Annotated in this window: 48 protein-coding genes and 1 pseudogene (1 of these 49 running past the window's edge); 23 read left to right on the plus strand and 26 right to left on the minus strand. The window is 71.4% G+C overall.

Annotated elements, in window-relative coordinates; all coding sequences use genetic code 11:
- Positions 1 to 8: 8 nt before the first annotated feature.
- Positions 9 to 281: pseudogene (locus tag HLK59_RS05855) on the minus strand (TerD family protein); the annotation flags it as partial.
- A gap of 82 nt (positions 282 to 363) precedes the next feature.
- Positions 364 to 1590 (minus strand): serine hydrolase domain-containing protein, encoded by a 1227-nt coding sequence (locus tag HLK59_RS05860; RefSeq protein ID WP_171140151.1) that lies wholly within the window; start codon positions 1588 to 1590, stop codon positions 364 to 366.
- A gap of 303 nt (positions 1591 to 1893) precedes the next feature.
- Here HLK59_RS05860 and HLK59_RS05865 point away from each other — a divergent pair, with 303 nt between their 5' ends.
- Positions 1894 to 3651 (plus strand): M4 family metallopeptidase, encoded by a 1758-nt coding sequence (locus HLK59_RS05865; protein ID WP_171140152.1) that lies wholly within the window; start codon positions 1894 to 1896, stop codon positions 3649 to 3651.
- Between the two features lie 15 nt (positions 3652 to 3666).
- Here HLK59_RS05865 and HLK59_RS05870 read toward each other — a convergent pair whose 3' ends face one another.
- Positions 3667 to 4407 (minus strand): hypothetical protein, encoded by a 741-nt coding sequence (locus tag HLK59_RS05870; protein ID WP_171140153.1) that lies wholly within the window; start codon positions 4405 to 4407, stop codon positions 3667 to 3669.
- Between the two features lie 95 nt (positions 4408 to 4502).
- On the opposite strand from HLK59_RS05870, the gene HLK59_RS05875 reads away from it, so the two are divergent.
- Genes HLK59_RS05875 through HLK59_RS05890 form a run of 4 tightly spaced genes read left to right on the plus strand, consistent with a single transcriptional unit; the run spans position 4503 to position 11022 of the window.
- Positions 4503 to 5669: an ROK family transcriptional regulator gene (locus tag HLK59_RS05875; protein WP_171140154.1), complete on the plus strand. Its 1167-nt coding sequence runs from the start codon at positions 4503 to 4505 to the stop codon at positions 5667 to 5669.
- Positions 5670 to 5695: 26 nt separating this feature from the next.
- Entirely contained in the window at positions 5696 to 7492 is a 1797-nt protein-coding gene (locus HLK59_RS05880) for a carbohydrate-binding protein (protein ID WP_171140155.1), read from the plus strand.
- 21 nt (positions 7493 to 7513) lie between these two features.
- Positions 7514 to 9826 (plus strand): glycoside hydrolase N-terminal domain-containing protein, encoded by a 2313-nt coding sequence (locus HLK59_RS05885; protein ID WP_171140156.1) that lies wholly within the window; start codon positions 7514 to 7516, stop codon positions 9824 to 9826.
- Positions 9823 to 11022 (plus strand): SGNH/GDSL hydrolase family protein, encoded by a 1200-nt coding sequence (locus HLK59_RS05890; RefSeq protein WP_171140157.1) that lies wholly within the window; start codon positions 9823 to 9825, stop codon positions 11020 to 11022. Before HLK59_RS05885 ends, HLK59_RS05890 begins: the two co-directional genes overlap by 4 nt.
- Here the strand turns inward: HLK59_RS05890 and HLK59_RS05895 are convergent, their stop codons facing one another.
- From HLK59_RS05895 to HLK59_RS05915, 5 genes are all read right to left on the minus strand, one after another.
- Complete coding sequence (locus HLK59_RS05895) at positions 11023 to 13941, minus strand: helix-turn-helix transcriptional regulator (protein WP_171140158.1); 2919 nt, start codon at positions 13939 to 13941, stop codon at positions 11023 to 11025.
- 41 nt (positions 13942 to 13982) lie between these two features.
- Positions 13983 to 14336 carry a UBP-type zinc finger domain-containing protein gene (locus HLK59_RS05900; RefSeq protein WP_171140159.1) on the minus strand — a complete coding sequence of 118 codons (354 nt, stop codon included), beginning with the start codon at positions 14334 to 14336 and terminating at the stop codon, positions 13983 to 13985.
- Positions 14333 to 15790: an ATP-binding protein gene (locus HLK59_RS05905; RefSeq protein WP_171140160.1), complete on the minus strand. Its 1458-nt coding sequence runs from the start codon at positions 15788 to 15790 to the stop codon at positions 14333 to 14335. Before HLK59_RS05905 ends, HLK59_RS05900 begins: the two co-directional genes overlap by 4 nt.
- A complete protein-coding gene (locus tag HLK59_RS05910; RefSeq protein WP_171140161.1) occupies positions 15787 to 17463 on the minus strand; it encodes an FAD-dependent oxidoreductase in 1677 nt (558 codons plus the stop codon). Before HLK59_RS05910 ends, HLK59_RS05905 begins: the two co-directional genes overlap by 4 nt.
- Before the next feature lie 93 nt (positions 17464 to 17556).
- Positions 17557 to 17919: a VOC family protein gene (locus HLK59_RS05915; protein WP_171140162.1), complete on the minus strand. Its 363-nt coding sequence runs from the start codon at positions 17917 to 17919 to the stop codon at positions 17557 to 17559.
- Between the two features lie 61 nt (positions 17920 to 17980).
- On the opposite strand from HLK59_RS05915, the gene HLK59_RS05920 reads away from it, so the two are divergent.
- Complete coding sequence (locus tag HLK59_RS05920; RefSeq protein ID WP_171140163.1) at positions 17981 to 18853, plus strand: universal stress protein; 873 nt, start codon at positions 17981 to 17983, stop codon at positions 18851 to 18853.
- Position 18854: 1 nt separating this feature from the next.
- Here HLK59_RS05920 and HLK59_RS05925 read toward each other — a convergent pair whose 3' ends face one another.
- The 3 genes from HLK59_RS05925 to HLK59_RS05935 form a co-directional block, all read right to left on the minus strand.
- Positions 18855 to 20090 carry a DUF4032 domain-containing protein gene (locus HLK59_RS05925; RefSeq protein ID WP_171140164.1) on the minus strand — a complete coding sequence of 412 codons (1236 nt, stop codon included), beginning with the start codon at positions 20088 to 20090 and terminating at the stop codon, positions 18855 to 18857.
- 41 nt (positions 20091 to 20131) lie between these two features.
- On the minus strand, positions 20132 to 20878 hold the full coding sequence (locus tag HLK59_RS05930) for an MBL fold metallo-hydrolase (RefSeq protein WP_171140165.1): 747 nt from the start codon (positions 20876 to 20878) through the stop codon (positions 20132 to 20134).
- A 226-nt stretch (positions 20879 to 21104) separates the two neighbouring features.
- Positions 21105 to 21731 (minus strand): alpha-ketoglutarate-dependent dioxygenase AlkB, encoded by a 627-nt coding sequence (locus HLK59_RS05935; protein WP_171140166.1) that lies wholly within the window; start codon positions 21729 to 21731, stop codon positions 21105 to 21107.
- A gap of 106 nt (positions 21732 to 21837) precedes the next feature.
- On the opposite strand from HLK59_RS05935, the gene HLK59_RS05940 reads away from it, so the two are divergent.
- Positions 21838 to 22458, plus strand: coding sequence for a TetR/AcrR family transcriptional regulator (locus HLK59_RS05940; protein WP_171140167.1), 621 nt, complete (start codon positions 21838 to 21840; stop codon positions 22456 to 22458).
- A gap of 16 nt (positions 22459 to 22474) precedes the next feature.
- The gene (locus tag HLK59_RS05945; RefSeq protein ID WP_171140168.1) at positions 22475 to 24148 is read left to right on the plus strand and encodes an FAD-binding dehydrogenase; all 1674 of its coding nucleotides are present in this window, start codon (positions 22475 to 22477) and stop codon (positions 24146 to 24148) included.
- Positions 24149 to 24283: 135 nt separating this feature from the next.
- Here the strand turns inward: HLK59_RS05945 and HLK59_RS05950 are convergent, their stop codons facing one another.
- Positions 24284 to 24631, minus strand: a complete 348-nt coding sequence (locus HLK59_RS05950) for a DUF488 family protein (protein WP_171140169.1) — start codon at positions 24629 to 24631, stop codon at positions 24284 to 24286.
- Positions 24632 to 24770: 139 nt separating this feature from the next.
- Between HLK59_RS05950 and HLK59_RS05955 the strand changes: the two genes are divergently transcribed.
- From HLK59_RS05955 to HLK59_RS05970, 4 genes are all read left to right on the plus strand, one after another.
- Entirely contained in the window at positions 24771 to 26156 is a 1386-nt protein-coding gene (locus HLK59_RS05955; RefSeq protein WP_171140170.1) for a M1 family metallopeptidase, read from the plus strand.
- Between the two features lie 61 nt (positions 26157 to 26217).
- Positions 26218 to 26976: a hypothetical protein gene (locus tag HLK59_RS05960; protein WP_171140171.1), complete on the plus strand. Its 759-nt coding sequence runs from the start codon at positions 26218 to 26220 to the stop codon at positions 26974 to 26976.
- Between the two features lie 19 nt (positions 26977 to 26995).
- Positions 26996 to 27670 (plus strand): response regulator transcription factor, encoded by a 675-nt coding sequence (locus HLK59_RS05965; protein WP_171140172.1) that lies wholly within the window; start codon positions 26996 to 26998, stop codon positions 27668 to 27670.
- A complete protein-coding gene (locus HLK59_RS05970; protein WP_171140173.1) occupies positions 27667 to 29469 on the plus strand; it encodes a HAMP domain-containing sensor histidine kinase in 1803 nt (600 codons plus the stop codon). The genes HLK59_RS05965 and HLK59_RS05970 overlap by 4 nt, the downstream gene beginning before the upstream one ends.
- Here HLK59_RS05970 and HLK59_RS05975 read toward each other — a convergent pair.
- Both HLK59_RS05975 and HLK59_RS05980 read right to left on the minus strand, forming a co-directional pair.
- The gene (locus HLK59_RS05975; protein WP_171140174.1) at positions 29425 to 29679 is read right to left on the minus strand and encodes a WhiB family transcriptional regulator; all 255 of its coding nucleotides are present in this window, start codon (positions 29677 to 29679) and stop codon (positions 29425 to 29427) included. The genes HLK59_RS05970 and HLK59_RS05975 overlap by 45 nt on opposite strands.
- 108 nt (positions 29680 to 29787) lie before the next feature.
- Positions 29788 to 31008: a saccharopine dehydrogenase C-terminal domain-containing protein gene (locus HLK59_RS05980; RefSeq protein ID WP_171140175.1), complete on the minus strand. Its 1221-nt coding sequence runs from the start codon at positions 31006 to 31008 to the stop codon at positions 29788 to 29790.
- A 122-nt stretch (positions 31009 to 31130) separates the two neighbouring features.
- Here HLK59_RS05980 and HLK59_RS05985 point away from each other — a divergent pair, with 122 nt between their 5' ends.
- Entirely contained in the window at positions 31131 to 31862 is a 732-nt protein-coding gene (locus tag HLK59_RS05985; RefSeq protein WP_171140176.1) for a TetR/AcrR family transcriptional regulator, read from the plus strand.
- A gap of 84 nt (positions 31863 to 31946) precedes the next feature.
- Here the strand turns inward: HLK59_RS05985 and HLK59_RS05990 are convergent, their stop codons facing one another.
- Positions 31947 to 32843 carry a LysR family transcriptional regulator ArgP gene (locus HLK59_RS05990; RefSeq protein ID WP_171140177.1) on the minus strand — a complete coding sequence of 299 codons (897 nt, stop codon included), beginning with the start codon at positions 32841 to 32843 and terminating at the stop codon, positions 31947 to 31949.
- Positions 32844 to 32912: 69 nt separating this feature from the next.
- On the opposite strand from HLK59_RS05990, the gene HLK59_RS05995 reads away from it, so the two are divergent.
- Together HLK59_RS05995 and HLK59_RS06000 are read left to right on the plus strand one after the other, a co-directional pair.
- Positions 32913 to 33530: a LysE/ArgO family amino acid transporter gene (locus HLK59_RS05995; protein ID WP_171140178.1), complete on the plus strand. Its 618-nt coding sequence runs from the start codon at positions 32913 to 32915 to the stop codon at positions 33528 to 33530.
- Between the two features lie 104 nt (positions 33531 to 33634).
- Positions 33635 to 34930 (plus strand): MFS transporter, encoded by a 1296-nt coding sequence (locus HLK59_RS06000; RefSeq protein WP_171140179.1) that lies wholly within the window; start codon positions 33635 to 33637, stop codon positions 34928 to 34930.
- Positions 34931 to 34934: 4 nt separating this feature from the next.
- Here HLK59_RS06000 and HLK59_RS06005 read toward each other — a convergent pair whose 3' ends face one another.
- The gene (locus HLK59_RS06005) at positions 34935 to 35387 is read right to left on the minus strand and encodes a cyclic nucleotide-binding domain-containing protein (RefSeq protein WP_171140180.1); all 453 of its coding nucleotides are present in this window, start codon (positions 35385 to 35387) and stop codon (positions 34935 to 34937) included.
- 466 nt (positions 35388 to 35853) lie between these two features.
- Between HLK59_RS06005 and HLK59_RS06010 the strand changes: the two genes are divergently transcribed.
- The 4 genes from HLK59_RS06010 to HLK59_RS06025 all read left to right on the plus strand — a co-directional run bounded on the left by HLK59_RS06010 (position 35854) and on the right by HLK59_RS06025 (position 39108).
- On the plus strand, positions 35854 to 36273 hold the full coding sequence (locus HLK59_RS06010) for an ATP-binding protein (protein ID WP_171140181.1): 420 nt from the start codon (positions 35854 to 35856) through the stop codon (positions 36271 to 36273).
- 189 nt (positions 36274 to 36462) lie between these two features.
- Positions 36463 to 37287, plus strand: a complete 825-nt coding sequence (locus HLK59_RS06015; protein WP_171140182.1) for a SigB/SigF/SigG family RNA polymerase sigma factor — start codon at positions 36463 to 36465, stop codon at positions 37285 to 37287.
- Positions 37288 to 37356: 69 nt separating this feature from the next.
- On the plus strand, positions 37357 to 38208 hold the full coding sequence (locus tag HLK59_RS06020) for an ANTAR domain-containing protein (protein ID WP_171140183.1): 852 nt from the start codon (positions 37357 to 37359) through the stop codon (positions 38206 to 38208).
- A 54-nt stretch (positions 38209 to 38262) separates the two neighbouring features.
- Positions 38263 to 39108, plus strand: a complete 846-nt coding sequence (locus HLK59_RS06025; RefSeq protein WP_171140184.1) for a DUF1206 domain-containing protein — start codon at positions 38263 to 38265, stop codon at positions 39106 to 39108.
- Positions 39109 to 39130: 22 nt separating this feature from the next.
- Here HLK59_RS06025 and HLK59_RS06030 read toward each other — a convergent pair whose 3' ends face one another.
- The 9 genes from HLK59_RS06030 to HLK59_RS06070 form a co-directional block, all read right to left on the minus strand.
- The gene (locus HLK59_RS06030) at positions 39131 to 41377 is read right to left on the minus strand and encodes an FUSC family protein (protein ID WP_346779656.1); all 2247 of its coding nucleotides are present in this window, start codon (positions 41375 to 41377) and stop codon (positions 39131 to 39133) included.
- A 10-nt stretch (positions 41378 to 41387) separates the two neighbouring features.
- Positions 41388 to 42731 (minus strand): NAD(P)/FAD-dependent oxidoreductase, encoded by a 1344-nt coding sequence (locus tag HLK59_RS06035; protein ID WP_346779657.1) that lies wholly within the window; start codon positions 42729 to 42731, stop codon positions 41388 to 41390.
- 220 nt (positions 42732 to 42951) lie between these two features.
- On the minus strand, positions 42952 to 43356 hold the full coding sequence (locus tag HLK59_RS06040) for an ATP-binding protein (protein WP_206326824.1): 405 nt from the start codon (positions 43354 to 43356) through the stop codon (positions 42952 to 42954).
- Positions 43357 to 43470: 114 nt separating this feature from the next.
- Positions 43471 to 45375 carry an AMP-dependent synthetase/ligase gene (locus HLK59_RS06045; protein WP_171140188.1) on the minus strand — a complete coding sequence of 635 codons (1905 nt, stop codon included), beginning with the start codon at positions 45373 to 45375 and terminating at the stop codon, positions 43471 to 43473.
- A gap of 181 nt (positions 45376 to 45556) precedes the next feature.
- Complete coding sequence (gene glgB, locus HLK59_RS06050; protein ID WP_171140189.1) at positions 45557 to 47761, minus strand: 1,4-alpha-glucan branching enzyme; 2205 nt, start codon at positions 47759 to 47761, stop codon at positions 45557 to 45559.
- A 4-nt stretch (positions 47762 to 47765) separates the two neighbouring features.
- Positions 47766 to 49130 (minus strand): maltokinase, encoded by a 1365-nt coding sequence (locus HLK59_RS06055; protein WP_171140190.1) that lies wholly within the window; start codon positions 49128 to 49130, stop codon positions 47766 to 47768.
- A gap of 28 nt (positions 49131 to 49158) precedes the next feature.
- Complete coding sequence (treS, locus tag HLK59_RS06060; RefSeq protein ID WP_171140191.1) at positions 49159 to 50877, minus strand: maltose alpha-D-glucosyltransferase; 1719 nt, start codon at positions 50875 to 50877, stop codon at positions 49159 to 49161.
- Positions 50874 to 52889 (minus strand): alpha-1,4-glucan--maltose-1-phosphate maltosyltransferase, encoded by a 2016-nt coding sequence (locus tag HLK59_RS06065; protein WP_171140192.1) that lies wholly within the window; start codon positions 52887 to 52889, stop codon positions 50874 to 50876. The genes treS and HLK59_RS06065 overlap by 4 nt, the downstream gene beginning before the upstream one ends.
- 73 nt (positions 52890 to 52962) lie before the next feature.
- On the minus strand, positions 52963 to 53262 hold the full coding sequence (locus tag HLK59_RS06070; protein ID WP_171140193.1) for a DUF5133 domain-containing protein: 300 nt from the start codon (positions 53260 to 53262) through the stop codon (positions 52963 to 52965).
- Positions 53263 to 53487: 225 nt separating this feature from the next.
- Here HLK59_RS06070 and HLK59_RS06075 point away from each other — a divergent pair, with 225 nt between their 5' ends.
- On the plus strand, positions 53488 to 53970 hold the full coding sequence (locus HLK59_RS06075; protein WP_171140194.1) for a pep a2: 483 nt from the start codon (positions 53488 to 53490) through the stop codon (positions 53968 to 53970).
- A gap of 26 nt (positions 53971 to 53996) precedes the next feature.
- The gene (gene glgX, locus HLK59_RS06080; protein WP_171140237.1) at positions 53997 to 56126 is read left to right on the plus strand and encodes a glycogen debranching protein GlgX; all 2130 of its coding nucleotides are present in this window, start codon (positions 53997 to 53999) and stop codon (positions 56124 to 56126) included.
- Here the strand turns inward: glgX and HLK59_RS06085 are convergent.
- A complete protein-coding gene (locus tag HLK59_RS06085; protein ID WP_171140195.1) occupies positions 56098 to 56901 on the minus strand; it encodes a VOC family protein in 804 nt (267 codons plus the stop codon). The genes glgX and HLK59_RS06085 overlap by 29 nt on opposite strands.
- 192 nt (positions 56902 to 57093) lie before the next feature.
- On the opposite strand from HLK59_RS06085, the gene HLK59_RS06090 reads away from it, so the two are divergent.
- Positions 57094 to 57546, plus strand: a complete 453-nt coding sequence (locus HLK59_RS06090) for a MarR family winged helix-turn-helix transcriptional regulator (protein ID WP_171140196.1) — start codon at positions 57094 to 57096, stop codon at positions 57544 to 57546.
- On the plus strand, positions 57543 to 57671 hold the 5' end (the start) of the coding sequence (locus tag HLK59_RS06095) for an ATP-binding cassette domain-containing protein (RefSeq protein ID WP_171140197.1). Its footprint extends 693 nt past the window's final position; only the first 129 of its 822 coding nucleotides appear in the window; the start codon lies at positions 57543 to 57545; its stop codon lies off the right edge, out of view. Before HLK59_RS06090 ends, HLK59_RS06095 begins: the two co-directional genes overlap by 4 nt.

Here is a 57671-nt window from a genome sequence, read left to right on the forward strand (position 1 = left end):
CCATCTCACCGGCCCAGGGGGGTGCCGGGGTCGGCGGCGGTGACGGCGACCGTGATCCGCGTGGCGCCGGCCCGCAGCCGCGCCGGGTCGAGCGTCAGGGTGTCGCCGGACAGCCGGGCTCCCGGGGCGGCGGGCTGGTTGTAGAACACGAAGTCGCCGTCGCCCCGGACCCTGCCGCTGTCGTCGGTGATGAGCGCGGACACATCGAAGGGTCCGGGCACCCGGACGGTCACGGCACCGCCCGGGAGGGGCAGATTGCCCCCGGGGACCAACTCGGTCATCGCGCCGTCCTGGTGTCGTCGTACGGAACCCGCTGGGGGTTGTCCGAAGAACGTGCGCCCGGTCACCGGGGTTCCCGCCCGGTCAGTCCCGCGCGACCCCGGGGGCGATGTCCTCGTGCCGCTCGACGCGCGCCGCCCCTCGGACCGTCGCCGCCCGCTTGCCGCAGAACGCCGACTCCAGGGTGCCCGCCATCGTGTTGAGCACCGTCGCGTTGTTGGAGGTGTTGGCGAGCGCGCTGAGGCTGCGCTTGCCGTCCTTCGATGTGAACGCGTACGTGTAGTAGCCCTGGACGGCGCCCGTGTGGCCGTACACCGACGTCCCGCACGACAGGGTGCGGCGGCGCAGGCCGAGGCCGTACGCCGTGGTGCTGTTGACCTTCCACCACCGCTCCATCTGGTCGAGGCTCTTGGCGGAGGTCAGCTTCCCGCCGAGCAGGGCCGACAGGAAGGTGTTGAGGTCCGCGGTGGTGGAGATGAGCGCGCCCGCGCTCTGGGCCCAGGATGTCGTCTGCCGGGTGGCGTCGATCGGCGCGGCGCCGGCCGTGTCCGAGGTCATGTAGCCGCGGGTGTGACGGCCGGGGATGTTCGTGGCGGGGTGCACGTAGAGCGTGTCGCTCAGCCTGAGGGGCTCGATGATGCGGCTCTGGTAGGCGGTCCCCACGGAGCGGCCGGTGAGCTTCTCGATGAGCATGCCGGCGACCACGAAGTTGGTGTTGGAGTACGAGTAGGCGGCGCCGGGGCTGTTGGTGCGGGCGTGCGCCAGCGAGCGTTTCACCAGCTGGCGGTAGGTGAAGACCTTGGTGCGGACGGCCTCGAAGCCCGGGACGGACTTCGCGAACATGTCGTTGGAGTAGTCGTACAGACCGCTGCGATGGCTCAGGACGTGCCGCACGGTGATGCGGTCGTCGGGCAGCAGGCCCGGCAGATAGCTGTTGACCGAGGCGTTGAGCTTGAGCTTCTTCTCGTCGCGCAGTTGCAGCAGCACCACGGCGGAGAAGGTCTTGGTGACGCTGCCGATGCGGAACCGGTCGAGGGTGCTGATGGTCCGCAGGGTCTTGCGGTCGGCGACGCCGGTGACCATCCGGTGAACGGTGCCGCCGTCGTCGATCCGTGCCATCGCGCCGGGCGCGCCCTGCCGCACGGCGGTGCGCAGCACAGCGCGCAGCCCGGTGATGTCCGGCTGGGGCAGGGCAGCGGCGCTCGTCGGGACCGTGTCGTTCCCGTCGGCCGTGGCGTGGGCCGGGACCGCGAGCAGCGACAGCAGGACCGTTCCCGAGACCGTCGCCCTGCGCAGCGTTGCTGATGTCATCCGAGTGTTCTCCCGTTTCTCCTCGATGCGAGATCGATCACACGTACGCCGGGCAACCTCCTCGCACCCCGTCACATCTCCACAGCTGACGCACAGTTGGTCACTCGTTGCTCACTGAGCGCTGCGGATTCGCAAAGTATTGCCATGAAGTGCAGGAAAAGCGACTATTCAGGCTTTACATGGACATGACTCATCCGTAAGGGTTTGGTCCGGGGGCCCGACCAGCCCCCATGGCGCTCAACCGCGCCATGACCCAGGGCGGTTGGTGATCCCGGCCGCCTTCGCACGAAGGAACCCTCAACAGTGCGTAGACCCCATATACGCAGCCTGGCCGTCGCCGTCGCGGTGACGACGGCCGCCACGGGGCTCGCGGGCACGGCCTTCGCCGACCCGTCCACGGGGCAGCCGGGGAAGGCCCCGGCCGTCACCGCCACGTCCGTCGTCGAGGCGGCCCGCGCCGCCGCGTTCGCCCACACCTCGGCCACCGGAGTCGCCCCGGGCGACGAACTCCGGGCCCAGGACGTGCTGATCGACCCGGAGGGCGCCCGGCACGTCCGGTTCGTCCGGGCCCATCGCGGCATGCCGGTCCTCGGCGGCGACCTCGTCGTCCACCTCACCGAGCAGTTGGCCTACGCGGGCGTCACCCGGGCGGCCGACCACACCGTCGAGCCCAAGGCCACGAGCGCCCGGCTGACGGCCCAGCAGGCCCAGGAGCGCGCCGCCGCCGTCGCCGAGGGGGACGCCGGCCCGGCGGAACTCGTCGTCGACGCCCGTGACGGTGCCTCGGCCCTCGCCTACCAGGTCCGGGTCACCGGCAGCGCCACCACCGAGGCGGGCGGCTCCCGCACGGTCGTCGTCGACGCCGTCACCGGCAAGGTGCGCAGCAACACACCGGACAGCGACGAGTTCCTCTCGCCCCAGCTCATCGACACCCTGCGCGAGCGCGGCGAGAAGCTGGACCCGGCCACCGGCACCGCCCCGCGGGCCGACGCCCTCGCGGCGACCGCCTCCGGCACCGGCAACTCCCTCTTCGCCGGCAAGGTCACCCTGACCACCACCAAGACGGGCAGCCGCAGCTACCTCCTCAAGGACCCCAACCGCTGGGGCACCGAGACCCGGGACGCGAAGGGCCAGGAACTGGAGAACTTCGCCCGCGGCAAGAAGTTCACCAGCACCACCAACAAGTGGGGCAACGGCACCGTCGCCAACCGCGCCAGCGCCGCCGTCGACGCCCAGTACGGCATCACCAAGACCCTGGACTTCTACAAGAAGACCTTCGGCCGCAAGGGCATCGCCAACAACTCCAAGGGCGCCAAGGCGATGGTCCACTTCGGCAACAAGGTGGCCAACGCGTTCTGGGACCCGGCCTGCGGCTGCATGCTGTACGGCGACGGCGACGGCGACATGTTCAAGAAGCCGCTCGTCGTCCTCGACGTCACCGGCCACGAACTCACCCACGGAGTCGTGGACGCCACCGCCCGCCTGGAGCCCACCCGCGTGGACGCGGACGGCAACCAGTACGGCGAGGCCGGCTCCCTCAACGAGTCGCTGGCCGACATCTTCGGCTCGAACGTCGAGTTCAGCGCCAACAACCCGAAGAACCCGCCGAACTACCTGCTCGGCGAGAAGCTCGGCCTGGACCAGAAGTTCCTGCGCCGCCTCGACAAGCCCTCCCTGGACGTCCTCGAAGGCGCCATCGACTACTGGTCACCGGCCGTCTACGACGCCGAGGTCCACGCCGGCTCCGGCGTCTCCTCGCACGCGTACTACCTGCTCGCGGAGGGCAGCGGCCGCAAGAAGATCGGCAGCGTCACCTACGACTCGCCGACCGTCGACGGCCTGCCCGCGAAGGGCATCGGACGCGCCAAGGCCACGGCCGTCTACTACCGCGCCCTGACCCGCTACATGGTCTCCACCACCGACTTCCACGACGCCCGCACGGCGACCCTGAAGGCGGCGAAGGACCTCTACGGGGCGGGCAGCACCGAGTACAAGGCGGTGAACCGGTCCTGGGCCGCCGTCAACGTGACCGCGGCCAACACCCCGGCCGCCCGGCACTGACGGCGCACCGCACGGTCAGGCCCACTGTCTCTCCACCTCGTCGGCCACCCCGAACCCGGCGCCGCAGGAGGGGCAGTGGGCCCTGCCGAAGACATACGTCAGGGCAAGGGCCACCTCGTCCCGGCCCGCCTCCACGGCCTCCCGGTGAAGACGCGCGCCGATCCCCTCCAGCCGCTCCGGGGTCGCCGGCGCGAGCCGTACCCGGCCCTCCTCGTCCGCCGCGCCCGGGCCGGTCACATAGTCGCCCGACACGGAGAAGTAGCCGTGCGAACCGAAGGCGACGAAGAGGCCGTCCTCGCACGCGGGGCACTCCAGCTCGTACTCCTCGCTGAGCAGTCCCTCCAGCGCCGCGGCCCACACTCCGGCGTCCTCGAAGGCCAGCAGGGCCATCTGCAGATAGACGAAGTCGCCCATCCCCAGATCCCGGGCGGCGAAGAGCCCGCGCGCGACGCCCAGCAACTCCTCGATCTCGTGGGCGTACTGCTCGCGGCGGGCGGTGTCCGGGTCCGTCGTGATCAGCCCGGCCATCAGCACCGCCTGGAGCGGCTCGCCGGGGGCCCGGCCCCGAGCGATGTCCGCGAGGACCGGCATCGCCGCCCAGCTCGCCTCGTACACCGACCCCTGATGACAGAGCGCGGACCACAGGTCGCTCCACACCTTGTCGTCGTCGGGGCCGCCGAGCCGCGCGAAGAGCCCCGGGATGTCCTCCGCGCTGCCGTAGGCGTGCGTCAGCCCGGCCCAATCGATCGTCGTCATGGGGTGATTGTGCCGCCCGGCACTGACAGCCCGGTCACAGACGAATCCTGCTTCTTTTATTGACGACGGAAAAGAACACCTCTAAGTTCCCGGCCATGCGCCCGATCACTCGCGCCGAGACGTTCCCCGCGAACACCCCCGCCGCCGCACAGGTGTTCACCACCGTGCTGTCCCAAGGCCCGCTCACCCGACTGGAGGTGGCCCGGCGGGTGGGGCTGTCCGCGGCCGCCGTCACCAAGGCGGTCCGGCCCCTCATCGAGGCCGGCTACCTGGTGGAGGGCGCGGACGACGAGGCCCGCCCCGCACTCGGGCGGCCCGCGAACCTGGTGCGGGTCGACGGTGGACGCGCCCTGTTCATCGGCGTCAAGGTGACCGGCGACGAGATCATCGGCGTCCTCACCGACCTGTGCTGCCGCATCCGCGTCGCCCGTCGGGTGCCGCTTCCCGACCGTGCCGCCAAGGCGGTGCTGGCGTCGATCGCGGACCTGGTCCAGGACCTGCTGACCGAGGCGGGCGGCGTCCCGGTACTGGGCCTCGGCGTCGCCGTCTCCGGAGACGTGGACCGGACCGAAGGCACCGTCCGCTACTCGCCGTTCCTCGACTGGCGCGACGTACCCCTCGCCGAACTCACCACCCTGACCACCGGATTGCCGGTCACCGTCGACAACGACGTACGCGCCCTGACCGTCGCCGAGCAGTGGTTCGGCGCCGGCGCGGGCCTGTCCGACTTCGCCGTGGTGACCGTCGGCGCGGGCATCGGCTGCGGCCTCGTGGTGCACGGCCGGGTGGTCGCCGGGGCGCACGGCGTGGCCGGCGAGATCGGCCATGTGACCGTCGATCCGAACGGCCCCCTGTGCCACTGCGGCAACCGCGGTTGTGTGGAGGCGATCGCGGGAGAGGCCGCGATCGTCCGCCGGATCCAGGAGATCACCGGCGTCGAACCCGCCGACGCGGCCGAGGCGTTGACCCTGGCCCGCCGGGGTGTCGCCGGAGCCCGCGAGGTGTACGCGCGGGCCGGCGAGGCGATCGGCCGCGGCATCGCCACCGTCGCCAACCTCCTGGGCCCCGAACGCGTGATCATCTCCGGCGAGGGACTCGCCGCCTACGACCTGTTCGCCGAACAGATCCGTGACGCGTTCGTCGCGGCCGCCTTCGGCTCCGCCGCACAGTGCGACGTCCAGACCCGCCCACTGCCCTTCGAGGAGTGGGCCCGCGGGGCCGCGGCCACCGCCATCCAGTCCTTCGTCCGAGCCGACACATAACCCCCACGACCCAGGAGGTACGACCCATGCGGTCATCCTCGTACTCCGTCATGCCCGCACGCACCCTCAGAGCCCTGGTGGTCCTGACCCTCGCCGCCGGTGCCGTCACCACCGCACCGACGGCCGGCGCCGAGACCGCCGCTCCCGCCCTCGCCGCCAAGCCCTACATGGGCTGGTCCAGCTGGAGCATGCAGTCGTCCAAGTACCCCGGCCTCAACCCGGACGGCGACTACAGCTACCTCACCGAGGCCAACGTCCTCAAGCAGAGCGACGCGATGGCCGCCAAGCTCAAGAAGTACGGCTACGAATACGTCAACATCGACGCCGGCTGGTGGATGGACAAGACCTGGAAGTCCGGGTTCGACCGGTACGGGCGCCAGCAGGCCGACCCGGTCCGCTTCCCCAGCGGCATGAAGGCCGTCGCCGACCGCATCCACGCCAAGGGCCTCAAGGCCGGCATCTACCTGCCGGCCGGCCTGGAGAAGGGGGCCTACGGCGACGGGCAGACACCGATCTGGAACGCCGACGGCTGCACCACCGCGGACATCGTCTACGGCGACCTGCGCACCACCAACGGCTGGGACAGCTCCTACAAACTCGACTTCTCCCGCCCCTGCACCGCGAAGTACATCGACTCCCAGGCCCGGATGATCGCCGACTGGGGCTACGACTTCCTCAAGCTCGACGGCGTCGGCCCCGGCTCCGGCAAGAGCGGCGACCAGTACGACAACGTTGCCGACGTGGCCGCCTGGAACAAGGCCATCGCCGCCACCGGCCGCCCCATCCACCTCGAACTCTCCTGGTCCCTCGACATCGGCCACGCCGCCGACTGGAAGAAGTACTCCCAGGGCTGGCGCCTCGACACCGACGTCGAGTGCTACTGCAACACCCTCGTCAGCTGGGAGAACTCCGTCGACGACCGCTGGGACGACACCCCCGCGTGGACCCGGCACGCCGGACCGGGCGGCTGGAACGACCTCGACTCCCTCGACGTCGGCAACGGCGAGATGGACGGCCTCACCAAGGCGGAACGGCAGAGCTACGCCACCCTGTGGGCCATCGCCAAGTCCCCCCTCTACACCGGCGACGACCTCACCCGCCTCGACTCCTACGGCCTGTCCCTGCTGACCAACCGCGAGGTCATCGCGATCGACCAGGGCGCCAACCCGCCCGCACACCCGGTCACCCCGTCCGACCCCCAGCAGGTGTGGGCCGCGAAGAACACCGACGGGACGTACACCGTCGCCCTGTTCAACCTCGCCGACCGCCCCGCCGCCGTCACCGCCGACTGGACCGCCCTCGGTTTCACCGGCAAGGCCGCCGTCCGGGACCTCTGGAACCACGAGAACCTCGGCACGTACAAGAACCGGATCACCCAGGCCCTCCCCGCCCACGGCTCCCGCCTCTTCACGGTCACTCCGCGCGGCACCGCGCTGAAGTGGACCGGCGTGGAGGCCGAGTCCCCGGCGAACACCCTCGTCGGCAACGCCTCGGTCGCCGACTGCTCCGCCTGCTCCGACGGGAAGAAGGTCGGCAACTTGTACCTCGGCGGCAAGCTCACCTTCAACGACGTGATCGTCCCCAAGGCCGGCACCTACCAGATCAAGGTCTCCTACATCAGCGGTGACGCCCGCTCCGTGGACGTCTCCGCGAACGGCGGCGGCGCCACCCGCCACAAGCTCCCCGCGACCGGCGACTGGGGGACGGTGTCCAGCGTCCACGTGCCCGTGACGCTCAAGGCGGGCGCCAACACGATCACCTTCGACAGCGGCACCGGCTACGCGCCGGACATCGACCGGATCGACATCCCCCAGTCGTCCTGAGCGAGCCTCACAGGAGCCGTCATGAACACCGGACCGTCCAGACGTGGCGTCCTCACCCTCGCCACGGCGACCGGCGCCCTCACCCTGCTGCCCACGCCCACGGCGACAGCCGCCCCCCGGAGCGACGAACTCCGGTGGCAGGCCCCCGCCGACGAGCACTCGATGATCGAACAAGGACTGCCCGTCGGCAACGGCCGCCTCGGCGCCCTCGCGAGCAACGACCCCGGCCGCGAACTCCTCCTCGTCACCGACGCCACCATGTGGACCGGCGGCCGCAACGACACCCTCGACACCGACGGTCAGTTCCCCTACAGCCGCCAGGACTTCGGCTCGTTCACCCTGCTCGCCCGCCTCACCGTCGACCTACCCGACCACGACCTGTCCGCCGTCTCCGGCTACCGCCGCACCCTCGACCTCGCCCGAGGCGTCCTCACCACGTCGTACGTCCGCTCCGGAGTGACGTACCGGCGGCAGATCTTCGCCAGCCGGCCCGACGACGTGATCGTCCTGCACTTCTCCCAGAGCGGCGGCGGCCGCTACACCGGTACCGTCACCCTGGCGGGCACACACGGCGAGGACCCCGAGGTGTCCTTCGGGGCCACCCTCCCGAACGGACTGCGCTACGGTGCCGCCGTCACCGCGCACGGCAGCGGAGGGCACGTCCGGGTCGAGGGCCCGCACCTCACCTTCGACGGGTGCCGGGACCTCACCGTGATCGTGGCCGCAGGCACCGACTACGCGCCCGTCGCCCCCCACTACCGGGACCCGTCCCGCCACCCCGACACACTGGCCCGCACCAAGGTCCGGGCCGCCGCACGCCGTACGGCGGACACCCTGCTGCGCACCCATGTCGCCGATCACCAGGCCCTGTTCGGGCAGTTCGACGTCTCCCTCGGCACGTCGTCCGAGGAACAGCGCTCCCTCGACACCTGGGAGCGGATCCGGGCCCGCGCCCGGGACGACGTGCCCGATCCCGAACTGGAGTCCCAGTACCTTCAGTTCGGCCGGTACCTGATGATCGCGGGCTCACGCGGCAGCCTGCCCCTCAACCTCCAGGGGCTGTGGCTCGACGGCAACGACCCGGACTGGATGGGCGACTACCACACCGACATCAACCTCCAGATGAACTACTGGATGGCCGACCGCGCCGGACTGTCCCCGTGCTTCGACGCGTTCACCGACTACTGCGTCGACCAGCTCCCGTCCTGGACCGAACTGACCCGGACCCTCTTCAACGACCCCGGCAACCGCTACCGCAACTCCACCGGGAAGATCGCCGGCTGGACCGTCGCCATCTCCACCAACCCCCACGGCGGGATGGGCTGGTGGTGGCACCCGGCCGGCAACGCGTGGCTGTGCAACTCCCTCTGGGAGCACTACGAGTTCACCGGACGACGCGCCCAACTGGAGAAGATCTACCCGCTGCTCAAGGGTGCCTGCGAGTTCTGGGAGGCCCGACTGCTCACCGTCACCCTGCCGGACACCTCCCAGGAGGTGCTCGTCGCGGACAGCGACTGGTCGCCCGAGCACGGCCCGCTCGACGCCAAGGGCATCACCTACGCCCAGGAACTCGTCCGGGATCTCTTCGGCAACTACTGCGCCGCCGCGGCGGAGTTGAAGAAGGACGCCGGCTTCGCCGACACGGTCGCAGGGCTTCGCAGGCGGCTGTATCTGCCGCGGGTCAGCCCCACCACGGGCTGGCTGGAGGAGTGGATGTCCCCCGACAACCTGGGGGAGACCACCCACCGGCACCTGTCCCCGCTCGTCGGCCTCTTCCCCGGCGACCGCATCCGGCCCGACGGCTCCACCCCCGCCGCCCTCGTGGCGGGCGCCACCGCCCTGCTCACCGCGCGCGGCATGGACAGCTTCGGGTGGGCGAACGCCTGGCGCGCTCTGTGCTGGGCCCGGCTCAAGCACGCGGACAACGCCTACCGGCTGGTCGTCGACAACCTCCGTCCCTCGACCGGCGGCAGCAACGGCACCGCGTTCAACCTCTTCGACATCTACGAGGTGGAACAGGGCCGGGGCATCTTCCAGATCGACGGCAACCTCGGCACCCCGGCCGCGATGATCGAGATGCTGCTGTACTCGCGCCCGGGCCACGTCGAACTCCTCCCGGCCCTCCCCGGCGCCTGGGCCGCCTCCGGCTCCCTCACCGGGGCCGGTGCGCGCGGCGGTTTCGTCGTCGATCTACGGTGGAGGGACGGGAAACCGACCGAGGTACGCATCCGCAGCGTCGGCGGCCGCACCACGACGGTCGCGTACGCCGGAACCTCCCGGACCGTGGCGCTGAAGCCCGGCGCGTCCGTCACGCTCAAGGACTTCGACCGATGACGGGCCGCCCCGCCCGGTTCTGCCGGCTGCTGGTCGTCGCGCTCATGGCCGCCGTCCTCCAGGCCACTCCCGCGCGGGCCGCCGCCCAGGGCCCGCCCGACGGCGTCGTCACCTGGGGCGCGAGCGCCGACCGGATCGGTGAGGCGGTCGCCGACCGCGGCTACCGCATGGTCGTGCACACCAGCGTCGCCGGCCGGGACCCGCGCATCCGGCTCTCCAACGCCTTCGGCGACCGGCCGGTGACCTTCGACAGCGTCTACGCCGGCATCCGGAAGGAGGGCGCCGAACTCGTCCGCCGCACCAACCGACGCCTCACCTTCGACGGCTCGGCGTCCGTCACGGTCCCGCCCGGCGCCACCGCGTACAGCGACCCGCTGCCGGGGAGGCTGCCCGCCGGGACCGACCTGGTCGTCAGCGTCCATTCGCCGGACGCGGCGGGCCCGCTCACCGGCCACTGGATGGCCATGCAGACGTCGTACGCCACCCAGGGCGACCACACCGCCGAGGAGGGCGGCGCGCACTGGAGCGAGACCATCGGGTCCTGGTTCTACCTGGACGCGGTGTCGGTGCGCGCCGACGCCGGTGCCGTGGTCGCGCTCGGTGACTCCATCACCGACGGCTGGCAGTCCACGACCGACGTCAACCGCCGCTGGCCCGACTACCTGGCCCGCCGGCTCCAGAAGTCGCGGAACACGGTCAAGGGCGTGGCCAACGAGGGCATCTCCGGCAACAAGGTCCTGGCGGACGGCGCCGGGCAGAGCGCCCTGAACCGGCTGGACCGCGACGTGCTCTCCCAGCCCGGTGTACGGACCGTCTTCCTCTTCGAGGGCGTCAACGACATCAAGGCCCACACCGGCGTCACCGCCCAGGACCTGATCGACGGCTACCGGGAGATCGCCGACCGGGTGCACGCGGCCGGCAAGTGTGTCGTCGGCGCCACCGTCGCGCCCTTCAAGGGCTGGCCGGAGTGGGACCCGGCCGCCGAGGCCGTACGCCAGGAGGTCAACGCGTTCATCCGCGACGGCGGCGCGTTCGACGCGGTCACCGACTTCGACCGGATCCTGCGCAGCCCCTACGACCAGGAGCGGATGCTCCCCGCCCTGGACGGCGGGGACCACATCCACCCCAACGACAAGGGCATGCAGGCCATGGCGGACGCCGTCGACCTGCGGAGCCTCGACTGCGCGGACCGTTGATCACCCCGGGGCGATCAGGCCTTCCCGATAGGCCACGGCCACCGCCTCGGTACGGCTCGCGGCGCCCAGCTTGGCCAGGATGTTGGAGACGTGCACGCTGGCCGTCTTGCCGCTGATGAACAGCTCCTCGCCGATCTGCCGGTTGCTGCGGCCGAGGGCGAGGAGCCGCAGCACGTCCTGCTCGCGGGCGGTCAGGGGCGAGGGGCCGTCCGGTTTCTTCGGCGCCGCCGACAGTCGGCCCCGGCGTATCAGCGTGTCCGCCTCCTCCAGCAGGAGTGTGGCCCCGAGCCGTACGGCCGCCTCCCGCGCCGCACGGGCCTCGACGGCCGCCTCCTCGCGGCGCTCGGCGACGAACAGGGCCTCGGCGTACCGCAGTCGGCAGCGGGCGTGCTCATAGGTGTTGCCGAAGTCGAACGCGGCGACCGCCTTCTCCCAGGCCGCCACGTCCGGACCGGACACCGCCCGCGCCCACTCGGCCTCGGCGCGCGCCAGCCACGCCTGGCCCTCCGGCCCCTGCGGAGTCCCGTCCTCGCCGCGCACGGCCGTGTGGCGGGCCAGCTCCACCAGTTCGTCCGCCGTGGCCGTCCAGCGTCCGGCGCCCGCCTCGTCGCCGGTCAGCCGCAGCCCGGCGGTCGTGTCGGCGACCGCGGACAGCGCGAGGGCGGCGAGCCGGACCGCGACGTCGGGACGGGCGCCCGCGTCGTCCGTGAGGGCCTTGACGGACGAGCGCAGTTGCTCCACCGCCGCCTCGGCGTCCCCGCGCAGCGCCGCCGCCTCGGTCAGCGCGATGCTCGCGACGAGCGTGGCCATCCAGTCGAAGTGGCCGCTGAGCAGGGCGCGTGCCCGGTCGACGGCCGTGAAGTCGCCGCGCGCGAGGGCGACATAGAGGGCGGGCCCGGACGCGTAGCCGTCGATCGCGGGCACTGTCCCGGAGGCGCTCGCCGCCCGCAGGGCCTCGTCCCAGCGCCCCAGCGTGTAGAGCACCAGGAGCTGGAGATGACGCATGGCCTGGGGGTACAGCGAGGACAGCAGCCCGGCACGACGAGCCCGGTCGAGGCCCTCGGCCAGCCAGGGGAGGGACTCCTCCAGGTCACCGGACTCGTAGCTGCCGATGGCGAGGTTGAACAGCGCGCGCAGCTCCACCGATGCGTTGCCGGAGTCGTGTGCCAACTCCCGCGCCTGCCTGATGAGTTCGCGCCCCTCCGGGGTGCGCCGACCCTTGCCCTCCAGGGAGGTGAGCGAGATGAGCAGGTCGGCGCGGGCGTCCGCCGCCCCCAACTGCCCGGCGACGCGCAGGGCCTCGCGCGCGACCCGCAACGCGATCTCGTTCTCGCCGACATGGCGGGCCGCCATGACATGGGTCGCCGCTGCCCACACCCAGGTCCGCGACGGCGGATCGGCCGGGATGAGGGCGAGCGCCTCGCTGCTGTACGCGAACGCCGAGGTCAGGTTGTCGACGCTGATCAGATTCCCGGCGAGGGTGTAGCGGACCCGGGCGGCGAGTTCGGAGTCGGCGTCCTGGTCGATGCCGGCCAGCGCGGCCCGGGTGAGGGAGACCGCACGGTGCGACTCCCCGGCGTGCGCGGCCGCGGCGGACGCCCGCAGCGTGAGCGTGACCCGGTCCTCGGAAGGGCGTGCGGACGCCTCCACCGCCGACCACAGATCGAGGGCCGCCTCCAGATGCCGCAACTCCTCGGCCGGCGCCCCGACCCGCTGCGCGTGATCGGCCGCCTCCAGCGACGCGGCCAGTGCCTCGGCCAGGTCGTGGCTCTCGCGGTAGTGGTGGGCGCGCTCGGCGGCGGACTCGGCCGGGTGCCCGTGGCCGGCCAGCAGGCGGGCGAACGCGCCGTGCAGCCGGGCCCGTTCACCCGGGAGCAGATCGGCGTAGACGGCCTCCCGGGCCAGCGCGTGCCGGAAGGAGTACGTGTCGCCGTCCCCGGGCACCAGGAGTTGCCGCCCCACGGCCTCCCGCAGCGCCGACTCCAGCTCGTCCTCGGGCAGTCCGACGGCGTCCCGCAGCAGCGCGTGCTCGACCCGGCGCCCGGCGACGGCGGCGGTACGCAGCACCTGCTGGGCGGTCTCGGAGAGCTGCTCGAACCGGATGAGCAGCACGTCGGCGAGCCCGCTCGGCACCCCGTCCCCCTCGGTGTCCGTGGCCGCGACCAGTTCCTCGGCGTAGAACGCGTTGCCCTCGGCCCGCGCCACGATGCCCCGGACGGTGGCGTCCGGCAACGGCCGGTCCTGGAGCGCCTGCACGAGCCGTGTCACCTCGGCGTCGCCCAGCGGCCGCAGTTCCAGGCGCTCCACGGCGGGCAGCCGGACGAGCTCGGCGAGGAGCGGCCGCAGCGGATGACGCCGATGCAGGTCGTCGGCCCGGTACGAGGCGAGGACCGCCAGCCGATGGGTGGGCGCCCCGCCCGCCGACCGCTGGAGGATGCCCCGGCTGAGCAGGAACCTCAGCAGGTCCCGCGAGGACTGGTCGGCCCAGTGCAGATCCTCCAGCACGAGCAACAGCGGTGCGACATCGGCCAGATCGGCCAGCAGCCCGGCCATGCCCTCGAACAGCTGCAACCGTCCGCCGTCGCCCTCGCCCCCCAGCAGCCGGCCGGCCACCGGGTGCCCGGAGAGGACGGGAGCGAACCGCTCGTCGGAGGCGAGCACCCCCAGGATCTCGGTGAACGGCAGATACGGCAGGCCGACGTCACCGAGGTCCACGCAGTGCCCGGTGAGCACGGTCATCCCGGTGCGGGCGGCCCGCTCGGAGGCTTCGCCGAGGAGCCGCGTCTTGCCGACTCCGGCGTCCCCGGCGATCAGTACGGCACGTGCTTCACCACTGCGGGCACGCGACAGCACCCCGTCGAGCCGGGCGAGTTCGTCGCCACGGCCGATGAGCGGTGAAGAGAAGGAGGTCGGAGGCACGAACACATCCTGTCACCAATGCGCAGAAGCCCCCGAGTCAATCAGCCCCGCAACGTCTTCGCCCAGTCCGCCGGAACCCGTCCCCGCGGACCCGGCGAGGGCTGATCCACCGGATGACTGTCCGGCGCCGCGAGCGAGGGCCCGGACTCGAACATCTCCTTGGTCGAGAAGTTCCAGTACCACTCCTCGCCCGGCTCGAAGCTCTGCACCAGCGGATGCCCGGTCTCCTGGAAATGCGCCGTGGCGTGCTTCGCGGGCGACGAGTCGCAACACCCCACATGCCCGCACTGCGCACACCGTCGCAGATGGAACCACCACCCGCCCGCGGCCTCGCACTCGGCGCAGCCGTTCCCGCTGGGCGGCACGGCGGCGTCGAGTCCCTGGATCTCGGTCATTCCAACTCCTCGCTCGTCTCGCTCTCCGCGGCGGTGAGCGGAAGCAGCACCTGGAACCGCGTGTCCCCCGGCTCCGACTCCACCTGAAGCGTCCCGTGATGCTTGTTCACGACGATCCGCCACGAGATGTCGAGCCCGAGCCCCGTCCCCTCGCCCACCGGCTTGGTGGTGAAGAACGGATCGAAGATCCGGCTGCGGATCTCCTTCGGCACCCCGGGCCCCGTGTCCCGGAACTCCACCAGCAGCCGCTCGTGATCGAGTGCCGTCCGCACGGTCAACGTGCCCTCGCCGCCCGCGCCGTTGATCGCGCCGACCGCGTTGTCGATCAGGTTGGTCCACACCTGGTTGAGTTCCGCCGGGTACGCGGGGATCTTCGGGAGCGTCCGGTCGTACTCCTTGACGACCTGGATCCGCTGTCCGATCTTTCCCGACAGCATCAGCAGTGTGCTGTCGAGGAGTTCGTGCACATCGGCGTTCTGGAAGGGTGCCCGGTCGAGCTGCGAGTACTGCTTGGCGGCGTCGACGAGGTGCGAGATGCGGTTGGTGGAGTCGTTGATCTCGTCCATCAACAGCTCGGTCTCGACGGTGTAGTTGAGCCAGCCGATCGCGTTGGGCAGGAGCTCCCCGTCGACGGCCGCGGCGACCTGGTCCAGCCAGTCCACGTCGAGACCGGCCTGCACGAAGGTGGGGGCGAGCCGCCAGCCGTTCTGGATGTCGTGGTCGTCCAGCCAGTCGGTGACCGCGTCCTCGCGGTCCGAGGCCTCCAGCGGGCTCAACGTCGGTGCCTTGGCGACCCGTTCGGCCGTGCGGTCCTGGATGTCGATGAGGTTCGCCATGACCTCGGGGGCGTAGTTCCCCTGGGCGATGATGGCGAGCTTGTGCCGCATCTTGCCCACGCGCTCCCGCAGGGTCGCGGTGGCCCGCACGGCGGCGGCCGCCGGGTTGTTGAGCTCGTGGGTGAGTCCGGCGGACAACGAGCCGAGCGCCAGCAGCCGTTCACGCTGGCCGATGGCCCGCTGGGTGCTCTGCGAGCCGAAGAACAGCCCTTCCAGGAGGTGGACCGCCATCGGGAACCACTCCTGCATGAACTCCGAGAACTTCTCACCGGGCAGCACGAAGAACCGGGTCGGCTCCGTGACCCGCATGGAGTTCTTGTAGACCTGCCGCACCCGGTCCCCGAGGTAGGCCTGCATGGACCCCGCGTACACCCCGCGCTGCGAGGTCCGCGTGACCTCCACGTCATCGCCGCCGACCCGGCGGGACAGCACGACCGTGCCCTCGATCATCACGTAGAAGCAGGTGGCGGGCTCGCCCTCGGTGTAGACGGGACCGGGTTCGAACCGCTCCACCCGCCCGGAACTGCACAACTGCCCGAGCTGCTCGGGGGACAGCTTCTCGAACAGGAACAGCGCCCCGATCTCCGCGGGGCTGCACGGCACGAGCTGCCCGCTCATGACTGCTCCAGATACCGGTGGACGAGCATCACGGCCATGGCTCCCTCTCCGACGGCGGACGCGACCCGCTTGGCGGACTCGGCGCGGGCGTCCCCCGCCACGAACACGCCGGGGACGTTGGTCTCCAGGTGGTACGGCGGCCGGTCCAGGTCCCAGTCCGCAGGCGGCCGTCCGTCGGCGGTCAGATCGGGTCCGGCCAGGATGAACCCGTGGTCGTCGCGCAGCACCGTGCCGTCCAGCCAGCCGGTCAGCGGGGCCGCGCCGATGAACACGAACATCCACTGCGCGTCGACGAGTTCGGTCTCCCCGGTGTCCACATCGCGCAGGGTGAGCTGCTCCAGATGGTCGGAGCCGTGGGCGGACTCGACGACGGTACGCGCGCGTACCGAGATGTTGGGGGCCTCGCCGATCTGCTGGATCAGGTAGTGCGACATCGACGCCGACAGGTCGGGGCCGCGCACCAGCAGCGTCACCGACTTGGCGCCCCGGGACAGGTACATCGCCGCCTGCCCCGCGGAGTTGGCGCCGCCGACGATGTAGATGTCCTGCCCCTGGCAGGAGGACGCCTCGGTCAGTGCCGAGCCGTAGTAGACCCCGCAGCCGGTCAGGTCGGTGCAGCCGGGCGCCTCCAACTGCCGGTAGGACACACCGGTCGCCAGGATCACGCTGTGCGCGGCGACCGCGGAGCCGTCGGAGAAGCGCACGGTCCGTGCCGCCCCGTTCACCTCCAGGCCGGCCACCTCACGGGCGGTGAGGATCTCGGCGCCGAACTTGGCGGCCTGCCGCCGCGCCCGGTCGGTGAGCTGGGCGCCGGACACCCCGTCGGGGAAGCCCAGGTAGTTCTCGATGCGTGAGCTCTGCCCCGCCTGACCGCCGGTCGCGGACCGTTCCACGAGGACCGTCCGCAGCCCCTCCGAGGCGCCGTACACCGCGGCCCCGAGTCCGGCCGGGCCACCGCCGATGACGACGAGGTCGTAGAAGTCCGCGGTGGGTGTCGTGGCCAGACCCACGTGCGTGGCCAGATCGGGTGCCTCCGGCTCGACCAGGGGAGTGCCGTCCGGGGTGACGACCACCGGCAGCCGCTGTCCGTCCTGGCCCGCGGCGGCCAGCAGCCGCTGCCCCTCGGGCTCCTCGCTCGAGTACCAGCGGTAGGGCACCTGGTTGCGGGCCAGGAACTCCCGCACGTCCGAGGAGCGCGCCGACCAGCGGTGCCCGATCACCTTGGTGGCGGGCACCGGACGGTACTCACTGCACCGCCACGCCTCCAGGAGGTCGTCCAGGACCGGGTAGAGCTTCTCCTCCGGCGGGTCCCACGGCTTGAGGAGATAGTGGTCCAGATCCACGACGTTGATCGCGTCGATCGCCGCGTTGGTGTCCGCGTACGCCGTCAGCAGCACCCGTCGCGCGCCCGGATACACGTCCAGGGCCTGCTCCAGGAACTCGATGCCGTTCATCTGCGGCATCCGGTAGTCGGCCAGGATCACCGCCACCAGGTCCCCGCGCAGCTTCAGCTCGCGCAGTGCCTCCAGCGCGGACTCGCCGGACTCCGCGCGCACGATCCGGTACGACTCGCCGTAGCGCCGCCGCAGGTCCCGGGCGACGGCACGGGAGACCCCCGGGTCGTCGTCCACGGTCAGGATGACGGTCCGCGCTGATTCGGCGGCCTGTGCCATACGTCTCCCACCCCGAGAGTTCGGCTGCGCGGTACCGCGTTGCCGGCACCGCGTCGGCTCTGGCCCATCGTATGTTCGATCGCCCCGCTTCGCTCAGGTATGCGAGCGGCGCTCGCCGAGCACGCAGAACTCGTTGCCCTCGGGGTCCACGAGCGTGATCCACGGGAACTGGCCCGGTGCCGCGCCGTCCCAGTACCGGGCGCCGAGGGCGAGGAGGCGGGCCACCTCGGCGGCCTGGTCGTCGGGGCGGAAGTCGAGGTGGAGGCGGTTCTTGATCGTCTTGCCCTCGGGGACCGGGACGAAGAGCAGGCCCGGAAGGCGGTCCTTCTCCGGCTGGATCTCGAACTCCTCGGCAGAGTCGTTGACCACCACCCAGCCGAGGGCCTCGGCCCACCAGCGGCCCAGTGCCGCCGCGTCGGCCGCGTCCACGTTCACTTGTTCCCATTCCAGGCTCATGACGGCAGCGTAGTGAAGACTTGGTCCGAAGGACGACGCGACGACGCAGGGAGACAGCCGTATGACCCGCCCGATCACCGTGGGGTTCGACGGAACCGAGGAGAGCCTCGCCGCACTGGACTGGGCGGCGCGGGAGGCGGTCCGCCGGGACCTCGCGCTGCGCGTGGTGCAGGCCTGGCGGTTCCAGCCGCACGACGATGTCGAGGTGGCCGACGCCGACACCCAGACCGGGTGGGTGCGGGACGCGGTGACCGAGGCGACCGGAGCCGTCACCGCCCGGTATCCGGGCCTCACCGTGCACACCGACGTCCTGGAGGGCGGCACCGTCGAGACGCTTCTCGACGCGGCCGCGGACACCGAGGCGCTGGTGCTGGGCTCGCGCGGGCACGGGCCGGTCGTCGGGTTCCTGCTCGGCTCGGTCGGACAGCAGGTGATCGCCGGGACCACGCGGCCCGTCGTCCTGGTGCGCGCCGGGGACCAGCCCTCCGCCGAGGCCGCCGGCCGCGAGGTCGTCGTGGGCCAGCAGGGCGAGCCGGAGGACAGCGCTGCCGCCCTGCGGTTCGCGTTCGAGACGGCCGCGGCGCGCGGGGCGACCGTGCGTGCCGTGCGGGCCTGGACGCTGCCGCCGGTGTTCGCCTACAGCCCCGGCTCCCTCAAGCTCCTCGACGAGGCGGGAGGTCTGGAGCCGCGCGAGAAGCAGGCGCTGGGGGCGGCGCTGGAACCGGTGCGGGAACAGTTCCCCGACGTCCCGGTCGTGGAGCACGTCGAGATGGGCAGCGCGGGACAGGTGCTGCTGTCGGTGGCGGGGCGGGCCCAGCTGATGGTCGTCGGCCGGCGCGCCCACCGCACCGCCGTGGGCGCCCGGATCGGCTCTGTCGCCCATGGCGTGCTGCATCACGCGGGCTGCCCGGTGGCGGTGGTCCCGCCCGCGTGAGTCACTCCGTGACGGTGGGCAGGAGCGTCTCGCGCGCCTTGGGCAGGACGTTCTCGATGTAGTCGTCCACGGCGGTGTCCAGGCCGATGTCGTGCTGCGCCCGCTCCGACAGGTACCAGCGGTGTTCGAGCAGCTCGTGGTAGATCTCGGCCGGGTCCATCGACCCGCGCAGGTCGAGCGGCACCGCGCGCACGGTCGGCCGGAAGACGTCCCGCACCCAGCGGTGGGCGAGGACCTCGGGGCGGGCGCCGAGGGGGTCGCCCGGGGCGTAGTCGTCCTGGGTGGCCATCCAGCTCTCCAGGTCGTTCAGCAGCCGCCGGGCCTGGTTCTCCTCGGTGTCCAGGCCCGTCAGCCGCAGCAGCTGGCGCTGGTGGTGTCCGGCGTCCACGACCTTGGGCACGAAGGTGACCGTGTCCCCGTTGGCCGCGTGCTCGATCTGCATCTCGGCCACGTCGAAACCGAGCTCGTTGAGACGGCGGATCCGGCGCTCGATGTAGTGGTACTTGCCCGCCGGATAGACGGAGGTGCGGGTCAGCTCGTCCCACAGACCTTGGTAGCGGGCGCAGATCTCCATGCCGAACTCGATCGGGTCGACGGAGGGGTGCAGCGCCCCGGAGGCCTCCAGGTCGAGGAGCTCGCCGCTGATGTTCACCCGCGCGAGGTCGAGGTCGTACTCGCGCTGTCCGTTGCTGAGCTGTGGGTGCAGGTCGCCGGTCTCGGCGTCGACGAGGTAGGCGGCGTAGGCGCCCGCGTCACGGCGGAACAGGGTGTTCGACAGGGAGCAGTCGCCCCAGGCGAACCCGGCCAGGTGCAGCCGGACCAGCAGCACGGCCAGCGCGTCCATGAGGCGGTGCATGGTGGCGGGGCGCATGGTCGTCTCGAACATCGACCGGTACGGCATGGAGCCGGTGAGGTGGCGGGTGACCAGGACGGACTCCAGCGGTTCGCCGTTCCGGTCGGTGCGGCCGGTGACCACGGCGAGGGGGTCCACGGAGGGGATCGCGAGCCGGTCGAGGTCGCGGAGCATGTCGTACTCGTTGAGGGCGGGCCGCTCGGCGAGCTCCTTGACGGCGATCACCTCGTCGCCGGCGCGGGCGTAGCGCACGACATGCCGGGATATGCCGCGCGGCAGCGGGACCAGGACCTCTTCCGGCCACTCCTCCAGGGGGACGTCCCACGGCAGCTCCAGCAGGAGCGCGGGGTGCTCCGGGTTCGTCGCGCTGATCTGGAGTGCCATGGGCCGTTCGTCCTCGCCTCGCGGGTGATCGTCACCTCACCTTAGAGGGCGCGCTCCCTGGCCTGAAGTGCCGCTTCACGGACCGGACCGCGGTGCGCCGGACCGTGGCCGGGGAGCAGGAGGTCGCCCTCCAGGGCGGCGAGGACGTCCAGCGAGGCCACGGCGCGGGCGCGCTCGTGGTGGAACATGTCCGGGAGCAGTTGAGGTCCCTTGATCCGCGAGGTCGGGTGGCCGCTCACCAGGGCGTCACCGGAGATCAGTACGCCGGTGTCCGGGAGGTGGAAGGCGGCGTGTCCGTCGGTGTGGCCCGGGGTGTGCACGGGGACCGGCCGGCCCGGCAGGTCGAGGGCGCCCTCGGAGGGGAACGCCTCGGGGGCGGTCACCGGGACGTGGGCCTTGCCGCCGGAGCGGATCGCGTGCAGCGCCCACGGCACGACACCCGGCCGCCAGCCGTTGCGCACCACGTCACCGACGGTCACCTGGTGCAGGAACTCCCGGCGGGCGTGCGGTACTTCGGCGTCATGGAGGTACACGGGCGTGCCGTACGTGGCGCGCAGGTACTCGGCCGAACCCAGGTGGTCGTTGTGGGCGTGCGTGATCAGCACCGCGGCGACCGCCTCGGGTGAACCGCCCACCTGCGCAAGGGAGGCGAGCACCTGCTCGCGGTCCCCGGGGTAGCCGGTGTCGACCAGGGTGACGGCGTCCCCCTCGGTGAGGATCACCCAGTTGGTGTTGCTCCCGTGCACCAGGTAGGTGCCGGCGGCGACTTGCTGCACGTCCGTCTGCATGATCGTCCCGAGGGGTGAGGTGCCTGCTCGACAGGCACAGCAAAGCAGACCGGACGGGGGCCGGAGTCGGCGGGTCCGGTCGCGTCCCGAAGAGCGGGCGCGCCAGGACAAGGCACCCCAGTGGGCGGGCCGTAACCGCCCCCCCCCGTGCGGCGGAAGGGCTGCCTCCGGCGCCGTCCGCCGGAGGCAGCCCCCCGCGTGCCTCCGAAGCAGCCGCCTCTCTGCCTCAGTGCACGCCGTGCGGGCGGAACTGGACGCTGATGCGCGGTCCCGCGGCGCGCGCGGTCTTCGGTACGGAGTGCTCCCAGGTCCGCTGGCAGGAGCCGCCCATCACGATCAGGTCGCCGTGGCCCAGCGGGCGGCGCACGGCACCGCCGCCGCGCATCGGACGCAGCAGCAGATCGCGGGGCGCGCCGAGGGAGAGGATGGCGACCATGGTGTCCTCACGGGCGCCCCGGCCGATCCGGTCGCCGTGCCAGGCGACGCTGTCCCGGCCGTCGCGGTAGAGGCAGAGCCCGGCCGTGGTGAACGGCTCGCCCAGTTCGGCGGCGTAGTGCGCGGTGAGCGCCTCGCGGGCCTCTGTCAGCACCGGGTGCGGCAGTGCGTCGGCCACGCCGTAGAACGCCAGCAGCCGCGGTACGTCGACGACCTGGTCGTACATCGTGCGGCGCTCGGCCCGCCAGGGGACCTCGGAGGCGAGCTGTTCGAACAGCGGGTCGGAGCCGCCGAGCCATCCGGGGAGCACGTCGATCCAGGCACCGTGGCCGAGCTCGGTCCGGCGGATCCCGTCGAGGGGGCCGAGCCGCAGGTCGTCGGTCTGGTCGAAGAGCGAGGCCTGGAGGTGCGTGGTCATGGGTCCAGCGTACTCCTTATTCGAAAATGTGTTCCCATTCGAATTCTCGGCCCTTTCGATACATTGATGTATCGGATACATTCCCGTATCGAACGGAGGTCCGGGCATGACGGTGGAGATCAAGCGCGTGACCAAACGCCGGGTCCGCACGCGCGCGAACCTGCTGGACGCGGCCTTCGCGGTGTTCGCCGCCAAGGGGTTCGGGCGGGTCTCCATCGAGGAGGTCTGCGAGGCCGCCGGGTACAGCCGGGGCGCCTTCTACTCGAACTTCGACAGCCTGGACGAGCTGTTCTTCGCCCTCTACCAGCAGCGGGCCGACCTGATCGCCGACCAGGTGGCCGGAGCGCTCGCCCTCGACGGACCGGACCTCGACGTGACCGCCGCCGTCGACCGCGTCACCGAGGTGCTGCTTCTGGACCGGGACTGGCTGCTGGTGAAGACGGACTTCCTGGTGTACGCCGCCAGGGAACCGGCCGTGGCCGAGACCCTGCTGGAACACCGGGCGCGCCTGCGCCAGGCCATCACCGAACGACTGGGCCGCGCCCAGGGCCACACCACGCTGCCCGCCGTGCTCGGCGGCCGTGACGGCGCCGCCCATGCCGTGGTGGCCGCGTACGACGGAGTCACCACCCAACTGCTGCTGGACCGGGACGTCGAACGCGCCCGCGCCTGGCTCAAGCAACTGCTCACCGCGCTGCTGACCGACAGCAGCGACACCACCGTATGAGGAAGGGACGGTCGCCATGGATGCCGACGTCATCGTCGTCGGAGCGGGCCTCGCTGGCCTGGTCGCCGCGCACGAACTGACCAGCCAGGGCCGCAGGGTCGCGCTGGTCGACCAGGAGAACGCCGCCAACCTCGGCGGCCAGGCCTTCTGGTCCTTCGGCGGGCTCTTCCTCGTCGACTCCCCGGAGCAGCGGCGCCTGGGCATCAAGGACTCCTTCGACCTCGCCTGGAGCGACTGGCAGGGCAGCGCCCGGTTCGACCGCGAGGACGACGAGGACTCCTGGGCGGTGCGCTGGGCCCGCGCCTATGTCGAGTTCGCGGCGGGGGAGAAGCGGTCCTGGCTGGAGGGGCACGGCATCAAGTTCCTGCCGACCGTCGGCTGGGCCGAACGCGGTGACCTGCGCGCCCACGGGCACGGCAACTCCGTACCCCGCTTCCACGTCTCGTGGGGCACCGGCACGGGCGTCGTCGAACCCTTCGTCGACTACGCCAAGCAGGCCGCCCGCGACGGGCTGCTCACCTTCTACTACCGCCACCAGGTCGACGAACTCGTCATCGAGGACGGGCAGGCGCGCGGCGTGCGCGGCACCGTCCTCGCCGAGGACAACTCCGCACGGGGCGTGAAGTCCAACCGCGACAGCGTCGGCGACTTCGAACTCACCGCCCAGGCCGTCGTCGTCACCAGCGGCGGCATCGGAGCCGACCACGACATCGTCCGCCGCTACTGGCCCGAACGCCTCGGCACCCCGCCCACCGAGATGGTCACCGGCGTCCCCGCCTACGTCGACGGCCGGATGCTCGACATCAGCGCGGAGGCGGGCGTACGACTCGTGAACCGCGACCGCATGTGGCACTACACCGAGGGCATCCAGAACTGGGACCCGATCTGGCCCGGCCACGGCATCCGCATCCTGCCCGGACCGTCCTCGATGTGGTTCGACGCCCTGGGCCGCCGGCTGCCCGAGCCGTGTCTGCCCGGCTACGACACCCTCGGCACCCTGAAGTACCTGCGCACCACCGAGGACATCGCCGGCCACGACCACTCGTGGTTCATCCTCACCCAGAAGATCATCGAGAAGGAGTTCGCGCTGTCGGGCTCCGAGCAGAACCCCGACATCACCGCCAAGGACCGGATCGGGTTCCTCAAGGAGCGGATCCTCGGCAAGGGTGCCCCGGGGCCGGTCGACGCGTTCCTGCGCAACGGGGCGGACTTCGTGACCGCGCCCGACCTGGAGCAGCTCGTGGAGAAGATGAACGCCCTGACGGACAAGCCGCTCCTCGACGCGGCCGTGGTACGCCGCCAGATCGAGGCCCGCGACCTCCAGATCGCCAACCCGTACAGCAAGGACGCCCAGATCCAGGGCATCCGCAACGCCCGCCGCTACATCGGCGACAAGCTCGGCCGGGTCGCCACCCCGCACCGCATCCTCGACGCGGACGCCGGCCCGCTGATCGGCGTCAAACTGCACGTCCTCACCCGCAAGACCCTCGGCGGCATCCAGACCGACCTGGACTCCCGAGCCCTGGACGCCGACGGCAACCCGATCGGCGGTCTGTACGCGGCGGGCGAGGTGGCCGGCTTCGGCGGCGGCGGCGTGCACGGCTACAACGCGCTGGAGGGCACCTTCCTCGGCGGCTGCCTGTTCTCCGGGCGCGCGGCGGGCCGTGCGGCGGCACGACAGACCGGCTGAGAGCCGGATCGGCGGGCGGGCGGGCGTGGCGCTGCGGTCGGTCGAAGGGCTGGGCCGGCGGGCGTGGCGTCGCCGTCGGTCGTGGAGCTGAGCCGGTGGGCGTGGCGCAGCGCAGGGCCGTAGTCCCTTCGGCCGTCAGTCCAGCAGACGCGCGAGTACGGCCGCGTGGCTCTCCTGCGGAGCCTTCGCGGCCGTCAGGAGCGTGACGGGTCCCTTGCCGGCCAGTTCACGCACGTGGGCCAGGAGCTCGGCCGCCTCCGGGGCGGCGAGCTCCGCCTCGTACCGTCCGGCGAACTCCTCGTAGGTCCCCTCGCCCGCGTGGTACCAGCGGCGCAGCTCCGTCGACGGGGTCATGGCCTTGGGCCACTCGTCCACCCGCGCCGCGTCCTTCGACAGGCCGCGCGGCCACAGCCGGTCGACCAGGACACGTACGCCGTCCTCCGGCTCGGGCGACTCGTAGACGCGGCGCACGCGAACGCTCATGGTGGGGCCCTCCAGGGGGTGGTGACGTGCCGGGAGCGTACTTCGGGGAGCGGCGCGACTTGACCGGCTCAAGGGTGAGTTCCCCCGAGATCACCCTTAGTGTGAAGCCGACTGCCACCCCCCAACCGCAGGAGCGCACGTGCCGCAGGCCGTCAGACGCACCTTCGTCCTCGGAACCTCCCCCGTCGCCCTGGTGGCGCTGCTCGGGGCGGCCGCACCCCCGTCGGCCGGCTCGTCCGGCGCGGGCGACCCCTACTTCCCGCTGGCCGGCAACGGCGGTTACCACGTCGGCCACTACGACCTGACCCTGCGCTACGACACGGACAGCCGCCGTCTCGACGGCAAAGCCGTCCTCCACGCCCGCGCCACCCAGAACCTGAGCCGCTTCGACCTCGACCTCAACGGACTGAAGGTCACGGGCCTGACCGTCGGCCGCGACAAGGCGGACTTCCGTCGCGACGGACAGGAACTCGTGGTCACCCCGCGCAAGGCGCTGAAGAAGGGACAGTGGTTCCGCGTCACCGTCACCTATCACGGCAAGCCCGCCCCGGTCACCGACCCGGACGGCTCCCTCGACGGCTGGATCCCCACCGACGACGGCGCCTTCGTCGCCGGGGAACCGCAGGGCGCGATGACCTGGTTCCCCGCGAACAACCACCCCAAGGACAAGGCGTCGTACGACTTCGAGATCACCGTGCCCAAGGGGCGCACCGCGGTCGCCAACGGCGTGTTCCGGGGGCAGACGACCTCCCACGGGCGGACCACGTACCGCTGGCGCCAGTCCGAGCCCATGGCCGCCTACCTGGCCACGGCGACGGTCGGGAAGTTCAAGGTGGAGCGGTACACCACCCGCGACGGCATCCAGGTCTACAACGCCGTCGACCCGCGCGAGGCGGACGCCGCCGCACCCGTCCTGAAGAAGCTGCCGTCCGTCCTGGCCTGGGAGAGCAAGCTCTTCGGGCCCTACCCGTTCAAGGCGGCCGGCGCGATCGTGGACCGCGCCCCGAACGTCGGGTACGCGCTGGAGACACAGACGCGGCCCGTGTACGACCAGGCCCCGGACCTGAGCACCCTCGTCCACGAGAGCGCCCACCAGTGGTTCGGCGACTCCGTCAGCCTGACCTCGTGGAAGGACATCTGGCTCAACGAGGGCTTCGCGACCTACGCCGAGTGGCTCTACGCCGAGCAGCACGGCGGCGACAGCGCGCAGACGACCTTCGACGAGCTGTACGCCGAGCCGGCGAGCGACGGGCTCTGGGAGTTCCCGCCCGGTGACCCGGGCAGCGGCGCGAACATCTTCGGCACGCCCGTCTACGCCCGGGGCGCGATGGCCCTGCACCAGCTCCGCAAGGCCGTCGGGGACCGGGTGTTCTTCCGGATCCTGCGGGCCTGGGCCGGCGAACACCGCGACGGCCACGGGACGACCGCGCAGCTCGTGCGGCTGGCGGAACGGGAGTCCGGCAAGGACCTGGACGCACTGTTCAGGACATGGGTGTACCAGCAGGGCAAACCGACCGCTCCCTAGAACCTGACGAGTTCCAAAAGAACCTGACGAGTTCCAAACAAGTGTCGGCGAGGGTCGACGCATGATCACACGCAAGCCTCATGTCGCCCTGCTGGCCGCCTCCCTCGTGCTCACCGGGTGCGGGGGAGGAGCGGCGGCGACCTCCGAGCGGCCGCCGGCGGTGGCGGCCCCCGACCGGACGCCGACCACCACGACCATCCAGCCCGCGCCGACGCTCTCCCTGGAGGTCGCCCCGCAGCAACTGCCGGGCCTGGGACCCAGAACGTGGGCGAAGGTGCCGGACGACGCCCGCCAGGCCGTCGTCGTCACCGGACGCGGCAAGAACTCCTCGCGGTCCACCGTCGTCCTGTACGAGCGCACCGAGACGGGCTGGGAGGCCGGGGAGGCGTGGCCCGCGCACAACGCGCTGCGCGGCTGGACGGACGACCACGTCGCCGGCGATCTGCACTCGCCCATCGGTGTCTTCGGCCTCACCGACGCCGGCGGGCTGCTCCGCGACCCCGGCACCCGGCTGCCCTACGACCAGGGCAGCGGCTTCACCGTGGGCGGCACCGGCTTCGAGGGCGAACCCCTGGCGGGCTCCTTCGACTACGTCATCGCGATCAACTACAACCGCAAGGCGGGCACTTCACCGCTCGACTGGACCCGGCCGCTCGGCGCGAACCGCGGCGGCGGGATATGGCTGCACGTCGACCACGGCGGGCCCACCCACGGCTGCGTCAGCATCGCCGAGGAGCACATGAAGAAGCTCCTGCTGGCACTGGACCCGGACCGTCATCCGGTCGTCGTCATGGGCGACGCCGACTCGCTGGCCCGCTGATCGGCTTAGGATCCGCCAGGTGTGCGCACATGTGCTGGTCGCCGAGGACGACGAGATGCAGGCCGAACTCATACGCCGCTCCCTGCTGGCCGAGGGGCATACCGCCACCGTGGTCCACGACGGCGGCGCCGCCCTCGACGCGGTGCGACGGCTCAGACCCGACCTCGTCGTGCTGGACCTGATGCTGCCCGTGCTCGACGGCCTCGGCGTGTGCCGGGCGCTGCGGCGGGTGGACGACACGCCGGTGCTGATGCTCACCGCCCGCTCCGCGGAGGACGACGTGCTGCTCGGCCTGGACATGGGCGCCGACGACTACATGACCAAGCCCTACAGCCCGCGCGAGCTGATGGCGCGGATCCGCACGGTCCTGCGGCGCAGCGGACGTGGCCCGGTGCGGGCGGCGGGGCTCCAGGTCGACCCCGTACGGCACGACGTGCGCTGCGACGGGGAGGAGGTGGAGTGCACGCCCGCCGAGTTCGCGATCCTCCTCGCCATGGCCGCCGAGCCCGAACGCGTCTTCTCCCGGCGGCAGTTGCTGGAGTGCACCCGCGGCATCGACCGGGCCTCCACCGAACGGGCCGTGGACGTCCACATCATGAACCTGCGCCGGAAGATCGAGGCCGACCCGCGCAGACCGGTGCGGCTGCTGACCGTGTTCGGCGTCGGCTACAAACTCAGCGGCGGCCGCGGATGAGCCCTGGCATACCCCTGCGCAAACGGCTGCTCGTCCGGCTGCTCATCACCTCCGTCCTGATCGCCGTCTGCTCGGTCGCGGCGACGGCCTGGCTCGCGGTCGCGACCACCACCCAGGCGCTGCGCGAGGAACAGGGGCAGGTGCTCGCCGACGACATGGACGTCCTCGCCCGGCTCAGCGGGTACGCCGCGACCCACGCCGACTGGAAGGGCGTCGCACGGACCGTACGGGAACTGTCCGAGAAGACCGGCCGGCGGATCGCGCTCACCACGACCGACCGGGTGCCCATCGTCGACTCCGCGCCGCCCGGCACCTCCCTGCCGCCGCGCGCCTCGGCCACCGTCGATCCCCTGCGCACCGACACCTACACCGACCGCGGGGCACAGCGCAGCGGCATGGACCCCCGGGTGGTGGGGCCCTACCGGCTGACGGCCGACGAACGCCGACAGTTGGACAAGCTGGCGCTGGTCCGCCAGAAGTGCTTCGCCCAGAACGGCGTCGACGCCGACATCATCACCACGCCCAGCGGCCGTCCGGTCCTCAGCGAGGACGACGCGCCCCTCCCGTGCGGCGACGGCAAGCTCAACACCCCGACCGAGACGGAGGAGAAGGCCCACACCGAGCTCGTCAAGCTGGCCCAGGGCTGCTTCGCCCGGCACGATCTGCGGTACGACGTGCCCTACCTCGCCACCGACCGGTACAAGACGGCCAGATTCGGCAGCGAGGCGGAGGCCGAGGGGGCGCGCCAGGCCCAGGAGTGCGTCGACAGCGCGCGCCGCACCCAGCTCGACCCCTACGTGGCCCCGACCGCCGAGCTGTTCCTGGGCGGCGGTGACCAGACCGCCGTGCGCTTCGACATGTCCCCGGCCAACAAGGCCAAGGTCATCGGCGCCGCCGGGCTGGTGCTCGCGGTCACCGTCGCCGTGACCGCGGTGGTCGCCACCCGGCTGGTGCGGCCGCTGCGCGCGCTGACCGCGGCGGCCCAGCAGCCGCCCGAGCGGCACGTACGCGTGCCCGTCACGACCCGGGACGAGACCGGCATCCTGGCCGCGGCCTTCAACGACCTCACCGAACGCCGGGAACGTCTTGAGGCGCAGCGCAAGGCCATGGTCAGCGACATCGCCCATGAACTGCGCAGTCCGCTGACCAACATCCGCGGCTGGCTGGAGGTCACCAAGGACGGGGTGGTGGCACCGGACCCGGAACTGCTCGGTTCCCTGCACGAGGAGGCCCTCGTCCTCCAGCGCGTCATCGACGACCTCCAGGACCTCGCCGCCGCCGACGCGGGCACGCTGCGGCTGCACCGCGAACCCGTCCGCGTCGACGAGCTGTTCGGCCAGGTCGCCGCGGCGTACCGGGTGGCCGCGGACACGGCGGGTGTGGCCCTGCGTACCGAGACGGACGGCACGCCGTGGCTGGACGCCGACCCGGTGCGGATGCGGCAGGTGCTCGGCAACCTCGTCTCCAACGCCCTGCGGCACACACCCGCGGACGGGACCGTCACCCTCGCGGCACGGTGCGAGGGTGACGATGTCGTCGTCGAAGTCGCCGACACCGGCAGCGGGATCGCGGCCGATGACCTCCCGCATGTCTTCGACCGGTTCTGGCGGGCCGAGAAGTCCCGCAGCCGTCGTACCGGCGGCAGCGGTCTCGGCCTGCCGATCGTGCGCCACCTGGTCGCCGCGCACGGCGGCACGGCTCAGGCGACGAGCGAACCCGGCGCGGGCAGTGTCTTCACCCTCCGGGTGCCGGCACTAGCCGGAGGCGCGCCCGGCCCTGGCCCGGCGCCGTTGCAGTGATCGTCGTTCGGTCTCGCTCGTACCGCCCCAGACACCGATCGCCTGCCCGGTGCCCATGGCCCACTCCAGACACCGCTCCCGTACGGGACAGCGGTGGCAGACCGCCTTGGCCTGCTCGGTCTGCACCAGTGCCGGGCCGGTGTTCCCGATGGGGAAGAAGAGGTCGGGGTCCTCGTGGCGGCATACGGCATGATCTCGCCAGTTTTCCATCGATGTCACCTGCGCTCGAAGTCGTCCGTGCCCTCGCGGATGGCTTACTCGCTTTCGGGTCACCTGTCGATGCGTGAGTGAAACAATGGAGCCCTGGGAAATTCGGGCTCACTGCTCGCGCAGCCCCCACGGGGAGCCGTACGCGGTCAGCAGATCCAGGAAGGGGCCGGCGGGGAAGGCCTCCGGGCCGAGGACGCCCGAGCCCGACCAGGCGCCCGTGGCGAGGAGTTCGAGGGCGACGACCGGGTTGATCGCCGTCTGCCACACCACCGCCTGGCAGCCGTACTCCGCCATGGACCACTGGTTGTCGACCACGTGGTACAGGTACACCTCGCGCGGCGCCCCGTCCTTGACGCCCTTCACCCAGGTGCCCGCACAGGTCTTGCCGTGCATGAGTTCGCCCAGCGTCGCCGGGTCGGGGAGACAGGCGGCGACCACGTCCCGGGGCGAGACCCGGACCGGTCCGTCCGCGCTCGGCACGGTGACCGGCTCGGTGCGGTCCAGACCCAGCAGATGCAGCGTCTTCAGCGTCTGGATGAACTCCTCGCCCAGGCCGTACTTGAAGGTGACGCGCTTGGCGTCGACCCAGCGGGGGACGAGCAGCACCTCCTCGTGCTCGACGTTCACGCACTCCACCGGGCCGATGCCCTCGGGGAAGTCGAACACCTCGGGCTCGCTGAACGGTGCCGTGGTGAACCAGCCGCGGTCCTCCTCGTAGACCACCGGAGGGTTCAGGCACTCCTCGATGGTGGTCCAGATGCTGAAGGACGGTGCGAAGTCGTAGCCGTCGACGGTGAGGTTCGCGCCGTCGCGGATGCCGATCTCCTCGATCTCGTCGAAGAGCTCATCGGCCGCGTACCGGGCGAAGACGTCCGACAGACCCGGCTCCACACCCATGCCGACGAGCGCCAGGACACCCGCCTTCTCCCAGCCGATCGCCTCCTCGAACTGGGCGTCGCCGAGCTTGACCCCGCACTCGTCGTAGGGGCGCTCGGGGTGCGGCCGCGACAGCGACATCGCCATGTCGACATACGTCGCCTCGGCCGCGCGGGCCGCCCGGAACAGCGGCATCACGAAGCGCGGGTCGGTCGCGTTGAGGAGCACGTCGCACGCGTGCCGCTCCAGGAGCGCCGCCACCGCCGCCTCGTCGCTCGCGTCGACGCGCTCGGCCCGGAAGCGGGCTCCCTCGGTGCCGAGCGCCGCCACGGCGGCCTCGGCGCGGGTCAGGTCGTAGTCCGCCACCACCATCGCCTCGAAGAACGGCCGCCGGGCCGCGATCCGGGTGATGGCGGTGCCCACTCCACCGGCTCCCACGAGCAGTACACGCATGACAAGCACTCCGTCGGTCGAAGGTCCAAGACGTCGATGGGGCCCCTGACGGAGATACAACGCCGCCCGCTCGCATAAGGTCAATGGCGTTGGCATAAGGAGGCACAGGGAGGAGCGGCGGCATGCCGAAAGCGGTCGTACCCGAGGAGAAGCGGCGCCGGCGCCGTCCCACCAAGAGCGGCACCGTGCTGTCCGAGGAGCTGATCGTCGAGACCGCGCTGCGCATGCTGCGCGAGCACGGCAGCACAGGGCTCACCGCCCGCCGCCTGGGCCTCGCCCTGGACGCCGACCCCAGCACCCTGTACCGCTACTTCCGCGGCATGGACGACCTCACCCTGGCGATCGGCGACGCGCTGATCGGACAGGCGCTGCGGGGCTGGGAGCCGACGGGGCGGTGGCGGGCGGACCTGCGCGCGGTCGGGCTGCGCCTCCACGCCGCCTACCTCGCCCATCCGCAGGCCGCCGTGCTGACCACCAACCGGGTCACCGGGCGGCCCCACGAACTCGCCGCCGACGAGGCGGTCCTCGACGTACTGCGCACCGCGGGCTTCCCGCTGCCGGACACGGTGCGCGTCTACCACGCCTTCATCGACCAGACCCTGGCCTTCGCCGCCCTCGACGCCGCCTCCCTGGCCCTGCCCAGCGCCGCGCTCCACGCCGACGAGGGCATGTGGCGCTCGACCTACGCCCACCTGCCCCGCACCACGCATCCCCGGATCGCGGAGGCGGCACCCCTGCTGGCGGGGCGCATGCTCGACAGCGCCTATCCGACGGCACTGGAGATGCTGCTGGACAGCGCCGAGGCCCAGCTGGCCGCGCTGCTCGGCGGAACGGCGGGCGATGAGGAGGGGTGACGGCGGCGCCCGGGATACGGACGCCCGGGACGCGAACGCCCGGGATACGAATGCCTGGGAAGCGAGTGCCCACGAGGTGAGCGCCTAGGCGGTGAGCGTCTCGGCCGCCGCGGCGGCCACCGCCTCGGCCACGGCCGCCAGCGCGGGCGAGTCCAGCTTCCACTGCTGCCAGTACAGGGGCGCGTCCATCGGACGGTCCGGCGCGAGGTGGACCAGACGGCCCGCGGCCAGCAGCGGATCGGCCTGGACCGTGGGGACCATGCCCCAGCCCAGGCCCAGCGCGACGGCCGCCACGAACCCCTCCGAGGTGGGGACATAGTGGCGGGCGGGACCCGCACCACCCCGGCCGCGCCGCAGACTCCGGACGAAACGGTCCTGGTAGGAGTCACGGCGGTCGAAGGCCACCGAGGGCGCCTGCGCCAGCGCGTCCCGCAGCGGACCGTCGAGATACCGGTCGACGAACCCCGGGCTCGCCACGGCGAAGTACCGCATCCGTCCCAGCGGGCGCACGGAACAGCCCGACACGGCGTCCGGCGACGAGGTCACCGCCGCCATCACCAGCCCCTCCCGCAGCAGCGTCGCCGTGTGCTCCTCGTCCTCGCGGTGCAGCTCGAAGGTGAGCCGGAGCCCGTCCGGGACGCGGTTCAGCGCCGGGAGGAACCACGTCGCCAGCGAGTCGGCGTTGACCGCGACCGACACCCGCGTCGACTCCCCGAGCGCGCTCATGCCGAGCTCGGCCCGCGCGTCCCGCTCCAGCCGCGCCAGCTGCCGTGCGAACCGCACGACGACCTCGCCCGACTCGGTCGGCCGCACCGGCTTCGTCCGTACAAGCAGCACCCGGCCGGTGCGCTGCTCCAGGGCCTTGACCCGCTGGCTCACCGCCGACGGCGTCAGATGCAGGGCCGCGGCCGCCGCGTCGAAGGTGCCCTCGTCGACCACCGCCAGCAGGGTCCGCACCTGGTCGAGGGGAAGCTCTGTCATCACGAACGCTAATGATACGTAAGAATCTTTAGCTGTACTCCAGATCGCCGCCCGCCTAGCGTCGATGCCATGACCGCCTCGCTCACCGCCGCTGCCGCCGGATTCGGCACCGGCCTCTCGCTCATCGTCGCCATCGGCGCCCAGAACGCCTTCGTCCTGCGCCAGGGCGTCCGCCGCGACTCCGTCCTCGCCGTCGTCGGCATCTGCGCCCTCTCGGACGCGGCCCTCATCGCCCTGGGCGTCGGCGGACTGGGAGCGGTGGTGGTGGCGTGGCCGGACGCCCTGACCGCGGTCGGCTGGATCGGCGGCATCTTCCTGCTCTGCTACGGCGCCCTCGCCGCCCGCCGGGTGTTCCGCCCTGCCGGCGATGCCCTGCGGACGGAGGGCGAGTCGGCGGGCTCCCGCAAGCGGGCCGTCCTGACCTGTCTGGCGCTGACCTGGCTCAACCCGCACGTCTACCTCGACACCGTGTTCCTGCTCGGCTCCGTCGCCGCCGACCGCGGCGCACTGCGCTGGACCTTCGGACTGGGCGCCGTGCTCGCCAGCCTCTGCTGGTTCGCGGCACTGGGCTTCGGCGCCCGGCTGCTGAGCCGCTTCCTGGCCAAGCCCCTGGCCTGGCGCGTCCTGGACGGACTGGTCGCCGCGACGATGATCGCCATGGGCGGGACGCTGATCGCCGGGGCCTGAGCAACACCGTGTCCGGAAGCTGAGATTGCGGGTCCCGCATGCTCGGATGGAGCTGCCATAGTGAACCCTGGTCCCGAAAGATGTAACGACCAACCAGGAAGCCCGTGGACACCAGCGAGAGCAGCACCGAAGAGCAGTCGACGGCCCCCGCACAGGAGCCCGCCCGGCGCGGCTGGCGCCGCTTCGCGATGGACACCCGCCCGCTGCGCCGCCCCGCCTACCGCCGGCTGTGGACCTCGACCATCGTCACGGCCGTCGGCAGCCAGCTCACCGCCGTCGCGGTGCCCAAGCAGATCTACGACATCACGGGCTCGTCCGCGTGGGTCGGCTACGCGAGCCTCGCCGGGCTGCTCCCGCTCATGGTGTTCGCGCTGTGGGGCGGCGCCATCGCCGACAGCATGGACCGCCGCAAGCTGCTCCTCGTCACCAACACCGGGATCGCCGTCACCTCGCTGCTCTTCTGGATACAGGCCGCCACCGGCATGGAGTCCGTGGCCGTGCTGATGGTCCTCCTCGCGGTGCAGCAGGCGTTCTGGGGCCTGAACGCACCGGCCCGCAACGCCTCCATCGCCCGACTCGTGCCCGCGGACGAGCTGACCGCCGCCAACGCCCTCGGCTCGACCGTCATGCAGACAGGGCAGGTCGTCGGCCCGCTCCTGGCGGGCGCCCTGATCCCGGTCATCGGCCTGCCGGAGCTCTACCTCGTCGACGCCCTGGCGCTGTGCGTCACGGTGTGGGCGGTCTACAAGCTGCCCGCGCTGCCGCCGCTGGCGTCGCAGACCAAACGCCGCGCCGGGGTGCGCGAGATCGCGGCCGGGTTCCGGTACATCTCCCTGCACAAGGTGCTGCTGCTGTCCTTCCTCGCCGACATCATCGCGATGGTCCTCGGCATGCCGCGCGCCCTGTTCCCACAGCTGGCCTCGCAGACCTACGCGCCGTACGGCGAAGGTCTCGCCCTGGGGCTGCTGTTCGCGGCGATCCCCATCGGCGCCGTGCTGGGCGGGCTGTTCTCCGGCACGTTCTCCCGGGCCCGCCGGCACGGCTGGATGGTCATCGGCGCGGTCGTCGCGTGGGGCGCCGCCATCACCGGCTTCGGGCTGAGCGACAGCCTCTGGCTCGCGGTCGCCTTCCTCGCCCTGGCCGGGGTGGCCGACATGGTCTCCATGGTCTTCCGCGGGGCGATCCTGCTGTCCGCCGCGACCGACGAGATGCGCGGCCGTATGCAGGGCGTCTTCACGGTCGTCGTCGCGGGCGGGCCGCGTCTGGCCGACGTCCTGCACGGCACCGCCGGCTCGGCCTTCGGACCGCGCGCGGCCGTCGCGGGCGGCGGCCTCCTCGTCGTGGCCGTCATGCTGGGCCTGGCCGCCGCGGTACCGGCTCTGCGCCGCTACCGCGTCTGACCCGTCACCGCGCGCGCCGGGTGATCGAGTACTGCTCCAGCAGTTTGCCCCGGGTCGTCTCCAGCCGGTACGCCAGGATCTCGGCGACGCTGCGCACCAGGGTCAGACCGAGCTGGGGATCCTCCTCGCACAGACCGAGCACCGCCGCCGCGTCGAACTCATAGGCCCGCACGGGACTGAAGGCCACCGCGCCGAAGTCCCACTGGTGCGGCGGGAACAGCCACGACCAGCCGAGCAGGTCCCCCGATCCGAGACTGGCCACGGTCACCCGTTGCAGCGACGTCACCTGCTGGTCGAGGGAGACCGCGCCCGAGCGGATGACCCAGAAGCGGTCGGCCGTCCCCCCTGGCTCGAAGATGCGGGTGTCCTCCGGGAAGGAGACCTCCTGGGCCAGGGCCGTCAGTCGTTGCCGCTGGGGCGGGGGCAGGGCGGTCAGCAGTTTCGTCGCTTTGGTCATGACGCGGGGCTCCTCGCCGGCGATTCGGTTCCGGTGCTTTCCCTACGCCCATTTCAGCCGCTGCGGACGACCAGGGCACCTCGGCGGCGGACACTTCCGGTGCCGGCGTCGCACGGGCATGAAAAAGCCCTGGCTGGACGGGGGAGGCCAGCCAGGGCCGTATGAGGGTGAGCGGTGGAGGACGTATACCGTCGACTCCACGACTACCTATGGATGAACCGTAAACCATCTCGGAGCATTTTGCGTATACGAAAGCCGGGCACGTGACCCGTTTCACTCCGCGCCCGAGTGCTCAGCGAGCGGCTTCGGGCGTCCCGGCGAGGTTTGGCGGTGTCCTCAGCGGTCAGCCGAAGAGACGGAGACCTTAGGTGCTCGCGCGGTGTGGAGGAACCGCTGCCGCCGGGCGGTGATGCCGTACTGTCCGCGAGCACCCCGGCCAGCCCCCCACCGACCAGGGAGACTTGGGATGTGCGAGAAGCGCAGCACCGAATCCGCGGAACGACACCGGCGACCGCGCCAACCGGCCGAGGCGCGCCGGGCCGTCGAGCACGCCGTCGCCGAACGCTGCCGTGCCACCCGCACCACCTGTGACCGTGAATCCCTGGCGGACGCCCTCCTCGTCGCCTCGGAGCTCACCACCAACGCCATCCTGCACGGCGGCGGAGTCACCGACTTCCACGTCGACATCGTCGAACCCGGCGTCCGCGTCTCGGTGAGCGACCGCAGCGACGCGTTCCCCGTGGCCCGGGAGCCCGTCGACCTGCTCGGACGGCGACGCGTGGGCGGTCTCGGCTGGCCCATCGTCTGTCGGCTGGCACGCGATGTGCGGGTCACCGACCTGCCCTCCGGAGGCAAGCGCATCACCGTGGTCGTACCCCTGTCCTGACGGTCCGCCGGCTTTCCGGGGCGAAGCGGAGTTTGTTCGCCCGAGGTGAGGGCAGACGCAGTTTCGTGCTTCGGACCGGAGGCGCGCCAGCGGGAGCGGTACGGCTGCTGCGGGGCCCACTTCTGGTGTCCGGCCGGCGGCCCGTTCCCGCGGCAATTCCCTGAAACCACCGTTCAGGAGCGATTCCGCATGCCTATCGACATGTCGACAAGCCGTTCCGGTACGCCCGTCACCGCCGCCCGGCGGCGCCACGACGACGCTCCCGACACCGCTGGGCTCTTCGCCCGGCTGGTCGTCCTGGAGGACGGTCCCGAGCGGGACACCGTACGCGAGGAACTCGTCACCGCCTGGCTGCCCATGGCCCACCGCATAGCCGGCCGCTTCCGTGAGCGCGGCGAGGCGATCGAGGACCTGCGCCAGGTGGCGGCCCTGGGCCTGGTGAAGGCGGTAGACCGCTTCGACCCGGAGCGCGGCGCCTTCGAGAGCTACGCGGTGCCGACCATCACGGGCGAGGTCAAGCGGCACTTCCGCGACCGTATGTGGGCCCTGCGGGTGCCCCGCCGGGTGCAGGAACTCCGCAACAAGGTGCGGGTGGCCCGCCGCGAGCTCACCCAGACACCGGGCAGCGCCGAGCCCTCCGCCGCGGACCTCGCCGCCCGCACCGGCCTCACCGAGGACGAGGTCGCCACGGGACTGGAGGCACTGGAGAGCTTCAGCGCGCTGTCCCTGGACGCCGAACTCTCCTCCGACGAGGACGGATACAGCCTCGCCGACACCCTGGGCGCGGCCGACTCCTCCTACGACACCGTGATCGACCGCGAATCCGCCAAGGCGGGTCTGCGGAGGCTGCCCGAACGCGACCGCGCCATCCTCTACATGCGCTTCTTCGAGGACATGACCCAGAGCCGGATCGCCGACCAGCTCGGCATCTCCCAGATGCACGTCTCCCGTCTCATCAGCCGCAGTTGCGCCCGGGTGCGCGCCGAAGCGCTGGGAGAACACACCGGCGCCTGAGTGTCCGGGCCGTCTGCGGGCAGGTGTCTGTCTCCGGCGAACTTCCGGCGAACGGAACGAAGGAGCCCGATGACGGAGCCCGGACAGACAGCCGCGGACGACGGAGCGGACCACGACGAACAGTTACGGCTGCGGGCCGAGGTGCGCGATCTGCGCGCCCGGGCCCGTGCCCACGCGCTGATCGCGGAGGCACAGGGGGTGCTGCGTGAGCGGTACGCGCTGTCAGACGCGGACAGCGCGTTCACGCTCATGCGCCTGGCGTCCCAGCGGTTCAACGTCAAGATGCGCACCCTGGCCGAGATCCTGCTGTCCGCCCCGCGTCCGCGGGACCGGGAAGCGCCGTGGTTCCCGCGGCGCGCCCGGCTCGCGCAGCCCGCCCTGAGCTTCCCGGCGGCACGGCGGGTCGGTCCCGGCAACCGCGGCGGCGTCCTGAAGGCCGTGCTCACCCAGACGCTCGCCGTGGTCGGCACGGACATGGGCAACGTCCAGCTCGTCGACCGGGTCAGGGGCGGCCTGCGCATCGAGGCGCACACCGGACTCACGGCCGACTTCGTCGACTTCTTCGGCCACGTCGGCGAGCACGGCACGTCCTGTGCCCGGGCCGCGCGCGATGTCGCCCAGGTCACCGTGCACGACGTCGAGACGGATCCGGTCTTCACCGCGTCCGCCCGCGAGGCGATCCTCGCGGCGGGCAGCCGGGCCTGCCACAGCGTGCCGCTGACCACCGCGTCCGGCCTCTGCGTGGGCATGGTCTCGGCCCATCTCGACCATCCCCTCGGGGGATTGACGACGGCACAGCTCAAGGCGCTGGAGGCGGTGGGCGCGCAGGCCGGCCAATGGCTCGCCTGGCACGAGCGCACGGTCGTCCTGGACGCCCTGGAGTACCTGCACGCCCTGGGCAACGGGAGCGCCCAGCCGTAGTCCCGTGGTGTGTGCGCGGCGGCTACCGGGGCAGTCGGAGTGCGGGAGGTCCAGATGAACCCGACTGTCAGCGCACCGACCGGCCGGATCACGGCCCGGCGTCCGGCCCGCCGTTCGGCGACGGAGGGCGCCGCCCGGGCGGGCCTGGTCGCCCGCGGCGTGATCTATCTGCTGGTCGGCCTGCTGGCCCTGCGGATCGCCTTCGGAGGCGGTGACCGCCAGGCGGACCGCGGCGGCGCGCTCGCCGAACTGTCGGACAAACCCTTCGGCGCCGTCCTGCTGTGGGCCCTGGCCGTCGGCGTGGTCTGCATGGCGCTGTGGCGGCTGTCGGAGGTGCTGTTCGGATCGGTCGGCCCGGACGGACGCAAGGCGAGGAAACGCCTGCTGGCGGGCGCCCGCTTCGTGTTCTACGCCTTCGTCGCCTACTCCGTCGTCTCGTTCGCGGCGGGCTCGGGGTCGAGCGGCGGTGGCGGCGGATCGAGCGACAAACAGTCCAAGGACGTCACGGCGAAGGTGCTGGACCTGCCCGCCGGGCAGTGGATCGTCGGTGCGGCCGGTGCGGGGATCGCCGTGGCCGGTGTGTGGCTCGCGGCCCGGGCCGTCATGCGCTCCTACCGGGACAAGTTCAAACTCGGCGAGATGTCGCCGCGGGTCCGGCGGCTGGTGGACGTGACCGGGGTGGGTGGCGGCGCGGCCCGCGGGCTGGTGTTCGCGGCCGCCGGTGCCTTCGCCGTACGGGCCGCCGTCGACTACGAACCGGACAAGGCGAAGGGCCTGGACGACACGCTCCGCTCCTTCGCCGAGACCCCGCTCGGCCCCTGGCTGCTGGCTCTGGTGGCGGCCGGCCTGGTGCTGTTCGGCCTGTTCTCCTTCGCGATGGCACGCTGGCGCAGGGTGTGAGCCGCTGTGAGCCGCCCCGGCGTCAGCCCTTGGGCCGCGCCACCGGCACCCGCAGCGGCCGGGCCAGCCCCACCACACCCTCGTCCAGCCGCTGGAGATGCCGCAGCACCCGGTCGGTGACCCGGCCGAAGCGCGGTGACCCGGGGACGGCGGGCTCCAGCAGGGAGGCGATGCTCGGCCCCGTCTCCACCTCGTCGGCGGATCGCTCGTCCGCCACACGGGCCGCGGTCGCCCCGATGTTGTGCAGAATGCGCCGCCCCGCCCCACGCAGCCGGGGATCCGCCGCGATCGACGGGTGGGTGGGCAGCAGCTCGGCCGTCGCGGCCAGGGAACGCGCGTGGTACGCACAGGTCTCCAGCAGCGCGACGACATACCGTGCGGTGTCCCGCCGGGCCCGCAGCGGGGTGACGGGGTGGGTGAGCGGCTGGGTGGCGGCCCGCAGGTCGGCCAGCGCCTGGTCCAGGTCGCGGGCCTTGTCGAGGAGCTCGGCCGGAGGCCCGCCGCTGAGCTGGTCCACCGCCGTCTCGGTGACGTCCGCGAGCCGGTCCAGCACCGCGACGAGAAGGTCGTTCGTACGGCGGTCGGTGCGCACCGGCAGCACCAGCGCCGCCGCGAGGACCCCGCAGGCCGCGCCGAGCGCGGTCTCCTCCACCCGCAGCACCAGCACCGACAGGCTGTACGTGTGCAGCAGGGTGTACAGCACGCCCAGCGCGGCCGTGACGAAGAAGGACATCAACGTGTACGACAGCGGCGCGGTGTAGAACATCAGAAAGACGCAGACCAGCACCACCGCGAACGCCGTCCAGGTGTGGTGGCCGACCAGCCCCGCGAGACCGATGCCGGCCACCACCCCGAGCACGGTGCCCAGGAGCCGCCGGTAGCCCTTGACCAGGATCTCGCCCGTGGAGGCGGTGTTGATGAACACGATCCAGCAGGTCAGCACCGCCCAGTACCAGCGCTGACTGGACAGCAGCTCACCGCCCACGATGGCCAGCGACGACCCCACCGCGACCTGCACGGCCGCCCGGGTCGTGGGCCGCCGCAACCCCGTCGGCGCCTCCCGTGCGGACTCCTCGCCGGCGTCGATGGCCGCGTCCTCGGCGTCCAGTTCCTCGCGCGAACGGGTCGTGGCCGGGCTGTCGTCGGACTCGTCCTGCGGCCCGTCCAGAGCGATCCGCAGCCCCAGCACCGCGCGGGCCGCCTCGCCGATGCCCCGGAAGACGTCCTGGACGGCCGGTGGCGCCGCCGGCAGGTTCTCCTCGTCCCGGTAGCCAAGGAGGCGGTTGCGCACCTGGGAGAGCCCCGTTCCGGGCCGCGTGGCGACCGGCCGCAGCACGAGCAGCCGCAGCGCCTCCAGATCACGCCGCACGGTGTCCGTCGCCCGGTCCCGCACCGGCAGCGATCCGCTCGGCGGCACCGGCGCACCGGGCAGATGCAGCGTGAGCGTGTCCGCCCGCTCGGCGCTGCGCGCGGTCAGCAGCATCAGACCGAGCCGCTCGGCGGCGACCTCGGCGTCCGCGACGCGCCGCTGCACGAGCCGCGCCACCGCTTCGTCGGCGGTCCCCTCCTCCAGCCGGCCCTGGATCATCAATGCCGTCTCGTGCAGCCGGGCCGTGCCCTCGCGCACATGCTCCAGGGCCTTCTCCACCTCCTCCGGCCCTCCCGCGTCGAGCAGTTCGAGCTGCGCCGCCACCAGCTGGGCCAGCCGGGCCCGGAAGGCCTCCCGGAGCCGCTCCAGCATCCCCGTCGGCGTCTCGGGCACCAGCGCGAAGCGCGCGACGGCACTGGCCAGGAAGGCGACGACGAGAGTGCCGTAGAGCTCGGGCAACGCGGAGACGGTGGCACCGACGAACAGGGACGCGAAGTAGACCTGGAACCCGATCAGTCCGAGCGCGGTGCCCCGGTCCCCGTACCGGCGCCCGTAGACGGCGCAGAAGATCAACGCGACGAAGAACAGGTCGCCGGCCACCACATGGGAGCGCAGCAGCGCGGCGAGGGTGACGGCGGCCAGCGCCACCGGCAGGCCCAGCGCGAGGGTGACGGCCTGCCGGGCACGCTGCTTCTCCCGGATGGCGAAGGTGGCGACCATGGCCGCGATCGCCCCCGCCACCAGATGGGACACCTCGGCCCGCAGCAGGCCGAGCACGGCCAGCGTGAGCGCGATGGCGCCCACCGTCCGCAGCCCGGCCGCCAGCCGCAGCAGTCCGGGATCGGACGCGGCCACCAGATCCCGCAGCCGCGCCCGCCCCGGACGACGCACCTCTCGCACCCCCGGCGTACTACTCCTGACGATCCGTCCCCTCGACATGCGCCTGGACCTGCTCCGGCGTCAGATACGAGTTGGTGTACTCGAAGTCGTGGAGCTTGGCGGCCTTGCGGGCCTGGAACCCGGTGCGCACGAAATCGTCACCGGCCAGCGCGTTGAGCGTCCAGTTGGTCGCGACCCGCACCTTGGCGACATTGGTGCGCAGCGCCGCCCAGTGGTAACCGCGGGCCGCGGCCTGGGCGGGCAGACCGCGCAGTTCGATGCCGAGCGGCTTGGACACGGCGTCCTTGCCGCCGAGGTCGACGACGAGACCGAGGTCCTTGTGGCTGTACGGCGTCGTCGACTGCCCCCGCAGGGTGGCGATGACGTTGTCGGCGACGTGCTTGCCCTGGCGCATCGCGTGCTGGGCCGTGGGCGGGCACACCGCGCCCTCCTCACCCTTGGCCTCGTCGGGCACCGCGGCGGAGTCACCGAGCGCGAACACGCCGTCGTGACCCGGCAGGTTCATGTCCGCGGTGACCGCGAGCCTCCCGCGGACCGTCTCCGCGCCGAGCGTCGCGATGAGCGGGCTCGCGACCACACCGGCGGTCCAGATCAGGGTGCGGGTGGGGACCACCCGGCCGTCGGTGAAGGTGACCTCCTCGGGACCCGCCTTGGCGATGGACGTGCCCAGCGAGATCTCGATACCGCGTTTGGTGAGGATCTGCTGCGCGGTGCTGCCCAGCTTGTCGCCCAGCTCGGGCATCAGCTTGGGCGCGATGTCGATCAGATGCCACTTGATGAGCCCCGGATCGATGCGCGGATAACGCCTGACGGCCGCGTGCGTGAGCTTCTGGAGGCACGCCGCGGTCTCGGTGCCCGCGTAGCCGCCGCCCACGACCACGAACTGCAACCGCGAGGCACGTTCGGCCTCGTCATGGCTGGCGTCGGCGAGGTCGAGCTGCGCGATGACATGGTCACGGACGTACGCGGCCTCGGCGAGGGTCTTCATACCGAACGCGTTGTCGGTGAGGCCGGGGATGTCGAAGGTACGGGTGACGCTGCCGGGGGCCAGCACGATGTAGTCGTACGGCACGTCGACGATCTCGTCGGTGATGGTGCGGACGACGCAGACCTTGGACTTGAGGTCCACGCCGATGGCACCGCCCGGGATGATCCGGGTGCGGTACTTCTTGCTGCGGCGCAGCGAGACGGCGATCGACTGGGGCGTCAGCACCCCGGAGGCGACCTGGGGGAGCAGCGGAAGGTAGAGCTGGTAGGCGAACGGCGTCACCAGCGTGACGTCGGCCTCGTCGAGGGCGAGCCTGCGTTCCAGCCGGCGAACGCACTCCACGCCGGCGAAGCCTGCGCCAACCACCAGGATCCTGGGTCGTGTCACGGTCTTTCTTCCCTTCTGCGGCTCCGGCGGTCCGAGTCGGACGCCGTTCGCCTGCCCTGGATCTCCGCTTCGCAACATCGATCCCACCGTGCCTCATGCCGTTCCGCCAGCCGGGTGCGGCAGGCAGACGAACGCGTCGTGCACCACCATGCCCGTCACGGTGCTCCCGCGCACCGGCTGAGAGCGAATGTCGTGTGTCTCACCAGGGCAGAAACACGTGCACGTCCTTGCCGTTGCCCTCCGTCACCACACTCACCTGGTCGCACAGGGCATGGATCAGATGCCAGCCGACACCGCCACCGCCGCTGCTCGGGTGAAAGGAACGCGGGGCCGGTGGGGCGGGACTCGTGTCGTGCACGGTCACATGGACGCCGTCGAAGGTACGGCGCATGGACAGGTCGAAAGGTCCCGGGGCGTACTGGACGGCGTTGGCGGCCAGCTCCGTGACGACGAGCAGGATGTCGTCCCAGTGCTCGGGCGTCGCGGGCGGCGAGGCCTGCGCGAGCGCGTACAGGAACTCGTCCGCGGCGATCCGCGCGGCTGAGACGCTCTGCGGCTCACCGGCGAAGCTCGTGGTGAGACTCGGGATCTCCACGGAGGCCAATGGTGCTTCCTGCCTGGTTCGCGTGCCGGTCCTGTACGGCGGCCCTGAGGGCGCCACTCCTGCGGGTTCCCGGGGGCGCTGAGGTCAATCGGACTCCCGGGACCCGGATTCGGGTCACCGGAACACGTTGTCCGAGTCGTCCCAGCCCGTGAGCTCCTCCCGCGCCCACTCCCGGGAGCCGCGGGAGCGCGCCTGGTACATCGCGTCGATCTCGAACGCGTAGTGCTCGACGATCGCGTCCCGGCGCAGCTTCATCGAGGGCGTCAGCAGTGCGCTGGTGTGGTCGAACGGATGCGGCAGGACCCGGAACACCCGGATGGACTCCGAACGGGACACGGTGCTGTTCGCCGCGGCCACCGCGCGCCCGATCTCCTCCCGCAGCGTGTTCTCCTCGCGCGCCTCCCGGCTCGGTGAGTCACCCGGCATCGCGAGCCCGCCGCGCCAGTGGGCCAGGAACTCCGGGTCCAGGGTGAGCAGCGCGCCCACACAGGGCCGGTTGTCGCCCACGAGGACCGCCTGGTGGATGAGCGGATGCATACGCAGCCGCTGCTCCAGGAAGGCCGGGGCCACGCTCTTGCCGCCGCTGGTGATGATGACGTCCTTCTTGCGGCCGGTGATCATGAGATAGCCCTCGTGGTCCAGCTGCCCGAGGTCCCCCGTGGCCAGCCAACCGCTGCCCAGCGCGGTCCGGGTGGCGGAGTCGTCGTTGACGTACCCCTGGAACACCGATGGTCCACGCACGAGGATCTCCCCGTCGTCCGCCACCCAGATGTCCGTGCCCGGAAGGGCCTGGCCCACGGTGCCGGACTTCTCCCGGCCCACCGGCTGTGCCGTGATGCCGCCGCTCGTCTCGGTGAGCCCGTAGGCGTCGTTCACGTAGAGGCCGATGCCCTCGTAGAACAGACAGAGTTCGCGGCCCAGGGGCGAACCGCCCGAGGCCGCGCGCATCACCCGGCCGCCCAGTGCGGCCCGCAGCCTGCGGTACACCGTCCTCTCGTACAGCGCGTGTTGCAGCCGCAGGTCCAGGCCGGGTCCCGGCCCCAGGCCCAGCCGATGGCGTTCGACGGCCGACGCGAAGTCCCGTGCCGTCTCCGCGGCCCGCTCGAACAGTGCGCCGCGGCCCGCCTCCTGGGCGATCCGCAGGAAGTTCTTGTAGATCTTCTCGAACAGCGACGGCACGCCGCAGAAATACGTGGGGCGGAACGACCGCAGGGACGCCGACAGCGTCTGCGCGCTCAGGTCGGGCTCGTGCCCCATCAGCAGACCGCCGCGGATGCACAGGGACTGCACCAGCATGCCGTACACATGGGAGAACGGCAGGAACACGAGGACCGAGCCCTGGCCGCCCGGTGGCACCACGGTGTGGCCCCAGCCCTCGAAGAGCGTGTCGCAGGCGCTCGCCAGACCGCGGTGGCTCAACGCGCAGCCCAGCGGCCGGCCCGTGGTGCCGGAGGTGTACACGACGGCCGCGGTGGAGTTCGGCATCACGATGCGGCGCAGCGACTCGACCGTGGTGAGCGGGATGAACTCGCCCCGCTTCACGAGCTGTTCCAGTGACCCGTCGTCCAACTGCCAGACATGGCGCAGCCGTGGCAGCGACGCGCACACCGAGCCCACCGTCATCACGCTCTGTTCGTCCTCGACGAACACGCCGACACAGTCCGCGTCCTGAAGGATCCAGGCGACCTGATCGCGCGACGACGTCGGATAGATCGGCACGACCTCGGCGCCGACGGCCCACAGCGCATGGCTGATCACCGTCCACTCGTAACGGGTGCGCGCCATGATCGCGACCCGGTGGCCGGGCGAGATCCCGGAGGCGACCAGGCCCTTGGCGAGGTCGACGACCTCGTCCCGCACCTCCACGGCGGTCACCTCCTCCCACACGCTGGAGGCGGGGTCGGGGCGGCGCGCGAGCATCGGCTGGGTGGGGTTCCGGGCCGCCGTCTCGAAGACGCTGTCGGCGAGTCCACCGGTCAGCGGCGAGACGGACGGGGGAGCGAGGGCGACGTCGCGCATGCGCTGCTCCTGATGTGTACGGGGTGTGACTCCACCGATGAGAACTGTTATCGGCGGTGCCCGAATCTAGCCCAGGTCAGCGCGTTCGACGAAGGGATTCGACAACTAGCTCCGAGTTGATGATCTCGAAGAGGTCTCGGCACCCGCCGCGTGTCGAAGGGGATCGTCCCGTCGTCGAGGATCACACAGGCGACAGCCACACGGTCGCCAGCGGCGGCAGGGTGAGCCGTACGACGCCGTCCTCCGGCTTCACCGGGTCGGGACAGGTGACGGCACCGCCGCCGTAGCGTTCCGCGTCGGTGTTGAGGACCTCCTGCCAGGCGGGGACGTCCCCCGGGATGGCGAGGCGGTAGTCGTGGCGGACGACGGGGGAGAAGTTGGAGACGGCGAGAAGGGGGGTTCCGTGGGCGTCGAAGCGGAGGAAGGCGAAGACGTTGTCGTCGGCCGCGTCTCCCACGATCCACCGGAAGCCGTCCGGAGTCGTGTCCCGCTGCCACAGGGCGGGCGTCGCCCGGTAGACGGTGTTGAGGTCACGGACCAGATCCTGTACCCCGCGGTGGTCGGCCTCGGCGCCGTAGCCGGGGTCGAGGAGCCACCAGTCCGGGCCGTCGGCCTCCGACCACTCCGCTCCCTGGGCGAATTCCTGGCCCATGAAGAGGAGTTGTTTGCCGGGGTGGGCCCACATGAAGGCGAGGTAGGCGCGGTGGGTGGCGCGTTGTTGCCACCAGTCGCCGGGCATCTTGGAGACGAGTGAGCGTTTGCCGTGGACGACTTCGTCGTGGGAGATGGGCAGGACGTAGTTCTCGCTGTAGGCGTAGACCATGGAGAAGGTCATCTCGTGGTGGTGGTACTTGCGGTGGACCGGCTCGTGCTGGACGTAGCCCAGGGAGTCGTGCATCCAGCCCATGTTCCACTTCAGGCCGAACCCCAGACCGCCGCTCTCCGTCGGCCGCGTCACCCCGCCCCACGCGGTGGACTCCTCGGCGATCGTCATGACCCCCGGCACCCGCCGGTACACGGTGGCGTTCATCTCCTGGAGGAACGCCATCGCGTCGAGATCCTCACGCCCGCCGAACACATTGGGCGTCCACTGACCGGAGTCCCGTGAGTAGTCGAGGTAGAGCATCGAGGCGACCGCGTCCACCCGCAGCCCGTCGATGTGGAACTCCTCGCACCAGTAGACGGCGTTGGCGACCAGGAAGTTGCGCACCTCGACCCGCCCGAAGTCGAACTCGTACGTCCCCCAGTCCGGATGCTCGGCCCGCCGCCAGTCTCCCGGCTCGTACAGCGGCTCCCCGTCGAACCGCCCCAACGCCCAGTCGTCCTTGGGGAAATGAGCCGGAACCCAGTCCATGATCACGCCGAGGCCGGCCCGGTGCAGGGCGTCCACCAGATACCGGAAGTCGTCCGGCGAGCCCAGCCGCGAGGTCGGCGCGTAGAACCCGGTGACCTGGTAGCCCCAGGAGCCGCCGAAGGGATGCTCGGCGACCGGCATCAGCTCGACATGGGTGAACCCGAGGTCCTTGACGTACGCCGGGAGTTCCTCGGCGAGTTGACGGTACGTCAGTCCCCGCCGCCAGGACGGCAGATGGACCTCGTACACCGAGAACGGAGCCTCGTGCACCGGCACGTCCCCGCGCCGCTCCAGCCACTCCTGGTCGCCCCACTCGTAGCGGGAGGCCGTCACCACGGACGCCGTCGCGGGCGGTACCTCGGTACCGCGAGCCATCGGGTCGGCCTTGAGGAAGCGGTCACCGGCGCGCGACGTGATCTCGAACTTGTACCGGGTGCCCTCGCCGATGCCCGGCAGGAACAGCTCCCACACCCCGGACGCGCCGAGGGAGCGCATCGGGAACGCCGTCCCGTCCCAGCAGGTGAACTCCCCGGCGACCCGCACGCCTTGCGCGTTGGGCGCCCACACCGTGAAACGGGTGCCGGTCACACCCTGATGGGTCATGGGCTCGGCGCCGAGCGCCTTCCACAGCTCCTCGTGCCGACCCTCGCGGATGAGATGCAGATCGACATCGCCGAGGGCGGGCAGGAAGCGGTACGGGTCGTGCACCTCCTGCTCGCCGTCGTCCTCGTAGGACACCAGCAGCGTGTACGGGGGAACCGCCTCCAGCGGGAGTACGCCGGCGAAGAGGCCGTCGCCCTCGGACGAGAGCCTGCTGCGCTCACCGTCGACGACCACGTCCACGGCACGGGCGAAGGGCCGCAGCGCCCGGAAGGCGATCCCGCCCGGCACCGGGTGGGCGCCGAGCAGGGAGTGCGGGTCGTGATGGGCGCCCGACAGCAGCCGCGTGCGGTCGACGGGGTCCAGGGCGGGCGCGCCACGGCAGGGGAGCGGGCCGCCGGCCTCGGGGGGTGAGGTGTCGCGCAGTGCCATGACCTCAGGCTCCTCTCACGGCGAGACGCTCGATCGCCGCCATCGGCACGGGCAGCCAGTCGGGCCGGTGCCGGGCCTCGTACAGGACTTCGTACACGGCGCGGTCCGTCTCGTAGGCGCGCAGCAGACCGTGCTTCTTGCGCGGGTCCCACCCGGCCAGCGAGGCGTACCCCGCGCAGTAGGCCTCACGGCAGCGGCGCGCCCACTCCGGACGCCAGGGGCGGCGCTGGCGGGCCGCGTAGTCGAAGGAACGCAGCATGCCGGCGATGTCCCGCACGGGGGAGTGGGTACTGCGGCGCTCGGCGAGGGGGCGGGACGGCTCCCCCTCGAAGTCGATCACGAACCACTCGCGGCCGGCCCGCAGCACCTGCCCCAGATGCAGATCACCGTGGATGCGCTGGGCGGGCGGACCGGGATCGCAGGTGGTGAGGGCGTCGAACGCGGTCCGCAGCGCGGGGACGTACGGCTGGAGCGCCGGTACGCAGTGCGCGGCGGCGGCGAGCCGCTCGGTCATCGCGGTCGCCGTCCGGCCGTTCTCGGCGTGTGCCCGGGAGGGGAAGGCCGCGGCCAGCGCTAGGTGCACCTCCGCCGTGGCATGCCCCAACTCGTGGGCCTGGGCCGTGAAGTCGTCACCGGAGGCGAGCGCCTGGAGAGCCAGCGTCCAGCCGTCGGACGCGGCGGGCAGGAAGGGCTGGAGCACCCCGAGCGTCGCCTCCTGGGGATGCGTCGTGCGGAACCAGGCGACCGGTGCGGGCACCCGACGGCACCCCTCGCCGGCCAGCGCGCCCGGCACCTCCAGGTCGGGGTTGACACCGGGCTGGACACGCCGGAAGACCTTGAGGATGAACGAGTCCCCGTACACCAGCGAGGAGTTGGACTGCTCGGCGTCCAGCATCCGCGGCGCGAGTCCCGCGGGTACGGACACGGACGGGTCGGCCTCGAAACACAGGGGACCCGCCGCACCGGGCCGCCGCAGCCGCTCCAGGAGCAGCTGCGCGACCCGCGGGTCCTGGAGCGCGTCGTAGACCGTCAGCCCGGCCAGTGGCCCTGCCTCCGCCCGCCCGATGAGGGCGCGGCCGAGGCGCGGCGACAGATGCTTGCGTACGCCGAGCAGCAGCTGGTAGCAGTCGCCGGCCGTGGCGGTGCCGCCGCCGGGGGCGGGGACGGCCGCGTGTCCGGTCTGCACCAGCAGATGCAGACAGCCCGGGAAAAGCTCCGTCATGGACAGCAGCGAGAGGTCCGTGACGGGCCGGTCCTTGCCCGCGAACCAGCGCTGGCGGGGCAGCCACTCGCGCAGCAGCCCGGCGAGCGAGGCCATGGGCCCGGGAGCGGTCGTACTGCCCGGGTGGGGGAATGCGGTCTTCGGCATGGTGACGCCTCCTTTCACCGGCGGTCGCTCAAGGCCGGCGGCCGATGCGGGATGCGACTCGGGAGAGCCGGAACCAGTAGAAGCCGTGCCCGGCCAGCGTCAGCAGGTACGGCAGTTCACCGATGGCGGGGAAACGGACCCCGCCGATGAGTTCCACGGGGTGGCGTCCGTCGAAAGCGCGGAGATCGAGTTCGGTGGGCTGGGCGAAGCGGGAGAAGTTGTGGACGCACAGGACGAGGTCGTCCTCGTATTCGCGCAGGAAGGCGATGACGGCGGGGTTGGAGGAGGGGAGCTCGGTGTAGGAGCCGAGGCCGAAGGCGGGGTTCTGTTTGCGGATCTCGATCATGCGGCGGGTCCAGTGCAGCAGCGAGGAGGGCGAGGACATCGACGCCTCGACGTTGGTGACCTGGTAGCCGTGGACGGGGTCCATGATGGTGGGCAGGTAGAGCCGTCCGGGGTCACAGGAGGAAAAACCCGCGTTGCGGTCGGGTGTCCACTGCATCGGGGTGCGCACGGCGTCGCGGTCGCCGAGCCAGATGTTGTCGCCCATGCCGATCTCGTCGCCGTAGTAGAGGATCGGTGAGCCGGGCAGGGAGAGCAGGAGTGCGGTGAAGAGTTCGATCTGGTTGCGGTCGTTGTCGAGGAGGGTGGCGAGGCGGCGGCGGATGCCGATGTTGGCGCGCATGCGGGGGTCTTTGGCGTATTCGGCCCACATGTAGTCGCGTTCCTCGTCGGTGACCATCTCCAGGGTGAGTTCGTCGTGGTTGCGCAGGAAGATGCCCCATTGGCAGCTGGAGGGGATCGCGGGGGTCTTGGCGAGGATCTCCGAGACGGGGTAGCGCGATTCGCGGCGCACGGCCATGAAGATGCGGGGCATGACGGGGAAGTGGAAGGCCATGTGGCATTCGTCGCCGCCGGACTGGTAGTCGCCGAAGTAGTCGACGACGTCCTCGGGCCACTGGTTGGCCTCCGCCAGCAACACCGTGTCCGGGTACATCAGATCGATCTCGCGGCGCACCCGCTTGAGGAAGTTGTGGCTGGCGGGGAGGTTCTCGCAGTTCGTGCCCTCGGCCGCGTACAGATAGGGGACGGCGTCGAGGCGGAAGCCGTCGATACCCAGGTCCAGCCAGAAGCGAAGGGCGGCCAGGATCTCCTCCTGGACCGCCGGGTTCTCGTAGTTGAGGTCCGGCTGGTGGGAGAAGAAGCGGTGCCAGTAGTACTGCTTGCGGACCGGGTCGAAGGTCCAGTTGGAGGCCTCGGTGTCGACGAAGATGATGCGGGCGTCGGGGTACTGCTTGTCGTCGTCGGCCCACATGTAGTAGTCGCCGTAGGGGCCGTCGGGGTCTTTGCGGGACTCCTGGAACCACGGGTGCTGGTCGCTGGTGTGGTTCATGACGAAGTCGATGATGACGCGCATGCCGCGCTGGTGGGCGGCGTCGACGAACTCCACGAAGTCGGCGAGGTCGCCGAACTCGGGCAGGACGGCGGTGTAGTCGGAGACGTCGTAACCGCCGTCCCTGAGCGGTGACTTGAAGAAGGGCGGCAGCCAGAGGCAGTCGACGCCCAGCCATTGCAGGTAGTCGAGTTTGGCGGTGAGGCCCTTGAGGTCGCCGACGCCGTCGCCGTTGCTGTCCTGGAAGGAACGGACCAGCACCTCGTAGAAGACGGCGCGCTTGAACCAGTCGGGGTCCCGGTCCTTCGCGGGAGTGTCCTCGAAGGTGTCCTGGACGGGCTCGTTGACAGTCATGACGCTCTTGACCCTCCGGTCTCGGATGCCGATGGCTGGACATGGAGCACGTGCGCGGGCGCCCGACCGGGTTCGAGGCGTACATAGTTGGTCCGGCCCCAGTGGTAGGTCTCACCCGTCAGTTCGTCGTGCACGGACACGGATGGGTTCCCGTCCAGGCCGAGTTGCGGCATGTCCAACGAGACCGTCGCCTCCTGGGTGTGATGAGGGTCGAGGTTGACGACCACCAGAACCGTGTCCGGGCCGGTGCGCTTGCTGTACGCGATCACCGCGTCGTTGTCGGTGTGGTGGAAGTGGATGTTCCTGAGCCGCCGCAGGGCGGGGTGGCCCCGACGGACCGCGTTCAACCGGGTGATCAGGGGGGCGATGGTGTCGGGGGTGTCCCAGTCGCGGGGGCGCAGCTGGTACTTCTCCGAGTCGAGGTATTCCTCGCTGCCCTCGCGCAGCGGGGTGTTCTCGCACAGTTCGTAGCCGCTGTAGATGCCCCAGGTGGGCGAGAGGGTGGCGGCCAGGACCGCGCGGACCTCGAAGGCGGGCCGGCCGCCCTGTTGGAGGTAGGCGTGCAGGATGTCGGGGGTGTTGGCGAAGAAGTTGGGCCGCATGGAGGCGGCCGCCTCACCGGACAGCTCGCCCAGATAGGCGGTGAGTTCCTCCTTGGTGTTGCGCCAGGTGAAGTAGGTGTAGGACTGCTGGAAGCCGATCTCGCCCAGGGTGCGCATCATCGCCGGCCGGGTGAACGCCTCGGCCAGGAAGATCACATCCGGGCCGCCGGCGTTGACCTCCGCGATCACCCGCTGCCAGAACAGGACCGGCTTGGTGTGCGGATTGTCGACCCGGAAGATCCGCACACCGTGCTCCATCCAGAACCTGAGCACCCGCACCGTCTCCGCGACCAGACCCTCCAGATCCGCGTCGAAGGCGATCGGGTAGATGTCCTGGTACTTCTTCGGCGGATTCTCCGCATAGGCGATCGTGCCGTCCGCACGGTGATGGAACCACTCCGGATGCTTCTGCACCCACGGGTGGTCGGGGGAGCACTGCAACGCGAAGTCCAGCGCGATCTCCAGACCGTGCGAGGCGGCCTGCCCCACGAACCAGTCGAAGTCCTCGATCGTCCCCAGATCCGGGTGCACCGCGTCGTGCCCGCCCTCCGGCGAACCGATCGCCCACGGCACCCCCACATCCTGCGCGGTCGCCGACAGCGTGTTGTTCGGGCCCTTGCGAAACGTCGTCCCGATCGGATGCACCGGCGGCAGATACACCACGTCGAAACCCATCGCCGCGATCGCCCCCAACCGCCGCGCCGCCGTACGGAACGTGCCGTGCGGACACTCCGGCGTGCCCTCCGAACGCGGAAAGAACTCGTACCAGGACCCGTACAACGCCCGCTCCCGCTCCACCAGCAGCGGCAACACCTCCGACACCGTCACCAACTCCCGCAACGGATACCGCGCCAACACCGCGTCCACCTCCGGCGCCAACGCCCCCGCCAACCGCGCCGAGACCGGCAGCGCATCCTCGCGCAACGACTCCGCGGCGGCCAGCACCACCCCGCGCCCCCGTTCCTCCGGCACCCCGGCCGCCGCGCGGAGGTAGAGGTCGGCGCCCTCCTCCAGGACCAGGCCGACGTCGATGCCGGCCGGGATCTTGATGCCGGCGTGGCGGCGCCAGGTGGCGACCGGGTCGCTCCAGGCCTCCACGTGATAACTCCAGCGGCCCAGGGCGTCGGGCGTGACGTCGGCGCCCCAGCGGTCGGTGCCGGGAGCCAGCTCACGCATCGGCGTCCAGGGACCCCGGCGCCCTTCGGGGTCGGTGAGCACGACGTCGGCGGCGACCGCGTCATGCCCCTCGCGGAACACCGTGGCGGTCACCTGGAACGTTTCCCCGACGACGGCCTTGGCCGGGCTCCTGCCGCCGTCGACGGCCGGACGGACATCCCGGATCGGGATACGGCCGATGGTGTCGCTCGCCCTCACGCTCGCCCTCGCGTTCGCACTCGCGTCCGCACTCATGGGTCTCACCTCCGCCGTGCTCGAGGCCGGGCCCGTGGCCCGGCCGGGGGTCGAAGCTGCGCCGGAAGGGGATCTACCTTCCCGCGGGGGTGCGCAGGAGTGTCACCGGCGGGCCCCGCCTGGCCGAGGCGGTCTCGCACAGGCGCTCGTCCTGCTCGCGGAGATAGGTGAGGAGGTTCGTCCGCAGATAGCGTTCCGCGGCGTCCGCGGCCTCCCGCGCACAGCGTTTTCCCATGAGTACGCAGAGGGTGTAGCCCGAGTCCTCGAAGGTGGCCCGCGCCCCGCGGTCGGCGGGGGAGGCCAGCATCACGCGCTCCCAGGCGCGGTAACGCCGCAGTTGCCGGGCGACTTCGGCCTTGGCCGGTAGCAGCATGGCGCCGTTCACCTTCCATGAGGGTTTCACTCATGGTGCACGGGTGGCGACGCAGCGTCTTGTTGGTTCTTCAACCACCTCGCCGGTCGCTCGTGTTGCACGAATGGCGTAGCACTCCCACAGTTGAGGTGACTCAGAAGCGATCACTGCTCACGCTGTGCGTTCGGGGCTCGTCCCACCGGGGCGAGGAGGAGCGGGAGCCTCGCCGGTGAGGAGCCAACGACGATGAAGACCGCAGTGCCCCGCTACTACCACCTCGATGTGGACGTCACCCCGGAACGGGTCGGCCAGGTCAGCCGCATTCTGGCCGCCCACCTCCGGTACTGGGACCTCGACAACCTGGTCGAGCCCGTCTGCCGCGGTGCCGAGCTGCTGCTGAAGGCCATCGACGAGCACGCGACCGACAAGTTCACCTCGATCGAGATGTGGTGGAACGGTCAGCACCTCATCACGGCCGTCGGCGACAACGACCGCGATCTGCGCCCGGACCAGGATCTGCGCGGCTGCCTGGAGCACCTCGCGGCGATGAGCGACGGCTGGGGGTGCTGTGCCACGGACACCGGCAGCAAGGTCATCTGGTTCTCGCAGCGTGCCCGGTCCGGCGAACGCGTCCCGCTGGTGCCGACGGCGCCCGTGCCGGGTGTCCGCGAGGTGCTTCAGGTGCCTCGCGAGGAACCGGTCGTGGGCGTCCTGGAGGATGCCCGGTGACCGCAGCGCGCCGTCGCAACGCAGGGGTGCCCGTGTGGAGCGGGCACCCCTACCCGTTGGGTGCCGCCTTCGACGGTCGCGGCACCAACTTCGCGCTGTTCAGCGAGGTCGCCGAATGTGTCGAACTCGTCCTGGTGGAGGACGACGGCAGCCATCACAGCGTCCCCCTCGCCGAGGTCGACGGCTTCGTCTGGCACTGCTACCTGCCCGGGATCGGGCCCGGACAGCGCTACGGCTACCGGGTGCACGGACCCTGGCACCCCGAGCTCGGCCACCGCTGCAACCCCGCGAAACTGCTGCTCGATCCGTACAGCCGGGCGGTGGACGGGCAGGTGGACGATCACCCCGCGCTCCACGACCCGGCCGCCGACAGCGCCGGACACACCATGCTCGGTGTGGTCACCGACCCGTTCTTCGACTGGGGCGAGGACCGTCCGCCCCGGCGGCCCTACGCCGACACCGTCATCTACGAGGCCCACGTGCGCGGCCTGACCCGCACCCACCCCGACGTCCCGGCCGAACTCCGCGGCACCTACGCCGGGTTGGCGCACCCCGCGGTCGTCGGGCATCTGACGTCCCTGGGGGTGACGGCGATCGAGCTGATGCCGGTGCACCAGTTCGTCCAGGACGGGGTGCTGCGGGGCCGTGGCCTGTCCAACTACTGGGGCTACAACACGATCGGCTTCTTCGCCCCGCACAACGCCTACGCCGCCCGCGGCACCCGCGGTCAGCAGGTCAACGAGTTCAAGTCGATGGTGCGGGCACTGCACGCGGCCGGCCTCGAAGTGATCCTGGACGTCGTCTACAACCACACCGCCGAAGGCAACGAGAAGGGGCCGACGCTCTCCTTCCGGGGCATCGACAACGCCTCCTACTACCGTCTGGTGGACGGCGACTGGGGGCACTACTACGACACCACCGGCACCGGGAACAGCCTGCTGATGCGGCACCCCTACGTGCTCCAGCTGATCATGGACTCGCTGCGCTACTGGGTCACCGAGATGCATGTCGACGGCTTCCGCTTCGACCTCGCGGCGACCCTGGCCCGGCAGTTCCACGAGGTGGACCGGCTCTCGGCGTTCTTCGACCTGATCCAGCAGGACCCGGTGATCAGCCGCGTCAAGCTGATCGCGGAACCGTGGGACGTGGGCGAGGGCGGCTACCAGGTGGGCAACTTCCCGCCCCTGTGGTCGGAGTGGAACGGCAAGTACCGGGACACCGTGCGGGACTTCTGGCGCGGCGGCGAGCACACGCTCGGTGCCTTCGCCTCCCGGCTGACCGGCTCCTCCGACCTCTACCAGCACAGCCGGCGCCGACCGCGGGCCAGCGTGAACTTCGTGACCGCGCACGACGGTTTCACCCTGCGCGACCTCGTCTCGTACAACGACAAGCACAACGAGGCCAACGGCGAGGGCAACCGGGACGGCGAGAGCGACAACCGGTCCTGGAACTGCGGGGCGGAGGGCGAGACCGAGGACGCGGCCGTACTGGAGCTGCGCGCCCGCCAGCAACGCAACTTCCTGGCCACGCTGCTGCTCTCGCAGGGCATCCCCATGCTCTGCCACGGCGACGAACTCGGCCGCACCCAGCGCGGCAACAACAACGCCTACTGCCAGGACAACGACGTCTCCTGGATCGACTGGCGGCTGACCGGCCGGCAGCGCGACCTCGCCGACTTCACGCGGTACATGATCGGACTGCGCGCCGCCCACCCCGTACTGCGCCGCCGGCGCTTCTTCCGCGGAGAGACCGTGACGCACGCGGGGCAGCCGCTGCCCGACCTCGTGTGGTTCGCGCCGGACGCGCGCGAGATGACCGACGGGGACTGGCTGCGCTCCGACGCGCACTCGGTCGGCGTCTTCCTCAACGGTGACGCCATCGCCGAACCGGACCCCTGCGGCCGACCCGTGCGGGACGACTCCTTCCTGCTCCTGCTCAACGGCTACTGGGAGCCGGTCGCCTTCCGGCTGCCGGATCCGGCGTACGGCGAGCGCTGGACGACCCTGGTCGACACCGCGGAGCCCAAGGGCGCCCCCGACGAGACGGAGCACAAGGCGGACTCGACTCTGACGGTCGAGCCCCGCAGCCTGGTCCTGCTGTCCCGGCCCTCGGTGACGACACTCCCGCTCAGCGCAGGCGGCGTGCCGTCACCGTGAACCGAGCGCCGTCGGGATCGCGCAGCACGGCCTCGTCGTCGCCCTTCGACAGCACACCGCCCCCGTGCCGCTCCGCGGCCCGGGCGCAGGCGCCGGGGTCCGGGACGGCGAAGTGCACCTGCCAGTGCGGCCGAAGAGCGGGGTCGGGCGCCGCGTCCAGCGCCCCCGACCCGATCCGGGCCACGACGTCGCCCTCGCTGCGCAGCACGACCTCGCCGCCCTCGTAGCGGACCTCGCAGCAGTCGGGGCGGTCCGAGGCCCAGTCGAGGATCTCGCCGTAGAAGATGGCGGCGTCGAAGGCGTCCCGCGTGTGCAGTCTGATGAAGGTCGGGGCCGCGCGGCGCCAGTTCCCCCAGTCGGCGAAGAGCTCCCCCTCCCAGATCCCGAAGGCCGCCCCGTCCCGGTCGGCCAGCAGCGCCGCCCGCCCGGGCGGGAAGGAGAGCGGTCCGACGGCGGCCGTGCCGCCCCGCTCCCGCACCCGGGCCACGACCTCGTCCGCGCTGCGCACGGCGAAGTACGGGGTCCACGCCACCGCCGTCCGCCACATCGCGGCGACCGCGGCGATCCCGGCCACCGGCGTGTCGTCCACCACGGCCACCCGGAACCGGTCGCCGAGCTGGGCCGAGCGCCATCGCCAGCCGAGGACCGCGGTGTAGAACGCCTCGGCGGCCTCCTGGTCCCGGGTGGTCAGGCTCACCCAGCAGGGGGCGCCGAACACGGCGTGCGTGGAGACGACGTCCGTCGTGCCACCGGGTCGTCTGGTGTCGTGGTTCATGGCAGTTCCGCGTCCTGGTCTCGCCGGCCGGCAGCCACCGGTCTCCTCACAGTGTCCAACCGGAACCGCACCGGGCGCCTGTCGAGTACCCGGCGGACGTGGCCGAAACCCGTGGTGGCCCTCGTTTTCGTACGTCATTGCTTGACTGTTCGTTGGGTCTATTACCTCTGCTACAGAGGTAATCTCGATCGCGTGGAACAGGAACAGGAGACCTTCCCCGAAGAGCTCGCCGACGCGCTCGTCGGTGTCCAGCGGCTGATCCGGCGCCGGTTGCGCCGCGAGATGCCCGCACCGCGGTTGCGCGGCGCCGAGGTGGAACTGCTGCGGCTGGTCGTGGACCGGCCCGGGATCGGCATCTCGGACGCCGCCAAGGAGCTGTATCTGGCGAGCAACTCGGTGTCGACGCTCGTCAACCAGCTGGCCCGGCAGGGCTATCTGGTCCGCGAGACCGACCCGGCAGACCGGCGGGCCGCCCGTCTGATGCCGACCCCCGCGGCCGGGGCGCGGCTCGGCGAATGGCGCACACGCCGCGCCGACCTCGTACGACACCAGGTGGCCCGGCTCGACGAGGCCGACCTGGAAACCCTTGCGGCGGCGATCCCGGCCCTGCGCCGCCTGGCCGACAACCTGGGGGAGGAACCGTGACACAGGACGCCGTCACCTGCACCGGACTCGTGTACGCCTTCGGTGACACCAACGCCGTCGACGGGCTCGACCTCACCGTGGCCGACGGCGAGGTCTTCGGACTGCTCGGCCCCAACGGCGCCGGG

It is taken from the genome of Streptomyces sp. S3(2020), from assembly GCF_013044505.1.
Taxonomy (GTDB): domain Bacteria; phylum Actinomycetota; class Actinomycetes; order Streptomycetales; family Streptomycetaceae; genus Streptomyces.

Bases quoted from the DNA above. Each gene is read 5' to 3' on its own strand.
- HLK59_RS05920 (WP_171140163.1), top strand. From the start codon at position 17,981: ATGACCCGCCCGATCACCGTGGGGTTCGACGGAACCGAGGAGAGCCTC.
- HLK59_RS05930 (WP_171140165.1), bottom strand. From the start codon at position 20,878: ATGCAGACGGACGTGCAGCAAGTCGCCGCCGGCACCTACCTGGTGCAC.
- HLK59_RS05945 (WP_171140168.1), top strand. From the start codon at position 22,475: ATGGATGCCGACGTCATCGTCGTCGGAGCGGGCCTCGCTGGCCTGGTC.
- HLK59_RS06075 (WP_171140194.1), top strand. From the start codon at position 53,488: ATGAAGACCGCAGTGCCCCGCTACTACCACCTCGATGTGGACGTCACC.
- HLK59_RS06010 (WP_171140181.1), top strand. From the start codon at position 35,854: ATGTGCGAGAAGCGCAGCACCGAATCCGCGGAACGACACCGGCGACCG.
- HLK59_RS06065 (WP_171140192.1), bottom strand. From the start codon at position 52,889: ATGAGTGCGGACGCGAGTGCGAACGCGAGGGCGAGCGTGAGGGCGAGC.
- HLK59_RS06085 (WP_171140195.1), bottom strand. From the start codon at position 56,901: ATGAACCACGACACCAGACGACCCGGTGGCACGACGGACGTCGTCTCC.
- HLK59_RS05870 (WP_171140153.1), bottom strand. From the start codon at position 4,407: ATGACGACGATCGATTGGGCCGGGCTGACGCACGCCTACGGCAGCGCG.
- HLK59_RS05885 (WP_171140156.1), top strand. From the start codon at position 7,514: ATGAACACCGGACCGTCCAGACGTGGCGTCCTCACCCTCGCCACGGCG.
- HLK59_RS06025 (WP_171140184.1), top strand. From the start codon at position 38,263: ATGAACCCGACTGTCAGCGCACCGACCGGCCGGATCACGGCCCGGCGT.
- HLK59_RS05890 (WP_171140157.1), top strand. From the start codon at position 9,823: ATGACGGGCCGCCCCGCCCGGTTCTGCCGGCTGCTGGTCGTCGCGCTC.
- glgB (WP_171140189.1), bottom strand. From the start codon at position 47,761: ATGGCACTGCGCGACACCTCACCCCCCGAGGCCGGCGGCCCGCTCCCC.
- HLK59_RS06055 (WP_171140190.1), bottom strand. From the start codon at position 49,130: ATGCCGAAGACCGCATTCCCCCACCCGGGCAGTACGACCGCTCCCGGG.
- HLK59_RS05860 (WP_171140151.1), bottom strand. From the start codon at position 1,590: ATGACATCAGCAACGCTGCGCAGGGCGACGGTCTCGGGAACGGTCCTG.
- HLK59_RS05935 (WP_171140166.1), bottom strand. From the start codon at position 21,731: ATGACCACGCACCTCCAGGCCTCGCTCTTCGACCAGACCGACGACCTG.
- HLK59_RS05950 (WP_171140169.1), bottom strand. From the start codon at position 24,631: ATGAGCGTTCGCGTGCGCCGCGTCTACGAGTCGCCCGAGCCGGAGGAC.
- HLK59_RS06045 (WP_171140188.1), bottom strand. From the start codon at position 45,375: ATGCGCGACGTCGCCCTCGCTCCCCCGTCCGTCTCGCCGCTGACCGGT.
- HLK59_RS05880 (WP_171140155.1), top strand. From the start codon at position 5,696: ATGCGGTCATCCTCGTACTCCGTCATGCCCGCACGCACCCTCAGAGCC.
- HLK59_RS05990 (WP_171140177.1), bottom strand. From the start codon at position 32,843: ATGACAGAGCTTCCCCTCGACCAGGTGCGGACCCTGCTGGCGGTGGTC.
- HLK59_RS06070 (WP_171140193.1), bottom strand. From the start codon at position 53,262: ATGCTGCTACCGGCCAAGGCCGAAGTCGCCCGGCAACTGCGGCGTTAC.
- HLK59_RS05905 (WP_171140160.1), bottom strand. From the start codon at position 15,790: ATGAGCGGGCAGCTCGTGCCGTGCAGCCCCGCGGAGATCGGGGCGCTG.
- HLK59_RS06005 (WP_171140180.1), bottom strand. From the start codon at position 35,387: ATGACCAAAGCGACGAAACTGCTGACCGCCCTGCCCCCGCCCCAGCGG.
- HLK59_RS06020 (WP_171140183.1), top strand. From the start codon at position 37,357: ATGACGGAGCCCGGACAGACAGCCGCGGACGACGGAGCGGACCACGAC.
- HLK59_RS05875 (WP_171140154.1), top strand. From the start codon at position 4,503: ATGCGCCCGATCACTCGCGCCGAGACGTTCCCCGCGAACACCCCCGCC.
- HLK59_RS05960 (WP_171140171.1), top strand. From the start codon at position 26,218: ATGATCACACGCAAGCCTCATGTCGCCCTGCTGGCCGCCTCCCTCGTG.
- HLK59_RS05915 (WP_171140162.1), bottom strand. From the start codon at position 17,919: ATGAGCCTGGAATGGGAACAAGTGAACGTGGACGCGGCCGACGCGGCG.
- HLK59_RS05910 (WP_171140161.1), bottom strand. From the start codon at position 17,463: ATGGCACAGGCCGCCGAATCAGCGCGGACCGTCATCCTGACCGTGGAC.
- HLK59_RS05995 (WP_171140178.1), top strand. From the start codon at position 32,913: ATGACCGCCTCGCTCACCGCCGCTGCCGCCGGATTCGGCACCGGCCTC.
- treS (WP_171140191.1), bottom strand. From the start codon at position 50,877: ATGACTGTCAACGAGCCCGTCCAGGACACCTTCGAGGACACTCCCGCG.
- HLK59_RS05975 (WP_171140174.1), bottom strand. From the start codon at position 29,679: ATGGAAAACTGGCGAGATCATGCCGTATGCCGCCACGAGGACCCCGAC.
- HLK59_RS05900 (WP_171140159.1), bottom strand. From the start codon at position 14,336: ATGACCGAGATCCAGGGACTCGACGCCGCCGTGCCGCCCAGCGGGAAC.
- HLK59_RS05985 (WP_171140176.1), top strand. From the start codon at position 31,131: ATGCCGAAAGCGGTCGTACCCGAGGAGAAGCGGCGCCGGCGCCGTCCC.
- HLK59_RS05925 (WP_171140164.1), bottom strand. From the start codon at position 20,090: ATGGCACTCCAGATCAGCGCGACGAACCCGGAGCACCCCGCGCTCCTG.
- HLK59_RS05980 (WP_171140175.1), bottom strand. From the start codon at position 31,008: ATGCGTGTACTGCTCGTGGGAGCCGGTGGAGTGGGCACCGCCATCACC.
- HLK59_RS06015 (WP_171140182.1), top strand. From the start codon at position 36,463: ATGCCTATCGACATGTCGACAAGCCGTTCCGGTACGCCCGTCACCGCC.
- HLK59_RS05970 (WP_171140173.1), top strand. From the start codon at position 27,667: ATGAGCCCTGGCATACCCCTGCGCAAACGGCTGCTCGTCCGGCTGCTC.
- HLK59_RS05940 (WP_171140167.1), top strand. From the start codon at position 21,838: ATGACGGTGGAGATCAAGCGCGTGACCAAACGCCGGGTCCGCACGCGC.